The following is a 42,634-nucleotide window of genomic DNA, read 5'->3' as shown; positions in this document are numbered from 1 at the left end:
CGTGCGTGCACCTCAACTATGACACGATGGTTGCAGGCTGCCGCTCAGACCCACGCCCCGGCTCCGCCTGAGCTGGAGCCGTGGAAGGTCGATTTCTCGACGATCTACCGCAGCGGTCAGTTCGACAACCTCTGGTACGCAGCGCGGTATCCGGATGTCGGCCTGCCCGACCTCTGGCCGCTCGAGCACTACGTGCAGTACGGCGAACGGCTCGGCCGGCAGCCGCGGCCGGATTTTCCTGGGACGCCGGACGAAGCGGTGGACGGGACCTACGTCAACCCGTTCGCGGCGTGGCTGCGCCAGCAGGGCGACGCCTCCGTCGGCTTAGCGGACGGCAAGCCCGTCGTTTCGGTCCTCTGGCTCAGGATGCTGTCGAGCGTCTGGCGGATGAACGGCTCTTGATTGTAGGTGATGCACAGGACCGAAACGACGGGCTTGCCGTCCGCTAAGCCGACGAGGCGTCGCCCTGCTGGCGCAGCCACGCCGCGAACGGGTTGACGTAGGTCCCGTCCACCGCTTCGTCCGGCGTCCCAGGAAAATCCGGCCGCGGCTGCCGGCCGAGCCGTGCGCCGTACTTCACGTAGTGCTCGAGCGGCGAGAGGTCGGTCAGGCCGACATCCGGATACCGCGCTGCGTACCAGAGGTGGTCGAACTGACCGCTGCGGTAGATCGTCGAGAAATCGACCTGCCACGGCTCCAGCTGAGGCGGAGCCGGGGCTGCGGTCTCAGCGGCAGCCTGCATCGATCGTGTCCTCGCTGATGTCTCGACCGATCGCCGGCTGCGGTCGTGGAAAATGAGATGCCGCAGGCTCCGTAGATCGTCACCCACGGCGCGCCGATTGCGGATGGGCCGCCTCAGGTGTTGCGCTGAGCTGTCATCCGGATACGGATCCAGACCCCCGAGGCAACCGTCGCGACTTTTATCACGTCACGATGCGGCCGGAGATGGCAGGTGATCGCGTCGTCAACTGAGCGACCGCGTCTATGACTTGTTTCGGATCGACGCGATAGTTGGCGTGAAAGGCGTGCACGCTGTCCCTCCGCTCACTCGATCGGCCGCGCAGGAACGTAATCTGCGCGCCCCCTGCCTCGACGTAGCTGGTGTAACCTCGGAAATTGAAGCTCAGGTCCTCGTGGATCAGACCGAGGATCTGACACCCGGGTTGAGAGAAGAGCACGTTGTTGAGGGAAGAATTCGATGACCCGACGACCAGGGCCGCGGAGTGGAACAGGGCGACCTGCTCCAGGAACGAGAGGGTTTCCGGATAGATGACCTCGAAGCCAAGCGGGCGCAGGCGATCGGCGACCTCCTGCTCGTTCTCGAGCACGCGCTGCGTAAATGCCTTGCGCGAGATGAACAGGCGCCGGTCCCTGCGCTCGGACAACATGCCACGGTCGCGAGCTTGCCGGAGGATACGATCCCGGATCATCCTGAAGACGTCCGCGGGCCAGATCGTATCGTAGAACGGCTGTCCGGGCTTCATATCGAAGGGAAAAAAAGCTGGGACTGGCGCCATCCCGAGCGTCCCAAACGAGACGGGCTTGGCTGGCAGCTTGATCACCGGCCGGTTGCGGGTGTCGAGCAAAGCGAGGATCTCCTCGTGGGTGCCCGGCATGTGATCGTCGATGCAGAGCGGGATCCCGCCCGGACAGCGCGGATCGTTGTAACAGATCATGCGCGGCACGAACTCGCTGAACCAGTGTCCGTAGTTCCGACTCTGGAGACCGAACATGACCAGCCCGGCCTCGATCCGCTCTGCGTTCTCGGGAAGCTCGATCAGGGCGTGAGTTTGGCCGAACGCCGCCATCATGATCTGGTCGAGATTGACGCCGTCTTGGATCAGGACGTCCTTCCGACGCGGATGGGCCGCCACATCGTAAACGACCTGATCACCGGTCACGATGACATTGCTGCGTGGGAACGCATGGGCCTCCTTCAGGAATGCGAGGTAGAGCGGCGGCATGTCGAGGTCGCCCGACTCGGACCGTAGAGGCGGAGGTGGCTCCCAGAACTTGAGAGCAGGGGCTTCGATACGGCGGCTGGGCAGGATTTCGAGGTATGAGGCCGCGCCGGTCTCGGAGAGCGCTTTCACGCTGACGATCTCGTACTTGGCGAGCGGAGCCGAGCCGTGGACACGGCCGGTTCGTTTGTGAAGTTCGATCGCCTTGTTGAACCGTCCTTCGGCCAGCAGAGCATCGAACTGCAGGCGCCGCAGGTTTTTGACCTTCACCTCGAATGTGTCGCCGTCATGCGTCAGCGCCGCGCCGCCGTGATTGTCGCGAACGATCCGCGCCAGCAGGTAGAAGCGCACTGCGCGCTCGGCTTCCCCCTGCATCTCGCACGCCCATCCGAGATCGGTGAAGGAGGGATCAGACTGGCCCCTGTCCTGGGCGGCGGCCTTGGCCTGCTGCAGTTCGTCCAGCAGCGGCTCGACGGCGTCGTAGTCTTCGTTCCGGCACCGGTCGAGGATCCGGGCGCGGATCGCGGAGAGCCGATAGCCGGGGGCCTGCGCCCGGGCCACCCGCGCGGCGAGCGCGTAGGCCTTGGCGGCGAGCCCCGCCCTATCCTCAGATTCGAACCGGAACCCGAGCGTTGCCAAGTGTTGAGCGAGGACGTCACTCGGCTCTGCCGCGCTCAGGGACCGCTCCAGAGCATCCAGCCCCCCCTCCGTGCCGGATTGCGCAGCCTGGATCAGGATCTGCCGGAATGACTCGCTCATCGTCATCGACCGTTCGGGTGGAAGCGCGACTGGGGGCCGATCGCTCGAATGCTGACTCAGCGAGAGGCCAAGACCCGCTCGGCGCACCCACAGACCTGTGCGATCTGCTCCGATGCGATCGTCGGGAAGAACGGCACGCCGATCGCGGTCTCGGCGACGCCGCGCGTCGCCGGGAGGCCATCGTGTGGGCATGCGGCGAAAATCGGGTGCGTGTGGCAGCCGCCGCCGTACCAGCGCCGCCACTGGATCCCAGACTGGTCGAAGGCCGCTGTCACGCCCGCGACGGCACGGGCGTCGAAGATCGCGTTAGCGGTCATCGTCAGCCAGTCCCGGCCGAAGCCCGCCTGCATCGACACCCCGATCCGCTCGAACCCCGCGACATAGGCCAGCGACACCTCGCGCAGCCGGGCGATGCGCGCGTCGAGGTCGTCGAGGACGGCGAGACCCACGGCAGCCGCATATTCGGAGATGCGGTAGTTGCCACCGCGCATCTCCGAGACGCGACTGCCGGCCGAGAACCCGAACCCGGTCATCGCGGTGATCGCCGCCGCCATCGCGGCATCACTCGTGACGATCGCGCCGCCTTCACCGATCCCGAGCGCCTTGGTGGCATGCAGGCTGATACATAGGGGTTGAGCGCCGACATGCCGGAGGTTCAAACCCGCCGCGGCGGCATCGAAGATCACCGGAACGCCGTGCTCCGCCTCGAACGCCTCCCAGGCACCGACCTCGATCGGGGCTCCGCACGGGCTCACGACGACGACGACCGCGACATCGCCGGGATTGGCTCGCAGGGCGCGGGCAGCGATGTCTGGCGTGAGCGCCAAGGTCTCCGGATCGACATCGGTGAAGTACGGGGTCAGTCCGACATTGGCCGCCGCGTGCGCCGTGGCGATGAAGGTCCAGGATGGCATGACGCAGATCCGGCCGGTCCGGCCCACGGTGCGATAGCGCAGGGCGAGTTCGATCGCAGCTGTGCCGTTGCTGGTCAGAGCCGCATGGACTGGCCCGTCGCCACTCTGGGCGCCGATAAAGCGGCAGAGCCCGGCCGTGAACGCGTTGGTGAGAGGCCCGTAGTTGCTGTAGGTGTGAGTCTCGTCAATTCGGCGCAGGTAGGGGACGATCGCGTCCGTCTCCGGGAGGCTCGGGATCAGTACCGGGATCATCGCTCGAACACGCCTTCGCTCTCGATCGCCGCCATCCTGGTGGGATAGCGACGCGGCCCGCTATACATCCCCACGCATGGGTGCGGAAGGCGCGCACCACCGGGCGACATGACCGGCGGCGTAAGGCGACGGGTGGGGATCGTAGCCCGTCGCGGCGTCGTCAAGCGTCTATCCGCATCGGTCATCGCACACCCATCGGCCGAGCCGCCTCTCTCCGCGCGTCCTTTCTCCGCGCGTCGAGCGCCGTATGAGCGGGGTTGCAGGTGCCCGACGCGCGCTCGTCAGGGAAGGTAACATCCGGTACCGGTCGGATCGCGATCCCCGCGCCGTCGCGGCGCGACGGGACAGGAGAGCAACATGCGGCCGACCGCGGCATTCATGGATGTGATCAAGAGGATCGACGGCGGCAACGCCGTTCGGATTTTCGGGGAACTCGCTGCGGTGGCGGTCGAGGCTGTTCAGTCCGGCGCCCATCCCAAAGCGATCGTGCAGCACCTCGAGACCCTCGCCTTCCGCCTGGAGGGCAGCGACCGGTTTGCGCAAGCGTCCGAGGTCTACAAGGTGATCGCTGCCGTCGATGCGGGAGACCGGGAGCGTTGGCGAACGGCCGCCGTCACCGTGAGCCTTCAGGGCCTGTGCGAGCGGGGGCGCTTCAGCGAGGCCGCCGCCGTCGTCGAGGCTCTGCGAAACGGCGGAGAGTCCGACGCGGGGATCGGCGTAGGGGTCGATATCTTGATGCGCCTCGCGTGGCATTACGAGTGTCGCTACGAGACGGAGGCCTCGGTGCAATGCTACCGGCTAGCGCACGCACTGAGTGACGGCGGCCACGGAATCTCCACGGTCGATGGTCACACGCTCGAGCGCAAGATCCGCGATATCCGGATCTTACAGATGCGGTCGTTGGCGGAGGAAGGCCGGCACGCAGTGGCCACCCCCCTGCATGAACAGACGCGCGACTTGCTCGGCCTCGGCCCGATGCGCGTCTACGACATCATGTCGGCACACCAAGCGGCGGCCGACGGTCAAGGCGTCTACCGGGTGGTGCGGCCCGGGCGCCGGATCGGTGAACCAGAGATTAGGTTCCTCGACGGTCCGGTAGCGCTGACGTCTCAAGCCGGCTCACGCGATGCGCCGCCCCAATACATCGCCCTTTTCCGAGATTGCCTCGCTTTCCCGCGCAGCAACGTCGTGCTCCAGGACGACCGCCTGATCTATGACCTCGCCGCCCACCCGCTGAGCGGCACCTTCGATATCCGGGATGGAGTCAATCCCGATCAGATCATGATCGCGGCCTACGGTAGCGGACGCGCCCTAGTCGCAGCGCCCCCAGAGCGCCGAGAGATCGGGGCCGGACTGATGCTGTTTGGGCTACAGAGCCGGAATTACGGCCACTGGCTGCTGGAATTCATTGGGCGCATGCTCTGCTTCAACGACCGCGCTTGCCCTGACGGCTTCCCAATTTGTATCGATGATGACATGCCGGAGACGCACCGGCAGATCATCGAGTTGATCGACGAGCGAGCCCGGCCGATCATCCCGCTGTCGGCGGTACCGACACACTTCCGGGAACTCGGCCTCTCGCCGGCTCCCACGCTCCTGCCGTTCGACATGCGGCCCGGGCACCCGGTCTACGATTCGATCTGGCCGGCCGACGTCTTCGCCGACCTGCGTTCCCGGGTACTCGGGCGGCTGGCGGAACGCGGGGTGGACCTACGCCGGACCGGTCGGCGTATCGTCCTGTCGCGTCGTGGCTTCGCCCAGCGTCAGCTTCTGAACGAGGCAGAAATCGTCGGCACCCTCGCACAACACGGGTTCGAAGTCGTTCATCCAGAGACGCTCACGTTCGCCGAGCAGATCGCGACCTATCATGCGGCGGACATCATCGTCGGGTCGGCGAGTTCGGCCCTGACGAATTGTATCTTCTGCCATCCCGGAGCCAAGGTCGTTGCCCTGATTCATGAAGGTCTTTCGTTCAACTTCCGCGGATACACCAGCATGATCGAGTCGAGTGGCGCAGACCTGCTGTTCGTGCGGGGCATCACGGAACGCAACGAGCTCGGCCACCCGTTCCACGCCAACTACACCGTGTCGCCGGATCAGGTGCTGCGCGCCATCGAGAGGGTTGGGCGCACATAAGACATGGCCATCCGAGCTGGGGGCGGAGAGAGCGCGCTCGACTGGCTCTAATAATGATGTGTAGCCCGCACTCTCGAATTAGGAACACGCGCGATCGAAAATCGGACCGCACGGCGGCCTGCTCGCTGTGCCGGGGACTGCGAGCCTGCCGGTTTCGACCAATTGGACACGCTCAATCACGGCGTAGGATGCGGGCGGGATTGCCGACGACTGTATGCCCCGGGAGGACGTCTCGGATCACGACCGCACCGGCGCCCACGAGGGCGCGGGCGCCGATGCGGGTCCCCGGGATCACGGATGCGCCAGTGCCGAGAAAAGCGCCTTCTTCGACGACGACGTGTCCGGCCAAATGCACGCCAGGGCTCAAGGTCGCGAAATCCGCGATCCGATTGTCATGCGCAATGGTTGCCCCGGGATTCACGAGCACGTGGGCGCCCAGATGCGCATCCGCCGTGATGGAAGCATGGCCGAGGATCATGGAGCCCTCACCGACGCTGCTGCTCGCGCCGATCAGCACCCCTGGATCGATGATCGAAGCGTAGCGCGCTCCGATCGAACGCAGGCGCTCGACCGCCCGTGCCCGAGCTTTGGGCTCACCCAGCGCCACGACGAAGCGGAGGGTATCGTCGCCGGCGAAGTCGCTGATATTCCGTGAGATTGGGCGATCGTGAAGTCTGTCGGCGGCCGCGACGTCAGGGTCAACGAGGCAGGCGACGAACTCGATCTCACGCCCGGCCGTATGCAGCCGCGGGAGGACGACTAATAACTCGCGCGCCAGCGCACCCGCGCCGAAGAGGACGAGCCGCTCTGTCGATGATGTCGCCTGGATCATAAGATACCTTCGACGAGATCAAGGGATTCCGGACCTATCGCGATCGCGCCGCACTTCTCCGCGACGTCGGCTCGTTCACGGTACGAGTCGTCGATAAAAATCGCATCCGCCCCTTCGACGGAGTTCGATTTCATTTCACCTTTCTTCAGGTGGATGATCTCGTCGAAGAGGCTGCTGAGGCCAAAATGCACGAGCTTTTCTTCAACGATGCCGTCGTGCCGTGTCAAAAGAACAATTTTTTTCCGCTTATTATATTTTGCACCAAACAAAATCCCGATCAGCCGATGATTGACGATGCTTCCATCTATAATCAGCGTGTCATCAAAATCGACATAGAGTGCATTTATTCTTGATTGTACAATCGTCTTAACGTACAAAGCGCGATCATACACAAAATCAAATTTGGATAGAGTTTGAAATTTTACGTCCTGTCCGGACAGCTGATGAAGCCACGCGTCCATGAAATTGACGCCGCGGACCCTCTGAAACCCGGACGACCCCGCGATCCGGTTGGCCACCTCCAGCAGCTTGTAGTGCCCATCGGCATTTTTCTTCATCTGAAAAAACCAAGCACCCGTGAGATGCAACGCCTCTGAGATTTTGCTCGCCAAGTGCGGGAATTCGGCATCGCCCACCTGCCGAGAACGAACGGAGATACCACCCGTCGTGCGGACACGGCTCCGGGCGCTCGCGAAGAGTACGCGACTGGACGGATCGGAGAAGCAATCGACCGTAACCTCTTCTCCGGTCAGCAGCTCCTGAACGATGAGATTGCTATCGGTTGCGCGAATCTGATCGAGCTCATCGCTGTCGTGGACGATCCGGATGCCGCGCGACCCTTGCCCGCGGTCAGGTTTGCAGAAGACGGGGAATTTTTCCTCGCCGGGAGCGTAGATTTGCGGCGCGGGCACCACGCCCCGCAATTTGGCGATCGTGCTCGATTTCAACTTCAAGATCTCGCCCAGCTCCGGCGAGGGTCCGGCGACGATCGCCCCATCGATGCGCCCGGCCAAACGAAATAGCGCCTCGTCATGCGCCGGGATGACGAAATCGATATCCAACTTCGTGACCAGTTCCTGGACGGCCGACACGAAATTCGGATCGACCACGAACGGGACAAAATGGCATTTGTCGTTCAGCAGAATTTCCGAATGATCTTTTACAGAATTACCACCGTAGACATCCCAATATTTTGAGAACCGGAGGCTCTCGATGACCTCGTGGGCGATCTCTGTTCCGGCGGGAACGACCAAAACCCTCTTTTTCATCGATCACTCCAGGCGCAATGCGAGATTGCCGTTGTCTACCATGCGGCACCTTCAACCTCCCGGCGCCCTCAGGCGCGTCGCTGCGCGGCGATCAGGGTGACGATTGAGAACACGGTGAGCAGTCCCGGTGTGGTACGGGTGATAGCCCGGATCGGCAACTGTCGGATGCCGCGACACCCCCGGCCCGGCGCGCGGGGGCCTAGGGGTGATTCCTCGAACGAAGGCTGAGACGCCAGTTCGTTGGCGACGCGATTGAGGAAACGGCTAGATCCCATCGCTGTGATCGCTCGTCACTCGACCTGAGATCCGTTACTGAGCCGACGCAGTCTATGACCAGAGGACGGCAGATGGGAGAGACATGCGGCCGACGGCGACCTTCATCGACTTGGTCCGGTCGATCGACATCGGCAACGCCCGGGACAAGCTCGAAAAGCTGACCACTCTGCTCAGCGCGGAGCCTCCTGCGTCACTATGTTCGGCAGCGACCGTGCGGCACCTCGAGGCTCTCGGATTTCGGCTCGAAGGCAGCGATCGGTTCGGCGACGCGGCGCGCGCCTACGAGCTCGCCGCCACGATCGACCCACGCGAGCATCAGCGCTGGCGGATGGCCGCCGTGACAGCGCGCCTGCGCGATCTCATCGAGCGTGAAAACTGGGACGAAGCGTCAGCGTTCGTCGCTGAGATTCGGCGCGATGGGGCCGAGGCGGCCATGCACGAGGCCGCCGCGACCATTCTGAGGGTGGGTTGGGATCACGAGTGCCGCTACCGACCGGAACCCGCCGTGCAGTGCTACCGCATCGCCTTCGCGCTGAACGGCGGAGATGCCGGGCTCGCGACCGGGGACGGCCACAGCGTCAGCGTCAAGATCCGGAACCTACGCATCCTGCAGATGAACGCACTGGCAGAGGTCGATCGGCACGAGGAGGCCGCGGCCCTGCACGAGAGCACCCGATCGATCGCCGGTCTCGGCCCCATCGGCATCTATGACATTGTCTCGGCCAGGCAGGCCGCCGACGAGGGTCGGGGGGTCTATCGCGAGTTGTTAGCCGGCCGAACGATGGCCGACCCGGACGTGCAGTTCCTCGACGGCCCGATCACGCTGACTTCGCGACCTGGAACCCTTGATGCACCGCCGCAATACCTTGCTTTATTCAAAGATTGCCTGACCTTCCCCCGCAGCAACGTCGTTTTGCACGGCCAGTGCTTGATCTACGACTTGGCCGCCCACCCACTGAGCGGCCTCGCCGAGATCAAGGATGGCGTCAATCCCGGTCAGATCATGACGGCCGTCTGGGGTCCCAGACGCGCCTTGATCGAGGCCCCGGCCGAGATCCGCGAGATCGATGCCGGGCTGATGCTGTTCGGGTTCCAGAGCAGGCAGTATGGACACTGGCTGCTCGAGTTCGTCCCGCGCCTTCTGAGCTTCAACGATCCTGCGTGCCCCTCTGGGATTCCGATTTGCGTTGATGCTGAGATGCCGGAGTCGCACCGGCAGATCATCACGTTGATGGACGAGCGCGACCGCCCCGTCGTGACGCTGCCCCCGGTCGCGACGCGCTTTCGCGAACTCGCCATGGCTCCGGTGCCAGCTTTCTTCCCGTTCGATACGCGGCCGGAATTTCCAATCTACGATGCGATTTGGCCGCAGGACATCCTCGCCGCCGTGCGGCGCAGGATCCTTGAGCGGCTCGCTGCGGACGGGCTCGACCTGCGGCAGGCCGGACGGCGGGTCATCCTGTCACGACGCGGTTTCGCGCAGCGCCGGCTCGTCAACGAGGCGGACATCATCGAGGCCCTGCAACCTCACGGATTCGAGGTCGTCCACCCTGAGCAGCTGACGTTCGCCGAGCAGGTGGCGATCTACCATTCCGCCGACATCATCGTCGGCTCGGCGAGTTCGGCTCTGATCAACTGCATGTTCTGCCGGCCAGCCGCTCGGGTCGTGGCCCTCACGCACGAGAGTTTGGCGTTCTATTTCCGGGGCTTCACCAGCTTCGTCGAGTCCAGCGGAGCCCGCCTGCTGTTCGTTCGCGGATCGACGGAGCATGCCGAGGGGATCCACCCCATGCACGCGAACTATTCCGTATCCCTCGAGCAGGTCTCGCGGGCGCTCGCGTTCGCAACCTCCGTATCGTAGCGCTTCGACGCCCTCGGCGCCTGGCTCCGAGGAGGGCGCAGGTTCTCAACGCCTGCGATGCACGTATTTGGAGGCCGCCAAGGCAGCTTCCGTCCCCGAGCAGCGCGGCGCTCCTATCTGGCCGCGTACACCCGATGGATCGGGAGGCCACAGAAATCGTCCTCGACGCCGAGTGCCTTCATCGGCTCGGAGGAGGTGGCGATCTGGCCTTCCATCAGCATGCGCAGGAGTTCCTGCGGCCCGTTCAGCGGGATTTCGGCCCGGAGCAGGCTCGCGCCGTAGAGATCGAGCGTGTCGGTGATGTACTGCTCGGCGCCGGCATGCAGATCGGCGAGGATGACGTGCTCGGCCGGCATGCGCGGGTCCGCCTTGTATAGCGGCTCAATCCGGTCACCCGTCGTCTCGTAGCCCACGACCTGTCCGTGGGGCGCGGTGAGGAACGCCTCGACGGCGAGGGCATGAGCCAGGACGGGCAGCGATGTCGTCTCGGGATTTTCCGTGCCCGCGTCGAAGCAGCGGAAGGCGCAGCCGCCGTCCCGGGCGACGGCGTTCGCCGTGTCGAAGGCCGTCATATAGAAGCCGGAGAGCGGCTGGCCGAGTGCCACCTGCATCATCTTCTGGATCGTCGCCGAGTAGCCGACATCGACAACGCCGTAGGACCCGCCGGGCTCCAGCTTCTCCTGCCGGGCATAGGCGCGGAACCGCGCGTTCATGTCCGCCGCGTGGGCGGTGATCTCCGGCTCGATCTGCCTCATGACGCGCTCGACGACCGGCGCGTCGCCTGGGAGTCGCACGTCGAAGCGGTCCAGTTCGAGATGCGCCGGGGCCGTGAAGCTGGTCCTGTTCCAGAGAAGCCCCTGGATGGTGCCCATGTAGCGGCCTGCCCCGAGCACCAGATCCGGGCAGAACCCTTTGCCCAGTGCGGCCGCGATCGCGGTCTGCCGGGAGACGTGGAAGTACCGGCCCTCGGGCAGGTGCTCCAGACCGTAGCGCTCCCGAACCAAGCGGTAGACCTTGACGAGGAAATCGCCCTCCCGTGCAAGGAAGAACAGCCTATCGATGCCGGTCAGCGCCTCATGCCGGATCAGCCATGACATGAACAGCAGCATCAGCGGTCCGAAGACGGCGTAGCCGATATCGCGGGTCGAGCCGAGGGACAGGTAGGGGGCGGCGGCTCGACCGAGGAACGGATTGCGGCCCAGCGCCAGCATGGCGTGGCCGACGACCAGATCGGACGGCCATGTCCGCGCGAGATCGCCGTCGTCCCGCACGAACCCGCTCTGGGCGAGGATCTTGGCCGGGTGGGCGACGTGCAGGTAGGAAATGCGGCGGTCACAGGCGGCCTGAATATCCGAGTGCTCGTTGTCGCCGACATGCAGCCAGCGGGCGCGCGGCACCGCCTCGGCTTCTTCGACGTGGCGCCACAGGTCGCCCCGGTCCTTGCGCGCGCCGACGGCGTTGGACACGTAGATCGCGGCGAACAGGTCGGCGATCCCTGCATTACGAAGGATGTCGAGGATATCGGCTTGCTCGTAGTAGGTGTCCGTCATCAGGACGATCCGCTTGCCGAGCGCGTGCGCCGCTTCGAGGACGGCGATGACCTCCGCGCGCGGGCGCAGAGCGCCGAGGTCGATCCGCTTCTCGAGGGCGTGCGCCCGAGCGACCACGTCGCCCGGGATCGGCCCCGAAGCAGCGAGCTCCGCGTAGATCTCGGACAGGTTGACGTCGCCCTGATGGTGCCGGCGGGCCCGCACCCGGTTCTCGGCAGCGCGGCGCTCGGCGAACAGCGGGATCAGCCGGCCCGCCTCCGACGAAATCCGGTGCTCGACGAGCTTGAGCACCGCATCCGGACGCCGGGCCGGGCGGCTCACGAGGGTGTCGAATAGGTCGAATGAGACGAGGTCGACTTCGCACAGCGCCTGAAGCGCCTGATCCTGGGTCCGGGCGCTGTACTGATGCCAGTTGCGCGCGCTGCTATCGTAGCGGGCGAGCCCGCGATCGTAATCGAAGCAGACGGCTTTGTAGCCCTGGGCCCGGCATACGAGGGGAACCGCCCGCTCTATCGCGTGGGCGAGGGTCCCGTCGGTCTGACCGTGCTCCTCTGGGAAATCGTGCGGGGTCAATCCGGCGCTCAGAAGCGGGCGCAGGGCATCGACCCGCGCCCAGAACATGCCGCCCACCGGATAGTCGAGATACTCGTCGAACCCGTCGTAGCGCAGGCCGAGGCGATCGAGCAGCCCATAGCCCGCGCCGATATTGGCGAGCCAGGTATGCGCCCAATAGACGATGTGCTTGCTGGTCTCCGGGAAGAACAGGCCGATCCGGGGATCCTCATCCAGGAGGGCCACGGCGAGGCGGGCGCAGGCGACGTTGACGAACAGCGCGCGATAGATCTCATCGCGCCAGCGCGTCTGCTCGGCGCCGCTGAATAGCGACTTCTTGGTGTGGATGTGGAGCACGTAATCGTAGCGCAGGATGTCGGGTGCGAACACGGTGACGAGCGGCCCGAAATTGCGACCGCGATTCTCCACCAGTACGACCCGGCAACCGCCGGCGAGTCCGGCACGCTCCGCCGCCGCCTCGAGCGCAGCCTTCTTGTCGGGCTGGTCGGTCGAGACCAGCAGGTCGAACCGGGAGAGCGCCCGCACGAGGTGGGGCAAAAGCTCCTCGAATACGTCGACGTAGAAGGCGTGGACGACGACGACGAGGCGCGCGGGCGTGCTCTCGCGCAGGACGATGGGGAGGATCTCGATCCGGTTTGCGCCGAGATCCCGGGCGCAGGCGAGGCGGATCGGCCGTCCCTCCGTGCGTCCGCTCACCAGGTAGTGCAGCAACGGATTAGCGCCGTCTTCGGCGACATCGGCGTTGTTGGCGAGATACCATGCCCCATCGAAAAGGGGACCGGGACTCATTCCGCGCGCCGCGCCCTCGCGGAGGTAATGGCGCGCCGCCAGGCTCGACGACAGATCGGGGACGTAAGTCGCCCGGTACCATTCCGCGTCGAATAGCTCGGAGCCTTCGATCCGCGCCAACGCTTCCGGATCGGCGAACGGACAGATCGAACGCCCCTCAGCGCGCCCATCGTTCAGATAGTGCAGCAGGGGGTTCTGGCGCGCTTCAGCAACATCTGTATTGGTTTTGAGATACCAGGGCCCGTCGAACAGGGGGCTCGGGCTCAGCCCACCCGCGGAGCCCTGTTGCAAGTAATGCTGCGCTGCCCGGTCAAGCGACAAGCCTGGCGCCTGGGTTGCCCGATACCATTCAGCGTCGAACAGATCCGAGGCTGCGATCTTCGCTACCGCTTTCGGATCCACGACCGAGCAGATTGGCCGCTGCTCGAACCGTCCACTGGTCACGTAGTGAAGCAGCGGGTTCAACCTTGCAGCCGCGACATCGGGGTTGCCCTGAAGGTACCACGGCCCGTCAAACAGGGGGCCAGGGCTTAGGCCCTGCGTCGCGCCTTCCTGAAGGTAATGCCACGCGACTTGGTCCAACACCACATTTGGGGCTTGGGTCGCTCGGTACCATTCCGCATCAAACAACTCAGAGGCGGTAATCCGCGCGACTGCTTCCGAGTCGGCAACTGGGCAGATCGCCCGTCCTTCCGCCCGGCCGCTGTCGAGATAGTGCAGCAACGGGTTTAAGCCCGCTGCAGCGATGTCAGGATGGTTGTCCAGGTACCAAGGTCCGTCGAACAGCGGGCCGGGACTCAGTCCTCGTGCAGCCCCCTCGTGCAGGTAGTGTCGTGCAGCCTGGGCCGGCGGAAGGTCAAGGGCGTGGGTCGCCCGGTACCACTCGGCGTCGAACAGCTCGAAATCCGCAAGCCTTTGCTCGGCGGAGCGGTTGCGAACGACACCAAGGAGGCTGTGAAGCGTCGAACGAAGCGCGCTAAGACGGGCCATATTAAATCTTTGGATCGGAATGGTGCACGCCGCTGCCCCTAACGGGCGCTTAGACAGCGCGCAAGCACGGGTTGTACAGCACGGACGGGGTCGTTCGCAAATCGTGAACAATGGGCACTGGCGTTTTGTCGTAACGTCTGTGGAAGCTATCGCACCATGCCGGGACGATTCATGAAACTATCCGGCGACGCAGTACTGCAGTACTTGCATTTTGTTTGATTGAAGATTACTTGAGATCGATGAGTGTGCCATGATCCTAGACGATTTTACGACTGCAGCGAATACCCAACTCAGGGAGCAGGCACGGGTTAATCTTAACCGCACCATCCCGTATGACAACCTACTCGATGATATCTCGACGCTGAATTCCGGTGCCGACCTGTCCGGGCATGTTTTAGTCAGGCAGTGGCATCCTCTGGAACGGGCGCCTGCGTGATCTGAAAGACCCGGCAACCCGAGCTGGCGCTGGTGCCGGCGCCGTCGTGATCAGAGCCGTAGCGCCGAGCCAGACGGTGTGTGGCAAACTCAATCATCTCATGCCAGCCCGAAGCCTGCTGTGCGCGCTTAAAAGGCGGCCGCCCGATGTCGCCCGTGCCGGCGCCTTCCGCGCGCGCGCTCGGCCATGTATAGCGGGCGCCGTGACCGGGCATGTGGATAAGGTGATGGTGGCCGATAGTGAGGACGGGCCTCGACGATCGTCGACGTGCCCACGCCCAGCAGGCCGAAGCCGGGGGCAATCGTCTCGTATCGACATCGAAAATGACTTCTCCGAGCCGGGTATCCGGATCAGAGAGTTGCCCGACGCCTGCGACCGACCGATCCTGCTATTGTTGGCTCAGGCGACCCGGTACGACGCTGCCCCGGTGTCCCTGCGCCCACCTTTTCCCATTGAGCTCGCAGACCGGTATCCCGGACGAAGACGTAATTTAACCTGCAGACATGCCAAGCGCGATACGCCGCGCGGTGCTAGAGTGGCCCGCTACGCGCGGCGTCGATATGCGCCTGTTTCGACCACTGGATCGTGCAGTTGCGACGCAACGTTCGTCCGGTGTCAGCTCCTGAACGAAGCGAAGATCATACATACCTTGATGTCCTAATCAGTCAAAGTGGTCCAATCTAAGAAGCTACCTTCGCCAAGCATTTCGCCCCACATGGCAACCCGGTCAAAAGTTTCGGATCTGCTGCCCCTACGTTTACTGACTACGTTTCTACAATCCAAATGCTCTGGCGATTTTAGCATTCGGCAAGGGTCATTTATTCAGTGTTGAAAAACATACAATTGCGGTCGAGCGGGACGGAACCCATTTTATCTTCATATGCTGCAAGACTGTCGCTGGCACGGTGACTAACGCCTTCGAAGCCAATTTCTCACTCACTTCCCCCCCTTAGTAGTGCGTGGTCTCGAAACCCATTTTGGAATCCGCTAAACCGCGGGGGTCATGTAGGTTTCGGCTACCTGAGTAGGGGCGCGCCCCCATTGACGAGTTTGCAAATGACCGATTATCAAAGGTGGCGCGGCTTCATCGATTATATCGACGAGCCCCTCATCACCGGATGGGCCTTCGACGAGCATAATCCAAACCTGCCTCTTCTCGTCCGGGCCACTGCGGGCGGTAAGACAGAGGTCATAAAAGCCAACATTTTTCGGCAGGATCTCAAGGATCACGGCATCGGCGATGGGCGGCACGGCTTCGTGGCCGACCTGCATAACTTTTCGGCCGTGGACGGTGCGATCGAAATCTCAATTCTCGGCAGCGACCACGTCCTAGCCAAAAATATTCACCTGGATACCCTCAACCTCCGAAGCACCATTCCTCCGCTTCCGGATTCCTTCTCAGCCTTGATGTTGCAGATGGCTGCCGAACTGCGAGCTGCAGAGGATCACGCAGCACAGAGCGAGGCCGCCTGGCCTCGAACCTCTGATGACGCCCCATCCTCGCCCGGCGGCAGATCGCTATCGGCCACTCTTCTGGAAACGGCTCACCCGAAGCAGGATCGCGACGGCCTGATCTCCAAATTTCTCCGCAACGAGGTGATCCGGTCGGGCGAGAAGGACCTGAAAACCAAGCTGTCTGGCTCTACGAAGGACCACCTGGCGGTCCTCCTGTGGTACATCGCAGAATATAGTCTGAGATGGGGGCGGACCCTCAGCGTCCCGCTCTCGCAGAGCCAGATCCAGTTTCTAAACGATCCGCTTCCGGTCTCCGAATTTCCAGCGAGTATCAGCGTCGCGCTTTGGAACCTTCTCCGGCGAGACCGCCCGGACCTTCTAGACGTCACAAAGCCCGATATAGAGAACGAGGCACTGTATTGGTGGTGTTTCGAGAAAACTCCACAACTGAATCTCGAACGCAAACTCGTAACATCTGACCAGAAATCTGCATTGAGGAAAATAGATCGAGCCTCCTATGGCCGATTCCAACTCAGCACGTTTATGCGATTGCATATCGCCAAGACTCCTGAGCTGCAGTGTTTAAACCTTCACAGCAGTGCCGGCCGGTTAGCCGCTCTCCACTACTTCCTTCTGTTGAGCTGCAAGTATCCTTACGTAGCTGATCTGCTTCCCGTCCCCTCGATGAAGGTCCTCCTTGCAAACGACGTAGGCGGCACCCGCTCCTTCGAGGACAACCTGTCCTTCCTCCTTCAAGACGCCCCCTACACTCATGACCTCGCCGAACAAGTCCGGTCGCGCGGCGACACCAGTGCGGCCGTTTCAAATCCGGAATCGTCCCGGAACGCGGGACCCTGTGCATCGCCAGCGGAGGATGTCGAGAACGAAACGAGGGAGGGCGTGACCGTCATCGGTCCCATTGATAAGACGTCGGGGCTCGGACAGGCGACACGTCTCTCGTATCAAATCCTTGAGCGCAGCATCGGATCATCGCTGTCTGCCTTACCGTTCAACGTCGAAAACCCAGCTCTCGTCGGATTTTCGAGCCAAATCAACTATCAGTCATACGCCGAACCACGTCGTATCAATTTGTTTCATCTCAACTCCGACTTCATCCCTCTCGCTTTTTCGATCTTACCGAAGTCGGCGTTCGAAAATAGTTATAATATCGGATATTTTTTCTGGGAACTTAATAAAATTCCAGAGTCACACCTTCTTGCACTCGAAATATTGGATGAAATTTGGGTGTCTTCAAAATATGTTCAAGAAATCTATGCTGCATACACTCACAAGCCCGTTGTAAATGTTGGGATGGCCGTCGAAAATCTGCCACGGCACCTCGAGACGCAAACTAAATTTCCTCGGAACGACAAATTTACCTTCCTGACCACGTTTGATTCCTTCTCTTACGCCGAGCGCAAGAACCCGCTCGCGGCCGTTCGCGCATTTCAGGCAGCGTTCGACAAAGAGAACCAAGAGGTTGCGCTCATTATCAAGACCTGGAACCGGAGCCGCGTCTCGAATGCCTTTCAGGTCAGCGTCTGGCGCACGATCGATGAACTTATCCAAGACGATCCTCGGATCCGGGTCATTGACGAGACCTTTACATACGAACAAATTCTTTCCTTGAAGCAGGCCTGTGACTGTTACGTATCTCTCCACCGGGCGGAAGGTTTCGGCTTCGGCATGCTGGAAGCCATGCAGCTCGGACGTCCTGTTATAGCAACAGCATATTCAGGAAATATGGATTTTTGCACACAGGATAATTGCTTTCTGGTCGATTATGATTTGGTAGCCGTTGGATATGATGAGTACCTGGGCGTTGAACGCGGCAGCGTATGGGCCGATCCGAAGATCGCCAGCGCCGCCGCCGCTATGCGCGAGGTGCTATACCGCCGCGACGAGGCGGCAAGACGTGGCATGCGCGCAGCCCAATTCGTCAAAAATAACTTTAGCATCGACGCTATCTCACAACGCTACAGAAGCCGGCTAGATAGCATACACGCATTACTTAAGGCGCCTTAATTGGAGAAGGTCAACGACAACTCCAAACTATCCTGATCCATTTCTACCGGCCCGCAAACCGACGATAGCACATGGGCAATCCGGTCTACGCGCGCAGGCCGAAACTTCGCCAGCGACCTGTTCGGCGTTGACGCGTGCTTTACCAGCAGCGCCGTGGGCAGGCGTGCATTTTCGACGCGCCGTGCGGCCGCATTCTAGATATACCATCATGTGGCGCCACGGGACTGGCCGCCACCGAACAAGGCTATCGGGACTGTTGACATGGATGCACCGGCACTAAACGCCGAGTCACTTCATCGAGACGCGCTCGCATGGATTGAGAGCGGTGACCTTGATAGGGCGCATGCGATGCTCTTGGACGTGGTCCGCATCGCGCCTGATAGTTTGGCCGCCTACAGCACGATGGTGCGCGTATCACAGCAGTTGGGAAGACTGTCCGAGGCCAAATATCATTGCGAGCGGATGGTGGAGCTCGCCCCGGGCGACGTATCGCTCGTGCTTTGGCTTGGATGGCTTAACTTCGAGCTTGGATGCTTTGACGAGGCAAAGAATTGTGCTGACTATGCGGAAAGCGCAGCTCCTGACCGATCGCCGGACGCGCAACGGCTTCTCGTTTTCGTCTGCGGCAAATCCGGCGACTGGCGGCGGGCGTCAGTAGCTTTAGAGAAGCTGTCGGCGCTTCAACCGGAGAGCATCAACGAACTCGTAGCGGTGGCGTTCGGCGCCTTCGCCGACCATCTGCTTACGCGCTACCGCGCCGGAGCTTTCACTGAGGTCGTAAATCTCAGCACTCAGATGCCGAATCAGTTCGCGTCAACTGATCGTGCGATCGCTGACGAGGTCGCGTTCGCCGTCAGCGACAGCCTCCTCAGAGTTGGCCAGTACGACGAAGCGATGCGCGCGATCAAAGCTTGCATTCCAGCGAGCGGTGCCTCCCGGCGTCCGAGGCCTCCCTTAGCTTCTTCGCGAAGCCTATGCCTCGTCACCTCTTTGATGCCAAGCCGCCTCGCAATCCAGAAACGAGCGGTCGAATCGTGGCTCCACCTCGGTGCGCAGGTCGTATCGCTGAACTCGGCGCAAGAACGAGCTTCCCTCGAACATGCCTTTGATGGAGTTCGGTTTGTCACGGCACAGCGCGATGCGAGAGACCGCTTTGGCAAGCCTTACGTGTACATTCACGATATGATGACAGTAATGCCTGGCACCCCGGCACATACGGTAGGCTTGATCAACGCGGATATTATCCTCTCGCCAAAATCTGGGCCGGTCCTTGACAAAGCCCTAGCTCAGTCGCGCACCTCCCTAGTGTGCGGGCATCGATATAATGTGGACGCCACTGATCCGAGGGACGTGTCAGGTAGCGGCGCCGACATCTACGAGGGGGGATTTGATTGGTTTCTATTCTCCCCAGAAACGACCGCCGGCTACATGGATGCGCCGTTCATCTTCGGCGGCCCTTGGTGGGACATCTGGCTCCCAGCCCGCGCGTTATCGCGTGGCATCTCTGTTTCGACGGTCCGAGATCCAGTCGCGTTTCATGAGTACCATGACCAGCGGTGGGACGAGACCATGTATCGGGAACTCGGGCACGACTTCATCCGGACGATGACCGCCGCGTCCGGCCCCACGGAGGGACACTTCCATATGCGGTTGTCGGAGCTACTCAAAACGGCGCAGGCGCGGTTCGGGAGCGACAAACCGTCCGCGCAGGAGTTCAGCTGGCTAAGCCCGTTGGTCCGAAGCCTGATCGCGCTTGACAGCCGAGTCCTGTGAGCGGTCCAACTCGCAGTTTGGAGCGGCGCATAGCATCAGAAGGCGTTCAACCTACGGGAGCGCTCGCGGACTGGGTGGGTTCTTTTAGATGCAAAAGCTCGCGCCGCACTGATCTGGACACTTTCGGTGGTAGGGGATCGGTGTGGCAAGTGGGTCGCACCTTGTGGGGGCGACGCCTTGGCGGCAGGCATCGCTTTGACAGGCCCGCGGCATGAGTCTTAGAGACCTGCACAATGGATGGGTTTGACGGGCGCTGATGTGGGAAAAGTCATGGCGAGAATCGCCATCGAACACGGTGATGGCCGGGCCGATTGCCGGACCACCACCGCAACGGTGCTCATGTCGTGGATCGGTCTAGGGGTGGTATCCGAGCTTCGGTTATGAGCGAAGCCGTCATGGGGGCTGCGGGCCCACGCGTCTTACTGAATCTGGTGCGGCTCCTGCCGAGCGAGAAGGGCGCGGGTGGTGCCGGCCGCCTTGCTCTCGCCCTTTTGGCCCATCTACCACGGCGCGTGCAGTTACGAGTTGCGATCCCTCCCCACTGGCGAAGCCTAATTCTGGCCTTTCCAACGGTCAGCTTTGAAGTTGTCGACGACGACAGCAACGCGAGCCTACGGCGTCTCCTATCTTGGTGCGAATGCTACGTCGACCCGTTGAACGGGCTCAGACCGACGCTCATCGATCCGAAAATCGCTGTCATCGGCTTTGTTCTCGATCTCCAGCACCTGCGCATGCCTTGGCTCTACACCGAGGAACAGATGGCGGGGCGGTTGGCCGAATATGGCTACGCCATCGACCGGTCGGATTGGCTCGTAGCGATCTCCGAGTACGAGCGTAAAAATCTCGCTGATTTCTACGGAGTGGATCGCGTCTCGGTCGTCCATCTGGCTGGTTTTATGGCCGAAGACAGTGGCCTAGACGATCAAGCGGTAAGAGCGAAACGCGCGTCGGTCGGGGACGAGGCGCCGTATCTCATCTATCCGGCCGTTCCTTGGCCGCACAAAAATCATGAAATTTTGATCCAGGCGATCGGCATCCTGAACCGGCGTGGTCTGAGGGTACCGCTGGCGTTAACCAATACGTCGGGGCATGCTGCCGAGAAGGAACGCCTCGGCCGGATCGCCGTAGCGCTCGGCGTCGATGATTTGGTGGATCTACACGGCTTCTTAGACGAGGGGACGCTCCTCAATTTATTGATTTCAAGTCGCGGCATGGTGTTTCCAAGCCTGTACGAAGGCTTCGGCATCCCGCTTGTTGACGCAATGGCACTGGGCGTGCCCGTGCTGACCAATCCTGCCACCGCGGTACCGGAGATCTGCGGTTCAGCGGTGACCTACATGAGCAACGCATCAAACGCTCTGGCGCTGGCCAATGATATCGCAGCGTTCTGGACTGGGGGAGCGTTGCGGAAGGAATTGATGGAGCGAGGGCTCGAACGGGCACGTGACTTCTCCTCTGAGAAGATGGTGGCGAACCTCGCCGAAGCCATCGACGCGGCCGTTGCAGCCAAAGCGATACGCACATTGCCGCCCGCGAGCCGGTTTACCCAGCCGCGCTACAACGAGCTTGCTGTCTTTGTCTCGTACGCGAACCTGACAGAGACAGATCGAGCCCACTTCCGTGAAGCGGGCGATATCAATGCCTGGCATGTACGCGCGTTTGGGCCGGACGCGGATGTCACGATTGGTCTGGACGTCCCACTTATCGACGATCCAGAGTTGTCTTTATTTTTTGGTGCGGCCGCAAATCTCATCCTTTTCGACGGTAGCGACCCGGAGTCTTTGGACGCTGCTGTGGCAGATTTCGCAACCCGCTACGACCACGCTGAATTTCAGCTGGTTACTGCATACCGCGACGGGCTCAGCGCATACAGCGCCTCGACAGTGCGGGGTGTGATATCAGCGCTGCGTCTCTTTGCGAAAGCAGATTGCGCCGGGCCGGACCCGCAGCTTCAAGATTGCATGCTTGATAAGGAGCCCAGCGAGCAGGAGGGCGTGATCGCCTACCACCGACACCGCGGCGCTGGCTTGGTCGTCCACGATGCGCTGCTCCGACGTACCTCGGCACGGGGCTTGAAGAACGGGACGGTGGCGTTCTTATCGGAATATTGTACGCGCTATAGGCGACTTCGTGTGCCGATCGTGCGACCACAGACCGGTCCCCCCTGGGAGGCGTAACGTTCTCTGGGAGATGGGTACACCTCGACTTCGGGGTGGGATCGTATAGATGGACCCGCAAAGAACTGGCGATGGCTGGATTGGGTGAGACAGACGGCGGCCGGGAGCCTACAGAACTACCGCCCCACGACGAGGCGGTCGATCCCGATTGGTACTTGGCTAACAACAGCGATGTAGCGGACGCTGGTCTAGATCCTGCGGATCATTACGTCCGTTATGGTCGGGCTGAGGGGCGATTGCCCAATGCCGCGGCCCACCACGCGCGCGATTCCGAGCTGGAGCTGAAGAGGCAGGTCGATCCGGCCTGGTACCTCGCCACCTATACAGATGTGGCAGCGGCAGGCGTCGACCCGACCGAGCACTATGCGCTCGCCGGCTACAGCGAAGGCCGCCATCCTAACGCGGCCGCTGCAACTCGTTACGCGCGCGAGTCCGGACGGGAGTTGATGGCGCAGGTCGATCCGGCCTGGTACCTCGCGACTTATCCCGATGTGGCAGCGGCGGGCGTCGACCCGGCCGAGCACTACGCCCTCGCCGGCCACAGCGAAGGCCGTTACGCCAACGCCGCAGCTGCAGACCGCTATGCCCGGCGGCAGGAGGTCGATCCGGATTGGTACATAGCACGCTACCCCGACGTGATGGAGAGTGGCGTCGATCCGGCTGAACACTACGCTGTTCGGGGTCACGCCGAGGGCCGCCTGCCCAATCCCACACGCCTGCCAGCGAAGGGCTGGGCTCCGGTCGAGGATAGAACACCCGCGACAATAAGGTTAACGCGATACCCTTTCATCGGCGTGGTGACCCCGGTACGCAACCGTCGCGCTTGGTCGGTAGACTTCGCACGCATGCTCAACGAGCAGGATTACCCGCTCTTCCAATTTTATGCGGTGGATTCCAACTCGACCGACGGCACGCCGGAGGCGCTCAGGAGCCTCGATGTTGCCGGATGCACGGTCCTACCGGCGCCCGACTCCGCCTACTGGACAGCTGCGACCAACATTGGTGTCGCCCGCGCAGTGGCGGACGGCTGCGACTACATTTTGACGATCAACGACGACGCGATCATCCCCCCCAACTTCTTGAAGACCATCGTCGACGCCGCGGAGCGCGCCGAGGCGCGCATCGTGGGAAGCGTGATCGCCTTCGCTGACACGCCAGGGCGTCTTTGGGGGGTGGGTGCCTACAACGACTGGAGTTCAGGGTCCTTCGTGCAGACAGCGATGGCCGGGGCCTGGGACGATGCACTCGAAGAGCTCCCGCCCTCGACCGAAGGGCTTATCGCGGCGGATTATCTGTGCGGTAACGGCACGTTAATCCACCGCTCGGTCTTCGAAGAGATCGGTTTATACGACGTCCGGCACCTGCCGCATTATCACGCCGACAGCGAGTTTACGATGCGAGCTGAGCGGGCTGGCATCGAGCGTTGGGTCGCGCCGATGGCACGGGTCTACAACCGTTTCACGGAGGCCGCAGAGGGAATTTTCGCGCCACGCAACCAGCGTTTGTTTTCCCTGCGGTCAGCTAATTACGCTCGACCTTTGATCTTCCTCATCGACACCTATTGTCCGGACGAGCTGAAGGCGCGGGCTCTGGTGCGGTACTTCATGCGGTACGTCAAAGATCCGAATGACCGGATGTGGTCGCGCCTCCTGCGGATCGTGCAGTTGATCGACACGCCAACTGCGATCCGCCGCGTTGCACGAGCCGATTTCTTTCCGCCCTCGGATCCCGCACTGCGCGCTGCCGAAGATCTGAAGATTTTGCTCGGTCTCTCCGAAGCGACCTTCCTCGCCATGCTCTACCCTATCCTGCACCGGCGGCTCGAGTTCGAGGCGGAGCACACGCGGTGCGCCGAGGCGATCTGGTCTGGCCTCGATCGGCGAGAGATCATCCGCGAGATCCTCTCCCGTCCTGAGGCGAGATACGCCCTACCTGCCCACGCGACGGTCCTGTTGGCCTACCTGAACACCGATGACGATTCCGCTGAGGCATTGCATCCGGTGAAACAGCATCCGCCGTCAGGATTTAGTGATAGCGGCCGTCTGCCAAGCCGAGGTGCTGCGCGTTCACTGACTGAGGCGACTGCAGGTCTGGGTTCAAGCGCCACCCGGTCGGAGGCCCTCACCGTGTACATGAACATCGACGTTCTGTGCATGGCGGTCACCGACCCGAAGGCTGCTACGGGCGTTCACCGCTACGTGCATAATGTAATGCACGAGCTGGCACGCGATGTGCGGATCGATCTGCAGCTATTTTATGCACCTCAACTCGAGCACAGTGCGGTCGCATTGCGCGAGGGTGACCTCGCGAGTGCCACCTTCGCTCAGCCCGGTCTACGGCCGCGGACTGGCGTGGCGTTCTATCCGTATTTTCCGTTCGCGGGGGTCGACCGACGTTTTAAGGCGCTCCCGCAGGTTTTCACAGTTTGCGATTTATTCCCGCTTACGAACCCAGAGTGGTTTTCGACAACAGCGGCCGTCAATTTTAACGGCCAGCTTCGTTATCTCGCCGATGCCGATCATGTTCTGTGCATTTCGGCGGCTACGAAAAGCGCCGTGCGAACGACCTTCCCGACGTTGCCTGCCACCTCATCTGTCGCGCATCTCGGCGTGGTCCGGAGGTCCGGCAACGACGGAGATACCGCGTCGGCGAGCCACATCGGATTCGATGGGAAACCCTATTTCATCTGTGTCGGAACAATCGAGCCGCGCAAGAACCTGCGTACGGTGATCGCGGCGATGCGGCACCTGAGGTCGGCGGCAGTCCAGGATCTCCAGATGGTGGTCGTCGGTCAGGCCGGGTGGTCGATCACCGCGGAGGGATTGACCGATCTAGCAGGGACCGACTCAGCCCGCATCACGTTCCTTGGCCGTGTGCCGGACGAGCAGCTCTGGGGCCTTTACTCAGGGGCTGTCTGCACGGTGTTCCCGTCGCTCGCCGAAGGCTTTGGCTTCCCGATCGTCGAGTCCTTCTCGTGCGGCACGCCCGTCGTCACGTCCAACGGTTCGAGCATGGCCGAGATTGCGGGCTCGGGAGCGCTTCTGGTCGACCCGACTGATCCGATCGCCATAGCGGCGGCGGTGGAACGGCTGGTGACCGACCCCGCCCTTCGCGCCACGCTCGCCCGGGAAGCGAAGCTTCGCAGCCAGCATTTCACCTGGGAGGCCTGCGCAGCGCGCCACGTCGAGGCGTTCGAGCGTGTAGTAGCGCGCAGCGAGGCTCAGGCCGAGGCGGATCTAACGACGTCCGGGGGAAAGGACAGGGCCGCGGCACCGCCATCGGAGAGGAGTTCCGTCCAATGAGCACAGCCAAGGTTACGCTAAGTAGGAGCACCGAGCTGGAGCCCGGTACTGTTTCTTGGGACTCAGGCCTTAATCTGCCGATCGAAGCTGACATCCCGTTCGACAGCACACTGGCCGGTGCGGGCTGGTACCCTTCAGAAATCTTCGAGGGTGTGTGCTTCCGCTGGATGGGCAGTACCTCGACCGCTCGGGTCATCGCAGTCCTCGATCGCAGCATCGACCTCGAGTTGAGCGTGTATGTTCCGCATATCGTGGATCACGCGTGCTGGGGTGCAGTGACTCTCCGCGTGGACGGGCGGCCCGTCGAAGCGATCCTCACAGCGGATGAGGTCCGCCGGTACGTCGTCCGGCTGCCGGCGCGCTCGGCGGTCGCCGCGAGCGGAGCAGGGTCAGTGCGCCACGCCATGGCGGAGAGCCTCACGGAGATCGAGATCTGCGCCCCCTTTGCCAAGCAGCCTAATCCGAACGATGCGCGCACGCTCTCGATCGCCGTCTCGCTCTTACGCGTCCGGCCGATTGCTCCCGAGGTGCACACGCGCAACCGACTCATCGTCCGCGCGGCGCTGCTGTCGTACTTCGCGGAGCGGGACGTAGCTGGCCTGATCCCGGCCTCGGACGGGCCTGGCACCACCTCATGAGCCTTAACGTCACCGAGCAGGTGCTCGCGAGAAGCCTGCGGGAACTGCACGCGTGCTTGCGCGTCTGGATCGCCGACGGCGCGCCGGCCGATGCGAAGCTTGCTGCTGACGCGCGCGATCGCTGGATCGGCCTCGTCAGTCATCACCAAGCGGAGTTGGCCCTGGCCCTACTTGGCAAGGAGGCCGGTGCGGTTTTCTTCGCGATCGCTCATGAGCCCCGCGTTCTCGATGCGATATTTCAGCTCCCGGCTCCGTCTGAGCGGGTCCACAAGGCGTGGGACGCCCTCGCTCAAGATGATCCCCGCCGACTGCTCGGCGGCATATTCCTGTGTCCGCCCTTCGACTTGGAGGGACTCGACCATTTCGTTGCGCAGGAGCGTTTCGATGAGATCCTTCTGATCTACGCGACATGGCAACCGCGGTGCTTCGAGACGGATGCTCAGCGTGGCCGCTTCGTCGCTTACGGCGCCTCGCTTGGCGCCGCGCTAGCCGATCGGATTGAGGCCGCCAGCGGTCCAATCACTACGTTTCTGGACCATAGCGTCCGCTCGATCGGTGGCGGGATTGTCTACTCGTGTGAGGGGATGCTCGTCGAGCACGCGCGGGCGAAGAGCCGTGTGATCCGCGCTTATCTCAAGCGCAGACATGGCCTCGATCCTGCCGAGACGAGCCAAACAGAACGGCTCCCCACCGACTCCACGATCCGGATTGGGCTGCTCTGGGCTGATAGTGACTGGCGTACGGAGAACATCGTCGGCGCGGCGTCCGTCGACCGGCTGCGGGATCACGGCTTTCACGTCGTCTCAATCCTTCACCAAAACCGCCCTGCGACGAAGGATCGGCGGACGATGGAGGGCCGAATTGCGGCTCAGAGTCACGAGGTCGTTGACCTCAGCCGACAGCGCGATCTGATCGAGCAAGCGGAAGCGATCAAAGCCCTCGATCTCGATTGCCTGATGTTCATGACGAACGTTACGCACGGCTACAACGGATACATCGCCCTGGCGACGTTGCGGCTGGCGCGGTGGCAAGCGGTAAACCTGTGTGCCGTGGTCACGACGGCGTTTCCGGCCATCGACCTCTATATCTCTGGCTTGCTCTCAGAGAGAGCCGAGAGTCCACAAAACGGCTACACCGAGGCGCTTTTGCGCCTGCCGGGATCGTGCCTCGTGTTCGACCGCGAAGACCAAGGCACGCAGCACCGCAGCGCGAAGCTGTCCTTCCAGCGCCTGCGCGACCCATCGACGGTCACGCTGTTCGGAAGCGGGGCCAACTTCTACAAAATTCATCCCGCTCTTACCGATACGTGGGCACAGATCTTAGCCGCGACGCAGAATAGTCGGCTCGTGCTGTACCCATTCAACCCAAATTGGAGTTCCGATTTTGCCGGTCGGCGCTTCCTGCGCCGCTTCAGCGATCAGCTCATCGCACGGGGCGTCGATCCCGCACGCGTGACCGTGGCGGGTCCCTGGCGGGACGCTAGCGTCGTCGCGGACCTTCTCTCCGAGGTCGACATCTACCTGGACAGCTTTCCCCACAGCGGCGGACTGTCGTCGCTGGACGCGCTGCGGTTGAACATACCGATCGTCACGAAGGGCGGCCCCACGCAACGCGAGAACCAAACGGCGGACTTGCTCGATTTGATGGGATTATCGCGCTACGTCACAGACTCGGTTGACGGCTACGTGCGGACGGCGCGCACCCTCGCCGAAGACCTCTCAGCCTGGGCCGCGTTCAAAGTTGGAATAGCTCGCGGCATGCGCACCGCTCCGTTCTTCGACACAATCACTTATTCTACGCGGCTGGCCGCCGCGCTGCGCGCAGCGGTGACAGCGCCGGCAACCCGGGACCCTTAACCTTGATGGCGCCCCCCACTTTGGCCACGTCGCTGGTCCCAAACCCTACGCGCCGGATCGTCGGCGGGCGCGAGATCGGCCATCTGAATCAGCATCGCTGCATCGAGAGTTGGCGAGCAAGCGGCTTTCAGGTTCTTAGCGTCAACGCCGCCGACGAGGCGGAAGCCGTTCGCGCCGCATATCCGGATGTGCCGATCATTGCCGCCGAGCGTGACGCACGGAGTGTCTGTGGGCGACCGGTAATCCCGGTGTCTGAAATGATCCGGGCTCTGCAGACCGCGGGAGTGACTTGGGGCGGTATTACCAGCGCGGACCTGCGGGTTGCTGACCCTACATCTCTCCGGTCTATCGCTGATGAAGCCCTTGAAGCGGGCAGGGCGGTACTTCTCAGCCGCGCTAATATCGCCCATCCCTGTGACGATGCTGGCTCGCTCGATCCCAACGGTCCAGCCGCTGTCCTCTTCGACGTCGGACTCGCCGCTCGACTTAACATCGAGCCTTTCGCCGTCGGCTTGCCCGGGTGGGGGCGTGCCCTCGCGATCGCGCTGCTCGTCGCAAATTCACAGGCCATCTGTCCGGCGGGCGCAGCTCTGCTGCACCTCGATCACCCGCGACTGGCCGGGGAAGACCTTGACTGGAGCTTCTTCGAGGCGTTTCGCACGCGCTTCTCGTCCGAACTGGAGCTTCTGAAGAGCAAGGATGATGTTGACGTGTCCGCGTCCCTGGCAGCCGTGGCAGATCTGGGCCGCCATGCACGGACGTATGCCGACCTCGCAACTCGCCGCGCCGATCGATGCGGGACCGATGAGTCCGCGCGGCGCCATATGGGAGCATTCGCCGCCGCCGTCGCGGACCTGATCAGAGACTTGGCGACGCCTAGGCCCGAGATCGTCCGCCGCGCCTGAGGCACTCTCGCGGAAGATATCGCAAAGCGGCAACATCTCCCTGCGCCGAATCGCTGAGAGCGCATTGCAAATAGCGTTGTCCATGAACACAACGTCAGCGCCAGAGCACTAGGAGACCAAGCCGTGTCGTTCGAAAATCTTCTCCTTTGTGCCATATTAGGTGTGCCGCTCGAAGGCGAGAACGCTTTATCTGCTCTCATCGAAGATTTGAGTATCCCACCCCTGCCGCTAGCCCTGGCGCTCGCAAGGACCGGTCGCATCGACGAATTATGCAAGCTGCTGCTGTCGCGAAGCGACATGCCTCCGAGCCCACTTGCCGCGTGCGGCCTGTTCGTGGCGCTCACCGGTGAACCCGGACAGGCTCGCTCTATCTTCACAATCTTGCGCGGGCTAGCGCCATTAGACCCGGACGTTTGGCTGTCGATTTCTCGTTTCGAAGCCGTTGTCGGCGACGAGGCTGCGGCCCTGCGCGCGGCTTCGATTCATGCGGAACTGTCGGGCATCCCATTCCAGACCCCAACCCAAGAGGACGCAGCACCGGCAAAAGCCGCTTACGGCTCCATTCGCCTTCTTCGGGGCGACGTGCACATCGAGTTTTGAACCGCACTCCCTGCGGTCGTGAAATCTGTTTAGCCCTTGGCACGACCTTGCGGGCTCGGTTAGTCACATAGCGGTCGGATGATGTGGGACTAAATACGGAGAACGCGAAAGCTAATTGGGCGTCGCGGCTCCGAACAAACTCGGGCCAGAGCTTGTGAAGCTCACACACACTAAATTTGCCTCCACGCGCGCTGGAAGCCCTAACGGTAAAGAGAGAAAATGACTCGCTTATTACTCGGGCAGCTTGGAGCGAACGGAGATTGCTTATACGCAACCGTTCTCGCTAGACAGCTGCGCCATGATTATCCAGACGCCCACATTACCTGGGCAGTTTCAACACAATGCTTGTCGACGGTTCGCAACAACCCCGACATCGATGAAACGTGGCATGTGCCAATCCGGGGGTGGGGCGAGCACGAGCAGATGTGGAGGCTATTTGAAAGAGAAGCATTCCGCAGATACAAACGGGGCGAGTTTGACAAGATCCTAATCTCTCAGATTTGGCCGGACAACTTCCAAAACTACGACAACACGATACGTCCAAGTATTCTTAGGTCTTACGGTAAGCCAATCACCGTTCCAATCGAGACAGTAATTGCCCCGACAGCAGAAGAACAGGAACGCGTCCAGAGGTTCGCGAAAGCGCATGATCTAGTAGACCATTCGCATGTAGTCCTTTTCGAATGTTCTTCGAAGAGTGGGCAATCATTTATCACACCAGAACAAGCTCAGCTGATCGCGAAACATCTTTACACTCAGATACCGGACGCGATCGTCATCCTGTGCACCAATCTTGAAGCAACGCCTGAAGACCACCGGACGCTCTACGCAGGAGAACTCACGCTTCGTGAAATTGCTTTGTTGACCCATTATTGCACGCACTTTATCGGATGCGGAAGCGGAGCAACAGTAGCGGCAACGTCGATCGCGGCTAAACCACTTCCCAACATTCAACTGCTTGTGCCTACAAAAGGAATGCTAGCAACTTTTACTCACGATTTCGAGTACTTTGGACTAGATCGACGCGAGATCATAGAGATTGTTCGAGCAGATCCTATTTACATAGCGAATGCCCTCGCAACGATGTGCAGGAATGGATTTTCGCAGGCGCACGCAGAGTTCAATGAGCAGATTAAAAATAATTTTGAATACTATCGCCAGATTGTGCAAGGAACATTGCTTAGACGCTGCAGATACCTAGATGCGGCGCAATCGCTACTTATAACAGCTCGAAGGTACGGCTGGACGCCGGAATTATTACGCTTCGGCTTCGAGCAAATACTTCCCCACATTCATGCCGATCCAAGCTCGGTTTTTCCTTCCGTCAAGACTTTCTCGGACAAATTCCGCTCAGCCTTGACTGACGGATCTGTCAGCCCTGTAGATGAGCCGGTTCAGCGTCATGGCGGCTTTTACGACGAGGAATTTAACAATGCACTCACGTGATAAAACAAGCTGGATCGCACTTACTTTAGAAGATACTAATACCGTTTTCATCAAACCTCTCGCGCGAGACATCATCAGCAGAGGTATTTCGATATGTGAACTGGAATATGATCTTATGTCCGCGCGAATTGACGCCCGCGGCATACCGATCCCCGAACAAGCAAATGTCGGCTACCAATCACTTCAGCCGAAAGTGGCGCCTTCACGGGACTTGCCGACCTTTGAGACTCCAGAGAGGCAACATTTAGCGTGGAGTGGCAAGGCTGAAACTCAGGGCCGAGGCGCCTCTCTCAATGAGTTACTGCAACACAAAAGACCAGGACGGGTCATCTTGATAGGCGATGACTGGGTCGCAGAAGATGTAGAAAGCTTGGCCGCGGACCAGGACAAGACCCCGCCGCTGATTCTCAAGTCCGGCTATGGCTCTTCGCCCCCGATGCTGCCCGGCTTGCTCCGACGTCCACAGCCCGGCACATTACTATCGTGGCTTATGTTGAATAATGGCGTCGAAGATGTCGGACTAGTCGTGTTTTCTGGCGGAGGTGATTTTAACGACGAAATCAATACGCTACACGATTGCTGCCATCCGCCGCCGACATTTCGCATCAACGCCGCCAATCAGCTCAGTAGCATTACCCCCGTTAAGGAGCTCCGCCTTCCGAGAATATCCATCGTAATACCTAGCTTTAATCAAGCCAATTTCATAGAAGAAACGATCAAGTCGATTATCGATCAAAACTACCCAAACCTCGAGCTGATAGTCATTGACGGTGGTTCGAGTGATGGGACTGTCGATATATTAAATCGATATAGAAAGTATTTCTCTGTTCTCTTAATTGAGCCGGACAATGGGCAATCGGATGCTTTAAACAAGGGATTCGCGCTGGCCACCGGCGACGTGATGAATTGGGTTTGTAGCGATGATTTATTAGAGCCAGGCGCGCTACATCAAGTAGCGCGCGCATATATGAGTACTGGGGCCGATATTATTGCGGGCGGCTGCATTCGGATTGGGGATACACGGCAGGTAGAACTTCACAGGCACCACTCGGCAGTTGAACTCGGAAAAAATCTCCCGCTGGATCCACTTGATTTATTAAGATTCATGAGGTCCTGGAACTCCGGCGCGTATTTCTTCCAGCCGGAAGTTTTCTTTACCTATCGGATCTGGAAATTAGCCGGAGGCTATATCAAGCGCCACCTTCACTACGCAATGGACTATGATTTATGGGTGCGCATGGCTCTTGCTGGCGCAACTATTCGGCATATAGCGCCCATGATAGCCTGCAGCAGGGTACATGGTCTGCAAAAGACTCAAGATGATCAGAAATATCTTCATCAGACTCGTCAAATAATGAAGGAATATAACTCACTTTTCGCAGTGATGTTTGAGCTTGAGCCGCTGACGAGTACAGAAACCGCGTCAGATCGTAGCTACAATGATGAGATTTTAAGTTTTACGAAGCACGTAAATCGTCGCGTTGAGGTTATTCAAACGCATTTAGAACGACTCGCCGCACGGGCGAGCGAGACTTTCGATAATATTGGCGAGATCGAACTTGGCAATCAAATAACTAATTTGAGTTCCGAAGTTCGTGATGTCAAGGCTCAACTGTTGACGCAAGGACATCACGCCGAAAGTGCCGCCGGACAGCTTAGCATGCTTCAGTTTTGGCAGAGCGACAATCACGAACGCTCGATACTTCTCCAAGGGCGGATGGCCTCTAACGCCGTTCCGGCGTGTCTGACCGAACTTGCCGACGCGGAGTTTCGTGTCTTCTCACAATGGGGCGAAGACGGAATCATAGACTGGCTGGTTCGATCGATTCCAATGCCGAGGCACGTCTTCGTTGAATTCGGCGTAGAAAGCTTCAAGGAAGCTAACTGCCGTTTCCTCCTGCAAAACAGGAACTGGAAGGGACTTGTTATGGACGGCAGCGAAAAATACATGGCCGACCTCCGAAACGATAAAATTTACTGGATGTTTGATTTAGATGCTCGGCCAGCATTTGTTACACGAGAAAATATAAACGAGCTCCTTGAAGAAGCGGGCGTTACGGGTCCGATCGGCGTGCTGTCGGTTGATATTGACGGCAATGACTATTGGGTCTGGGAATCCATCAATTGTATTGATCCGGCAATCGTGATTTGCGAGTACAATCCAATCCTCGGAGACACTCAACCGATTTCACTACCATATAGCTCAAACTTCGACCGTTTCGATGGCCATCACAGTGGATTATACTTCGGGTGTTCGATTTCAGCATTGGTGAGCTTAGCCGCAAAAAAAGGCTACAGCTTGGTTGGCACAAACTCAAACGGAATCAATGCCTTTTTTGTTCGAAACGATCTTCTGAATCATTTGAATGGGAAATTGGAGCAAATCACGACTTACCCGTCACGCCACAGAGATAGCCGCGATGAAAACGGCCAGATGGCGTACACTGGAGGGATGAATAGAATCCAACAGCTCGCGGATTTGCCGGTGGTGAACGTGGAAACGGGGAACTCGATAAACATAAAGGATATCGTAAACCCATATTCTGCAGATTGGCTGAGAAAAATGTCTTAAATAACTTGGCGTCAAATAGATGAGGAACTTTTTCCAACGCTTATCTCGATCATCCAGACTTGTGTCTTTATCAAAAATATTGCGGGCCTATGGTCGTCACTATCTTTCGTCACGGGAAAAAGGGGGAGTATCTAACTGTGCCTATATCGGAAATTGGTAATGAGATGAACGCCCAAGTTGAGGGATCTTCCGCTAAATTAATTGATTTGGCCTCCATTACAGCCAAACTCGAGGAATCCATCTCAACACGCGATCATGCGGATCAGTCACTATGGAGACAGATTGGACTGATTGAGGCGAAACTCTCTGATTTATCGCTTCAAAGTGCGTATGTGGTGTCGGAGCTGGAAAGACTTGCTACGCTGTATGGAATGTTGGCAATTCGCCCAGCAACCGGCGCTGATGCGCCACCTGTTCCGCCACTTGTAAACGTCGGCGCAGCTCCCGATTCGGAAAGTGAGCTACATGCACTTCGGTCCCAGCGCGATGCATTGCTCAACGCGAATGATGCGCTCCGACGCGAGTTGCAGAATGCGTTGCGGCCTTCTGGTGTGCGCAAAGGACCTCCTATCTTGTCGGTTCTTCGCCACATTATCCGGCAGAGTTTCTCCCGCCTGAAGCTCTGACTATCGTCGACGTTGGCGGGCAGAATTTGATCAATGAGGATCATATATACTCGCCTTTAGTTAAATTTGGCAGAGCCAGAGTTATCGCTTTCGAACCGCTGGTCGAGAAGGCCAGAGAGCGAGCAGAGTCTGACAGCAACGTTGTTATGCTTAATAATTTTGTCGGAAGTGGAGAAACGGGACGTTTCCACGTTACGCGATTCGATCCCGCCTCTTCACTTTATGAACCTGATTCTGGCTTTCTCTTGCAATTCTCGGCGCTCAAAGAAATGTGTGAGGTCGCTAACGTCGGAATTGTTGCGACAACTCGACTTGATGATATTATTGTTATTGGCAATTGCGATATTCTGAAAATCGATGGGCAAGGCGGCGAACTAGATGTTCTCAGAGGTGGTTCTCGCGTGCTCATTACTGTCGCTTGTGTACACTGCAAAGCAAAGTTTTCTCCCGTATACACTGGTCAGCCTCTCTTCTCTGACGTTGACAATTATCTTAGGGCGCTGGCCTCGAGTTGATAGATTTGTTAGGCGCAGGTTATGGCCAGTATCGAGCAACTGATCGTCCGACTTGTGCATCTCGGCTATTGTGGGCCGAGGCGGTTTATTTTCGTAGCAGCGATCTAATCCAGTTTGGGTCAGCTTTTCTTACTTGTGCGGCGATTGCGCATATCAATTGCGGAATGTATGACCTAGCGTTCCATTACCTGGAGCGGTACGATGCTCTAGGGGGGATCGGGCACAGAGATTTGTACCAGAAGGTTCTCTCGGCGCGCTGAGATACGACAGGAGGTTTATTTGAACGTACTATTAGAGGTTTCTCCAGGCGAAGCTTTAGATAAGCTGACCATATTGAACATCAAGGCAGCGCGGATCGCCGATCCTGCCAAACTCAAAAATGTAGCGGTCGAGAGGCGTAGCGTTGAAGCTGCGATTTCTCGATCTATTGTCGTTGATGCCGTTTTGAGTGAACTGGTTGCGCGATTGGAAGAAATAAATGGTAGGCTTTGGGATTTAGAGGATGAAATTAGGAGATTTGAAGCGACTGGCGATTTTGGCTCGGGCTTTATACGGACAGCACGTCAGATATATGCCACCAACGACAAGAGGGCGACGGTTAAGCGGGAGATCAGTTTGAGATTTGCCGGCGCCCTCATCGAGGAGAAAGGTTATACTGCCTATTGACCGCTTCGTTTCGTCAGTTCGGGTTGCCCTCACACGTTACAACTCCTTGAGGGGGCGGGTTAGTTGGGCCGAGAGGTTCCGACCTTCCAGGTCGGGCTGCGCTCGCTCAGCGTCCGCTGAACGGGGGGCAGAACTGGTGCGGTCGACATCAGGCGGAAGGTAGCGGAAGCGCATGATGTGGTCGAACCCTGGCTGTTCGCGCGGACAGCAATTTCCGCTTTGGCCGACGGACGATTCGAAGGTTCATGGCCGCCGTTGTTGGCCACCCGGCGGAATTTACTGTCCAGCCCTCGAGTAGGAACAGCCGGACCCTGACGGCAACAGGCCCCGCGCTGGTGGAGTGAAGCGCTCAGAGACCTTGCGAATCGGGCGAGGTGTGCGCGTCGGTCCGATGGCCCAGACCGTTTGCGGAATCCTCGACGAAGCCTCCGAGGTAAGCGCTGTTTGGGCGGCACCTTTCGGCAGACGGTGTGAAGGCGACATAGGGAGTGGACTGGGAGCTCCGTCACATGTCGATGTCAGGGCGTATGGCTATGTTGGAGCCGATCCGGCGCCTGGAGCTGTTCACCGGGGCCGGTCGTCGGCGGACGTGGTCGGATGAAGAGAAGGCGGCCATCTTCGCCGAGAGCGATGGGCCGGGCACCTCGATCAGTGCGGTGGCGCGCCGACATGGATTGAGCGCCTCGCAGCTGTTCACGTGGCGGCGCCTGGTGCGTCAGGCTGGGGGGCACGACGACGAGCGCCCACTGCAGTTCGTGCCGGCCGTGATGAGTGTGGGACCACAGGAGCCGACGTCTGCCGAGATGAGCCCCGAGCTGAGGGAGCGATGCGGCTGCCACGGCATCGAAGTTGAGATCGCAGGCGCCACGGTCCGCATCGGCGCGGACGCAAGCGAGGCGCAGATCACCGCGGTGATCCGGGCGCTGAAGGCTCCCCTATGATCGGGCCCTCCGGCGCGGTGCGCGTCCTGCTGGCCACACGGCCGGTGGACTTCCGCAAGGGCATGGATGGGCTGGCCGCTCTGGTGCGTGACGCGATGGGCGCGGATCCGTTCTCCGGCACGGTCTACGTGTTCCGCTCGAAGCGCGCCGACCGGGTGAAGCTTCTGGTCTGGGATGGAAGCGGACTGGTCCTCGCGACCAAGCGTCTGAAAGCTGGCCAGTTCTGCTGGCCGAAGATCGAGGATGGCGTGGTCCGGCTGAGCGCGGCGCAGCTCTCGGCGCTCGTTGAAGGACTGGACTGGAAGCGCATCCATGCGGCTCGTTCCGTCAGCGTACCGGCGGTCGCAGGCTGAGCAAAAAGGCTGGGCGGCACGCTGCATAAAGGTGGTAAGCCTCTGACAGATATGTTCTAATCTGCTTCGTGGCTGCGCCTGCTTCAACCTCATCCGACGATCCCGAGACGCTCAAGGCGATGCTCTCCGAGGAGCGCGCCGAGAATGAGCGGCTGCGCCAGATCCTCCTGGCGATGCAACGCCACCGCTTCGGACGGCGCGCTGAGAGCCTACCCGAGGATCAACTCCTGCTCGGACTGGAGGAGGCCGAACAGGTCGAGGCCGCGGGCTTTGCCGACGCGGAGAGTGAACCAGCCAAGAAAAAAGTTCGGGTCGGCAAACGCCGCATCAACCGCGGCGCTCTCCCTACCCACCTGCTGCGGATCGAGACCGTCGTCGATATCGACAGCACAGCCTGCCCGTGCTGCGCAGGGACCCTGCATCGGATCGGCGAGGACGTGTCCGAGCGCCTCGACGTGGTGCCGGCGCAGTTCCGGGTGCTGGTGATCCGCCGCCCGCGCTACGCCTGCCGCACCTGCGGGGACGCGATCGTGCAGGCTCCGGCACCGGCCTGACTGATCGAGGGCGGCCTGCCCACGGACGCGTTGGTCGCGCAGGTGCTGGTCTCAAAGTACGCCGACCATCTGCCGCTGTATCGGCAGGCGCAGATCTTCGCCCGCCAGGGCGTCAGCCTGGATCGCTTGACACTGGCCGACTGGGTCGGCCGCGCCGCCGTCCTGCTGCGGCCCGTGCACGCGCGGCTCCTGGAGACGTTGAAGCGCTCGGGCAAGCTGTTCGCCGACGAGACCACGGCACCGGTGCTCGATCCAGGACGCGGTCGCACCAAGACCGGTCAGCTCTGGGCTTACGCGCGCGATGACCGGCCCTGGGGTGGGACCGATCCGCCCGGCGTCGCCTACGTTTACGCTCCTGATCGCACGGCCGGCCGGCCGATCGCGCATATGGACGGAAGCGACGAGCAGGAGCCCCTGATGGCCGGACCCGATTACGTCGAGGAACTGGACGGAGCCGATGTCGGGCTACCCAAGACACCGGGGCCGGAGCCGAAGGTCGGCGAGGCCGTGAAACCGGATCCGAGCGCCGGCGGGCAGCGAGGCGGAGGTGGCCGCTGAGAAGGCTTACGCCGAAACGATCAAGGGCGCCGGCGTCTAACGCCACCGGTCCCGGGATAGCGCTCGCTGCGCTGCGGCGTGATCCGTCCGGGCCAATATCAGAAGGCAGAAGAAGGCGCCATTTGCTGGTCCGCCAGACGGGATACGACCCAGCTCGCGGATCATTTAGTCGTCTCGGTAAGCCCGAGCGCAGGTGTGGATCGCCAACTTCTTGAGAGTGACACATTGGCGAATTTCACCTTTGAACCTTGACAGGCTCAAATCGGCGAAACGACTTCGCTAGAGTGTCGCCCAGATTATAGAACGTGATTTCCAGAATTATAGGGCTGCGCCAAGCAAAGTAGATCAACCCACCAGTGATTGGGAACAGCAAGTCTTGACTCTAGCTCCGCAAAAGACGTAACACGACTTAATTGTATATCTTCTCCTTCATCTATTACGTATATATAATTATATATTGATGCGAGAAGTTCGAAAAATGTCACGGGGGATTCTTTGTAGTATATACTTATCGTGTTCACATTAAGCTCAACAATCATCGCAGGCTTGAAGAGTCGAATAAATTGAAGCCCGCCCTCGATTACGGCTATCTCCGAACCTTCGGCGTCGAGCTTCAGAACATCAATACGTTTTATTTTCTGTCCGGCGCACCAAGTGTCAAAACTTTCAATTTGAACCGTTTCGGTGATAGTTTCCAACTCAGCATTCCAGGCCGTGCGTATAACCTCCGAGACATCCCCTTCTGGGTTAACAAAAGAACAGCCGCCAATGTTTACAAAGTGTGTGAACTGCGGCCTGCTTGATGTTCTACCAAATCCAATTTGAAAACACTTAACATTCGCCAGCTCATTATTTTTAACATTCCGCTGCAAAAAAGTCGAGGAGACAGAAGACGGCTCGAAGGAGTAGACTTGGCCAGAATCGCCAACAAGCTCAGAAAAAACAATTGAGTGGACGCCAATGTTTGCGCCTATATCAAAACAGGTGTCGCCAGGACGAACCAGACTAGCCATTAGCTTCATAATATGAGGCTCCCAGATGCCGCCGGATTCGGCAATGGGACCAAAAACGCTTATATCTGTTTCCGAGCCTTCCACACGAAATTGTTTGCTGGAAAACGGCACGGTAAGGATTGTGTCACGAGAACGCATAACCTTGTCCCGCAGCGGATCAGTGGGGGGTGACAAGGCAATGTCAGGGCCGGCGCGTCCTGCTTTGCCGCGCCACGCTTGCCCAATAAGCCCAGCGATTTTCTGCAACATGGAATGTCCCTGTCGAGGCGCCGAAGTCGGCCAGTCGCGCCTCATCGCCCCCTCCCAATTGGAGGATCGGCGGCATAACAGCTAGGTTCTGATCGGTCGAGCGGCATAGGCCTATTGGCACAAGCGTCCGGCGGGACTCGCCGTCGGACGATGCCTTGGAACATTGCTTGGCAGCTTGCCCGGATGGCACTAGCAGGGACGGGTCCAGTCGTGAGAGGGCATCCCCCTCGGATTGCGAGCGCCTGACCCAGGGAACCTACCAGGGCCAGGACCACCGCTAGTGGAGATCTGTCCCTCATGCCACCAAAAAAAACGGTCCTTTACTGCACGGTTATCCCCGTCGGCCGTTCAAACAACGGCGGGTCACTCGTTTGCGGACAAAACATTCAACGTCTATCTGAATTAGAAGGAATCGATCTTCATGTTTGCACCATCATTGATATAGGTTCGCAGCGAGATGCGGCAGAATTTCTGCGGCATTTGCCCGCAACGCACCACCCAATAAACCTCAGTGCAAATGCGCCGCCGGATGCCTCTGGCTTGAGGAAATGGCTTCCATCTCTCCAATGGCCGTTCAGTTTCGAGGATGCTTCCGCATCGCAGTCTTCAGTTGACGCAGCCTTTGGCGAACTTTTAGGGAAACTAGAGCCGCATATAGTCATAATAGAATATCTGTTCACTGCACTTTTTATTCGGCAGGCTCTTTCGAGTGCATCTCGTCTTGTTGTTATAACGCAGAACAGTGAAGCCGTGTTCTATGAACAGCTTAGGCGGCTTGGACGCCTGCCTCAAACTGCCTCGCGCATAGCCTCCTTTCGCCTTGGTTTGTTTGAGCGTACCATCTATCAGATGGCCGACACAGTCGTAGCTTTCTCTGCTGGAGATCTTCCAGCCTATTTAGGCAAATCTAAAGCAACTGTTATTGAGCCAGTACTCGATGTTAGCGACCTCAGGTGGTCCAAAAGAAGCAATAATCGCATTGCCTACGTCGGTAATATTGCTCACTACCCCAATTTTCTTGCCATAAAATGGATTGCGGAGCATTTTGCTCCGTTACTTCTAAGTCGTGACCCAAATATAACCATCCGTGTTGTTGGTGCTGATGCTGGCGACGTCGATCCAAACTGGAAGCTGTCAAACATTGACTATCTTGGCGTCGGCGATAATAAACTTGTCGAGAACGAGCTTACTGATTGCTCTTTGTTCATTGCGCCAATTGAAAATAATTTCGGCTCTAAAATGAAGGTTCTTCAGTGTCTCTCTCATGGCACTCCCGTCATTGCGACAAAAGAAGCATTATCAGGCATCCCTTTTCGTGAACAACTTCCACAGATCAGATTGGCCAACCCATTAGATGCGGCAGCATTATGCGTGGAATTGCTCTCCGAGACTGGCGTATGCCAGCGACTGAGCGAAAAACAATCGTCATTATATCAGCAGATGGTGTCATCGCGATCGTCGATTTGGAAGAATTTGCTTGATCGAATCGCATCCAGCAAGCCGAAGATTGTCAGACGACATGCGCGGAGACGCGCGAGACACGCTGGTCTCGCTCGTTTTGCCTCGGTCCGGGCAGTAAACACGTCCCGTCCTTGGCGAGGTCCTGTTGAAATCGGCTTGAAGTCTCCAGTCGGCATGCGAAGTTCCGGGCTTCACGGAGTCGAGGTTCACCAGAACCTACCACTTCGCTGGACAAACGGTAGCGCCGAGCTTGGTGTGCCGTTAAACAGCATAACTTACCCCAAGCATCTCAAATACGAAATTTGGGGCATCCCACTTACCGGGGATCCCTATTTCAGGATACTGGTCCAAGGTGAGCTGATTGGTGAAGGCGTGATCACAGGTGATCTAGCGATCGGCACGCTAGATCTACCCGACTTAAAGGGTTTGGACTGGATCAGCATACGCATCGAGAGCCCGAGAGTTGATGTTCCCGGGGACGGGCGCGGAACTTTGGGTCTAGCTCTTCGATCGATCACCCTGATCCCGTGATGGTTTGATTAAGCGAGGCGCGGTAGTTCAGCCGAACGTCGGCGACGCTAACGCGGCGAGCACGGCACGAGCGGTCTCAGCTGTGGCGGCCGCGTCGATCTTCGCGTAGCCCGTGAGCCGCGCGCCGCGGATCGCTGCGCCCGCCGTCTGGTAGACGGCGCAGTCGGCCAGCACCGCGCTCACCTCGCCGGGGATGTCGGTCGACGGCTTGCCCGTGCCGCGGTCATCGATGCTGAAAATTTGCGAAACCGGCCTTCGTCACAAAAATCGGCCACTTTTGCATACCTTATCCAGTTCAGATCCAATGGACGCCGGGCCGAAACCGATGACCGAACAAAAATTGACGCCACGAGAAGTTAATTTCGACTTGACTAAGCTACCGACCTATAAGGGCCGCCGACAGAAGACCAGTTTTGACGGATGCACTCAGGTTTACCAGGTATTCATCAAATCTGACGGCAAGATATCTTGCTCATGTATGCGTTATTATAATATTTTAGAGCATGCTGACAATGTTAATGTGGCCGAATGGTACAACGGTCAAGTCATGGAATACATAAGAGAAAGCTTTGAGGATGGTCTAGAGCCTTTTTCATTTTGCTCCGGCTGTGAGTCGCGTGTTGCAGATATGGACGTTCGCACAGCGGCGAAATACGTTACCTTGCATATAGAGCCAAGCAGCCAATGCAATCTGTTCTGCTCGGCTTGCACATGCACGAACGAGCGTCTCTCGTCCAACCCACCGACGCGAGCCAACCTGAAATTTGAGACCTTCAAGAAGGTGGCCTACGACTTTCATGGCTCAGAGCAAGTGGTAGGCGGGTTTGCCTTCGTTGGGTATGGAGAGCCGCTTTTTAATTCTGAAGTGCCGAAGATGGTGAGGCTTGCGAGAGATCTGTTTCCTCACTCAAGCATATACCTCGATACGAATTGCAACTTTGGCCCCAAGCGTGCAATCGAGATTGCAGACTGCGGCTTTTCAGAAATCCGGATGGCTTTGGACGGCTCCAACCAGGAGGCCTATGTTCAATACCGCGAGTCCGGGAATTTCAAGAAAGCGTTCGCTTTCGCTTCTGTACTTGCCAACGAGGTCAGGAAGCGGAAGAGCAGCACCAAGCTGGTATGGAAGTACATTCTTTTCCGCCACAACGACAGTGACGAGGAGATTTTGCAGGCTGTTGATATGGCAGAGTCCATCGGCGTGGAGATTCAATTCGATGCGACCTACGGCAGCCTGGCGTCGCCCCGCAGTCTGAACGAAATCCGCGCGTTGGCGGGTAAGCGCGCCCGCACGGGCACGACAGTTGATCCCGCAGCCTACGACGAAGACCGCCCAGATATCGACCTTTCGGGGCAGGCCTTGAACTACGGGCGAAGCAAGAAGGGCGAGCTGTTAAGAAAATTCAGAAACGCCGTTCCTTACCTCTATGCGATGTTGCGACCGCGGGCCTAGTCGAGGTGTGGCCAACGGCGCGGCCTCAGTTCCAAACCGAGCCGCCGACAGCCGCCCACCACACGCCCGTGTTGCCGTTCACGGAGCCGGGGAAGCCGAAGTAGTGAAGTCCCTCGGACGGCGTGACCTGCGCTGCCACCGACACCGCCTGCGAGACGTTGGCGGCCAGCATGTAGTGCGAGATCGAATTTCCGATCCCCACTCCGTCCAAGCTCAGCGATGTCGTATTGGTCGAGCCGGCCGCGTTGCTGTTGTGCAGGCCGACGAGGTTCGCCTTGGCGGTCGCATCGTTCCAGGCGAGGAAGTAGGCGCGGTTCGCGCTGCTGACCTCGGTCGGCGAGCCCGATGGTGTACCGGCCGCCGTCGGC

General features: G+C 59.8%; 28 protein-coding genes and 2 pseudogenes. 21 read left to right on the top strand and 9 right to left on the bottom strand.

Annotated elements, in window-relative coordinates:
• A pseudogene (locus MKL20_RS23440) lies at positions 1 to 402 on the top strand (hypothetical protein); the annotation flags it as partial.
• A gap of 43 nt (positions 403 to 445) precedes the next feature.
• Here the strand turns inward: MKL20_RS23440 and MKL20_RS23435 are convergent.
• The 3 genes from MKL20_RS23435 to MKL20_RS23425 form a co-directional block, all read right to left on the bottom strand.
• The gene (locus MKL20_RS23435) at positions 446 to 742 is read right to left on the bottom strand and encodes a hypothetical protein (protein WP_244038680.1); all 297 of its coding nucleotides are present in this window, start codon (positions 740 to 742) and stop codon (positions 446 to 448) included.
• A gap of 181 nt (positions 743 to 923) precedes the next feature.
• On the bottom strand, positions 924 to 2,726 hold the full coding sequence (locus tag MKL20_RS23430) for a glycosyltransferase family 61 protein (protein WP_244038679.1): 1,803 nt from the start codon (positions 2,724 to 2,726) through the stop codon (positions 924 to 926).
• Between the two features lie 50 nt (positions 2,727 to 2,776).
• The gene (locus tag MKL20_RS23425; RefSeq protein ID WP_244038678.1) at positions 2,777 to 3,886 is read right to left on the bottom strand and encodes a DegT/DnrJ/EryC1/StrS family aminotransferase; all 1,110 of its coding nucleotides are present in this window, start codon (positions 3,884 to 3,886) and stop codon (positions 2,777 to 2,779) included.
• Between the two features lie 357 nt (positions 3,887 to 4,243).
• Here MKL20_RS23425 and MKL20_RS23420 point away from each other — a divergent pair, with 357 nt between their 5' ends.
• The gene (locus tag MKL20_RS23420; protein ID WP_244038677.1) at positions 4,244 to 6,022 is read left to right on the top strand and encodes a glycosyltransferase family 61 protein; all 1,779 of its coding nucleotides are present in this window, start codon (positions 4,244 to 4,246) and stop codon (positions 6,020 to 6,022) included.
• 172 nt (positions 6,023 to 6,194) lie between these two features.
• Here the strand turns inward: MKL20_RS23420 and MKL20_RS23415 are convergent, their stop codons facing one another.
• Complete coding sequence (locus MKL20_RS23415; protein WP_147897778.1) at positions 6,195 to 6,854, bottom strand: acetyltransferase; 660 nt, start codon at positions 6,852 to 6,854, stop codon at positions 6,195 to 6,197.
• Complete coding sequence (locus MKL20_RS23410) at positions 6,851 to 8,122, bottom strand: ATP-grasp domain-containing protein (protein ID WP_244038676.1); 1,272 nt, start codon at positions 8,120 to 8,122, stop codon at positions 6,851 to 6,853. Before MKL20_RS23410 ends, MKL20_RS23415 begins: the two co-directional genes overlap by 4 nt.
• A gap of 358 nt (positions 8,123 to 8,480) precedes the next feature.
• On the opposite strand from MKL20_RS23410, the gene MKL20_RS23405 reads away from it, so the two are divergent.
• On the top strand, positions 8,481 to 10,259 hold the full coding sequence (locus tag MKL20_RS23405) for a glycosyltransferase family 61 protein (RefSeq protein ID WP_244038675.1): 1,779 nt from the start codon (positions 8,481 to 8,483) through the stop codon (positions 10,257 to 10,259).
• A 113-nt stretch (positions 10,260 to 10,372) separates the two neighbouring features.
• On the opposite strand, the gene MKL20_RS23400 is transcribed toward MKL20_RS23405, so the two are convergent.
• A complete protein-coding gene (locus MKL20_RS23400; protein WP_244038674.1) occupies positions 10,373 to 13,291 on the bottom strand; it encodes a rhamnan synthesis F family protein in 2,919 nt (972 codons plus the stop codon).
• Positions 13,292 to 15,653: 2,362 nt separating this feature from the next.
• Here MKL20_RS23400 and MKL20_RS23395 point away from each other — a divergent pair.
• The 16 genes and pseudogenes from MKL20_RS23395 to tnpC form a co-directional block, all read left to right on the top strand.
• Positions 15,654 to 18,077 carry a glycosyltransferase family 4 protein gene (locus MKL20_RS23395; protein WP_244038673.1) on the top strand — a complete coding sequence of 808 codons (2,424 nt, stop codon included), beginning with the start codon at positions 15,654 to 15,656 and terminating at the stop codon, positions 18,075 to 18,077.
• 261 nt (positions 18,078 to 18,338) lie between these two features.
• On the top strand, positions 18,339 to 19,850 hold the full coding sequence (locus tag MKL20_RS23390) for a tetratricopeptide repeat protein (protein ID WP_244038672.1): 1,512 nt from the start codon (positions 18,339 to 18,341) through the stop codon (positions 19,848 to 19,850).
• Positions 19,851 to 20,230: 380 nt separating this feature from the next.
• The gene (locus tag MKL20_RS23385; RefSeq protein WP_244038671.1) at positions 20,231 to 22,027 is read left to right on the top strand and encodes a glycosyltransferase family 4 protein; all 1,797 of its coding nucleotides are present in this window, start codon (positions 20,231 to 20,233) and stop codon (positions 22,025 to 22,027) included.
• A gap of 236 nt (positions 22,028 to 22,263) precedes the next feature.
• Positions 22,264 to 25,329, top strand: a complete 3,066-nt coding sequence (locus tag MKL20_RS23380) for a glycosyltransferase (protein ID WP_244038670.1) — start codon at positions 22,264 to 22,266, stop codon at positions 25,327 to 25,329.
• Entirely contained in the window at positions 25,326 to 25,967 is a 642-nt protein-coding gene (locus MKL20_RS23375; protein WP_244038669.1) for a hypothetical protein, read from the top strand. The genes MKL20_RS23380 and MKL20_RS23375 overlap by 4 nt, the downstream gene beginning before the upstream one ends.
• Positions 25,964 to 27,823 (top strand): hypothetical protein, encoded by a 1,860-nt coding sequence (locus tag MKL20_RS23370; protein ID WP_244038668.1) that lies wholly within the window; start codon positions 25,964 to 25,966, stop codon positions 27,821 to 27,823. The genes MKL20_RS23375 and MKL20_RS23370 overlap by 4 nt, the downstream gene beginning before the upstream one ends.
• A 5-nt stretch (positions 27,824 to 27,828) precedes the next feature.
• On the top strand, positions 27,829 to 28,728 hold the full coding sequence (locus MKL20_RS23365) for a hypothetical protein (RefSeq protein ID WP_244038667.1): 900 nt from the start codon (positions 27,829 to 27,831) through the stop codon (positions 28,726 to 28,728).
• A gap of 123 nt (positions 28,729 to 28,851) precedes the next feature.
• Positions 28,852 to 29,328 (top strand): hypothetical protein, encoded by a 477-nt coding sequence (locus tag MKL20_RS23360; RefSeq protein ID WP_244038666.1) that lies wholly within the window; start codon positions 28,852 to 28,854, stop codon positions 29,326 to 29,328.
• A 219-nt stretch (positions 29,329 to 29,547) separates the two neighbouring features.
• Positions 29,548 to 30,774, top strand: a complete 1,227-nt coding sequence (locus tag MKL20_RS23355) for a glycosyltransferase family 9 protein (RefSeq protein WP_244038665.1) — start codon at positions 29,548 to 29,550, stop codon at positions 30,772 to 30,774.
• Complete coding sequence (locus tag MKL20_RS23350) at positions 30,713 to 33,346, top strand: glycosyltransferase family 2 protein (protein ID WP_244038664.1); 2,634 nt, start codon at positions 30,713 to 30,715, stop codon at positions 33,344 to 33,346. Before MKL20_RS23355 ends, MKL20_RS23350 begins: the two co-directional genes overlap by 62 nt.
• A 164-nt stretch (positions 33,347 to 33,510) precedes the next feature.
• Positions 33,511 to 33,972 (top strand): hypothetical protein, encoded by a 462-nt coding sequence (locus tag MKL20_RS23345; RefSeq protein WP_244038663.1) that lies wholly within the window; start codon positions 33,511 to 33,513, stop codon positions 33,970 to 33,972.
• Between the two features lie 26 nt (positions 33,973 to 33,998).
• The gene (locus MKL20_RS23340) at positions 33,999 to 34,487 is read left to right on the top strand and encodes an FkbM family methyltransferase (RefSeq protein WP_244038662.1); all 489 of its coding nucleotides are present in this window, start codon (positions 33,999 to 34,001) and stop codon (positions 34,485 to 34,487) included.
• A 279-nt stretch (positions 34,488 to 34,766) separates the two neighbouring features.
• Complete coding sequence (locus tag MKL20_RS23335) at positions 34,767 to 35,153, top strand: hypothetical protein (protein WP_244038661.1); 387 nt, start codon at positions 34,767 to 34,769, stop codon at positions 35,151 to 35,153.
• Positions 35,154 to 35,686: 533 nt separating this feature from the next.
• Positions 35,687 to 36,094, top strand: coding sequence for an IS66-like element accessory protein TnpA (gene tnpA, locus MKL20_RS23330; RefSeq protein WP_244038660.1), 408 nt, complete (start codon positions 35,687 to 35,689; stop codon positions 36,092 to 36,094).
• Positions 36,091 to 36,447, top strand: coding sequence for an IS66 family insertion sequence element accessory protein TnpB (gene tnpB / locus MKL20_RS23325; protein WP_244038659.1), 357 nt, complete (start codon positions 36,091 to 36,093; stop codon positions 36,445 to 36,447). The genes tnpA and tnpB overlap by 4 nt, the downstream gene beginning before the upstream one ends.
• 119 nt (positions 36,448 to 36,566) lie before the next feature.
• A pseudogene (tnpC, locus tag MKL20_RS23320) lies at positions 36,567 to 37,397 on the top strand (IS66 family transposase); the annotation flags it as partial.
• Between the two features lie 458 nt (positions 37,398 to 37,855).
• On the opposite strand, the gene MKL20_RS23315 reads toward tnpC, so the two are convergent.
• On the bottom strand, positions 37,856 to 38,821 hold the full coding sequence (locus MKL20_RS23315) for an FkbM family methyltransferase (RefSeq protein WP_244038658.1): 966 nt from the start codon (positions 38,819 to 38,821) through the stop codon (positions 37,856 to 37,858).
• A 297-nt stretch (positions 38,822 to 39,118) separates the two neighbouring features.
• Here MKL20_RS23315 and MKL20_RS23310 point away from each other — a divergent pair, with 297 nt between their 5' ends.
• Entirely contained in the window at positions 39,119 to 40,813 is a 1,695-nt protein-coding gene (locus MKL20_RS23310; RefSeq protein ID WP_244038657.1) for a glycosyltransferase, read from the top strand.
• A 27-nt stretch (positions 40,814 to 40,840) separates the two neighbouring features.
• On the opposite strand, the gene MKL20_RS23305 is transcribed toward MKL20_RS23310, so the two are convergent.
• Positions 40,841 to 40,996: a hypothetical protein gene (locus MKL20_RS23305; protein ID WP_244038656.1), complete on the bottom strand. Its 156-nt coding sequence runs from the start codon at positions 40,994 to 40,996 to the stop codon at positions 40,841 to 40,843.
• A gap of 46 nt (positions 40,997 to 41,042) precedes the next feature.
• Between MKL20_RS23305 and MKL20_RS23300 the strand changes: the two genes are divergently transcribed.
• Positions 41,043 to 42,266: a radical SAM protein gene (locus tag MKL20_RS23300; RefSeq protein WP_244038655.1), complete on the top strand. Its 1,224-nt coding sequence runs from the start codon at positions 41,043 to 41,045 to the stop codon at positions 42,264 to 42,266.
• Positions 42,267 to 42,291: 25 nt separating this feature from the next.
• Here MKL20_RS23300 and MKL20_RS23295 read toward each other — a convergent pair.
• Positions 42,292 to 42,634, bottom strand: a 343-nt coding sequence (locus MKL20_RS23295) for a hypothetical protein (RefSeq protein WP_244038654.1), incomplete at its 5' end; no start/stop codon positions are given.

Source organism: Methylobacterium sp. E-066 (genome assembly GCF_022829635.1).
Lineage (GTDB): Bacteria > Pseudomonadota > Alphaproteobacteria > Rhizobiales > Beijerinckiaceae > Methylobacterium.
This window is presented reverse-complemented; position numbering and strand designations above follow the sequence as displayed.

What these genes read in the sequence shown, in the direction of transcription:
- MKL20_RS23435 (WP_244038680.1), bottom strand. Translation starts at nt 742, where the DNA reads ATGCAGGCTGCCGCTGAGACCGCAGCCCCGGCTCCGCCTCAGCTGGAG.
- MKL20_RS23430 (WP_244038679.1), bottom strand. Translation starts at nt 2,726, where the DNA reads ATGACGATGAGCGAGTCATTCCGGCAGATCCTGATCCAGGCTGCGCAA.
- MKL20_RS23425 (WP_244038678.1), bottom strand. Translation starts at nt 3,886, where the DNA reads ATGATCCCGGTACTGATCCCGAGCCTCCCGGAGACGGACGCGATCGTC.
- MKL20_RS23420 (WP_244038677.1), top strand. Translation starts at nt 4,244, where the DNA reads ATGCGGCCGACCGCGGCATTCATGGATGTGATCAAGAGGATCGACGGC.
- MKL20_RS23415 (WP_147897778.1), bottom strand. Translation starts at nt 6,854, where the DNA reads ATGATCCAGGCGACATCATCGACAGAGCGGCTCGTCCTCTTCGGCGCG.
- MKL20_RS23410 (WP_244038676.1), bottom strand. Translation starts at nt 8,122, where the DNA reads ATGAAAAAGAGGGTTTTGGTCGTTCCCGCCGGAACAGAGATCGCCCAC.
- MKL20_RS23405 (WP_244038675.1), top strand. Translation starts at nt 8,481, where the DNA reads ATGCGGCCGACGGCGACCTTCATCGACTTGGTCCGGTCGATCGACATC.
- MKL20_RS23395 (WP_244038673.1), top strand. Translation starts at nt 15,654, where the DNA reads ATGACCGATTATCAAAGGTGGCGCGGCTTCATCGATTATATCGACGAG.
- MKL20_RS23390 (WP_244038672.1), top strand. Translation starts at nt 18,339, where the DNA reads ATGGATGCACCGGCACTAAACGCCGAGTCACTTCATCGAGACGCGCTC.
- MKL20_RS23385 (WP_244038671.1), top strand. Translation starts at nt 20,231, where the DNA reads ATGAGCGAAGCCGTCATGGGGGCTGCGGGCCCACGCGTCTTACTGAAT.
- MKL20_RS23375 (WP_244038669.1), top strand. Translation starts at nt 25,326, where the DNA reads ATGAGCACAGCCAAGGTTACGCTAAGTAGGAGCACCGAGCTGGAGCCC.
- MKL20_RS23370 (WP_244038668.1), top strand. Translation starts at nt 25,964, where the DNA reads ATGAGCCTTAACGTCACCGAGCAGGTGCTCGCGAGAAGCCTGCGGGAA.
- MKL20_RS23365 (WP_244038667.1), top strand. Translation starts at nt 27,829, where the DNA reads ATGGCGCCCCCCACTTTGGCCACGTCGCTGGTCCCAAACCCTACGCGC.
- MKL20_RS23355 (WP_244038665.1), top strand. Translation starts at nt 29,548, where the DNA reads ATGACTCGCTTATTACTCGGGCAGCTTGGAGCGAACGGAGATTGCTTA.
- MKL20_RS23350 (WP_244038664.1), top strand. Translation starts at nt 30,713, where the DNA reads ATGAGCCGGTTCAGCGTCATGGCGGCTTTTACGACGAGGAATTTAACA.
- MKL20_RS23345 (WP_244038663.1), top strand. Translation starts at nt 33,511, where the DNA reads ATGAACGCCCAAGTTGAGGGATCTTCCGCTAAATTAATTGATTTGGCC.
- tnpA (WP_244038660.1), top strand. Translation starts at nt 35,687, where the DNA reads ATGTTGGAGCCGATCCGGCGCCTGGAGCTGTTCACCGGGGCCGGTCGT.
- tnpB (WP_244038659.1), top strand. Translation starts at nt 36,091, where the DNA reads ATGATCGGGCCCTCCGGCGCGGTGCGCGTCCTGCTGGCCACACGGCCG.
- MKL20_RS23315 (WP_244038658.1), bottom strand. Translation starts at nt 38,821, where the DNA reads ATGTTGCAGAAAATCGCTGGGCTTATTGGGCAAGCGTGGCGCGGCAAA.
- MKL20_RS23310 (WP_244038657.1), top strand. Translation starts at nt 39,119, where the DNA reads ATGCCACCAAAAAAAACGGTCCTTTACTGCACGGTTATCCCCGTCGGC.
- MKL20_RS23300 (WP_244038655.1), top strand. Translation starts at nt 41,043, where the DNA reads ATGCTGAAAATTTGCGAAACCGGCCTTCGTCACAAAAATCGGCCACTT.